Origin of the sequence: Lonepinella sp. BR2357 (assembly GCF_051851525.1) — a bacterium.
In the GTDB taxonomy this organism is placed as follows: domain Bacteria; phylum Pseudomonadota; class Gammaproteobacteria; order Enterobacterales; family Pasteurellaceae; genus Lonepinella.
Map to the genome: position 1 here is coordinate 115,343 of NZ_JBPDVG010000001.1, position 57,671 is coordinate 173,013.

At 40.4% G+C, this 57,671-nt stretch carries 51 protein-coding genes, 5 tRNA genes and 1 pseudogene (2 of these 57 running past the window's edge); 40 read left to right on the top strand and 17 right to left on the bottom strand.

Annotated features, from left to right (window positions below):
- From purL to ACTG7L_RS00580, 12 genes are all read left to right on the top strand, one after another.
- A protein-coding gene (purL, locus tag ACTG7L_RS00525; protein ID WP_439287020.1) for a phosphoribosylformylglycinamidine synthase crosses the window boundary here: on the top strand, positions 1–541 show its end. It extends 3,353 nt beyond the left edge of the window; 541 of the gene's 3,894 nt are visible here — the last part of the coding sequence; its start codon lies beyond the left edge, outside the window; its stop codon occupies positions 539–541.
- A 374-nt stretch (positions 542–915) separates the two neighbouring features.
- Positions 916–3,453 (top strand): autotransporter outer membrane beta-barrel domain-containing protein, encoded by a 2,538-nt coding sequence (locus ACTG7L_RS00530; protein WP_439287022.1) that lies wholly within the window; start codon positions 916–918, stop codon positions 3,451–3,453.
- Positions 3,454–3,684: 231 nt separating this feature from the next.
- Complete coding sequence (rbsD, locus tag ACTG7L_RS00535) at positions 3,685–4,104, top strand: D-ribose pyranase (protein WP_439287024.1); 420 nt, start codon at positions 3,685–3,687, stop codon at positions 4,102–4,104.
- Between the two features lie 9 nt (positions 4,105–4,113).
- Positions 4,114–5,607 (top strand): ribose ABC transporter ATP-binding protein RbsA, encoded by a 1,494-nt coding sequence (rbsA, locus tag ACTG7L_RS00540; RefSeq protein WP_439287026.1) that lies wholly within the window; start codon positions 4,114–4,116, stop codon positions 5,605–5,607.
- A gap of 11 nt (positions 5,608–5,618) precedes the next feature.
- On the top strand, positions 5,619–6,587 hold the full coding sequence (rbsC, locus tag ACTG7L_RS00545; protein ID WP_439287027.1) for a ribose ABC transporter permease: 969 nt from the start codon (positions 5,619–5,621) through the stop codon (positions 6,585–6,587).
- Between the two features lie 18 nt (positions 6,588–6,605).
- On the top strand, positions 6,606–7,478 hold the full coding sequence (gene rbsB, locus ACTG7L_RS00550) for a ribose ABC transporter substrate-binding protein RbsB (RefSeq protein WP_439287028.1): 873 nt from the start codon (positions 6,606–6,608) through the stop codon (positions 7,476–7,478).
- 122 nt (positions 7,479–7,600) lie between these two features.
- Entirely contained in the window at positions 7,601–8,542 is a 942-nt protein-coding gene (gene rbsK / locus ACTG7L_RS00555; RefSeq protein WP_439287030.1) for a ribokinase, read from the top strand.
- Between the two features lie 104 nt (positions 8,543–8,646).
- Positions 8,647–9,648, top strand: a complete 1,002-nt coding sequence (locus tag ACTG7L_RS00560) for a substrate-binding domain-containing protein (protein ID WP_439287031.1) — start codon at positions 8,647–8,649, stop codon at positions 9,646–9,648.
- Between the two features lie 101 nt (positions 9,649–9,749).
- Positions 9,750–10,451, top strand: coding sequence for a 16S rRNA pseudouridine(516) synthase RsuA (rsuA, locus tag ACTG7L_RS00565; protein WP_439287033.1), 702 nt, complete (start codon positions 9,750–9,752; stop codon positions 10,449–10,451).
- Positions 10,444–11,643 carry a Bcr/CflA family multidrug efflux MFS transporter gene (locus ACTG7L_RS00570; RefSeq protein WP_439287034.1) on the top strand — a complete coding sequence of 400 codons (1,200 nt, stop codon included), beginning with the start codon at positions 10,444–10,446 and terminating at the stop codon, positions 11,641–11,643. The genes rsuA and ACTG7L_RS00570 overlap by 8 nt, the downstream gene beginning before the upstream one ends.
- Positions 11,643–11,873, top strand: coding sequence for a zinc ribbon domain-containing protein (locus ACTG7L_RS00575; protein ID WP_439243018.1), 231 nt, complete (start codon positions 11,643–11,645; stop codon positions 11,871–11,873). The genes ACTG7L_RS00570 and ACTG7L_RS00575 overlap by 1 nt, the downstream gene beginning before the upstream one ends.
- Before the next feature lie 331 nt (positions 11,874–12,204).
- The gene (locus tag ACTG7L_RS00580; RefSeq protein WP_439243016.1) at positions 12,205–13,533 is read left to right on the top strand and encodes an MFS transporter; all 1,329 of its coding nucleotides are present in this window, start codon (positions 12,205–12,207) and stop codon (positions 13,531–13,533) included.
- A gap of 75 nt (positions 13,534–13,608) precedes the next feature.
- On the opposite strand, the gene mglC is transcribed toward ACTG7L_RS00580, so the two are convergent.
- The 4 genes from mglC to ACTG7L_RS00600 all read right to left on the bottom strand — a co-directional run bounded on the left by mglC (position 13,609) and on the right by ACTG7L_RS00600 (position 18,395).
- Positions 13,609–14,568 carry a galactose/methyl galactoside ABC transporter permease MglC gene (mglC, locus tag ACTG7L_RS00585; protein WP_439287166.1) on the bottom strand — a complete coding sequence of 320 codons (960 nt, stop codon included), beginning with the start codon at positions 14,566–14,568 and terminating at the stop codon, positions 13,609–13,611.
- Between the two features lie 71 nt (positions 14,569–14,639).
- A complete protein-coding gene (mglA, locus tag ACTG7L_RS00590) occupies positions 14,640–16,142 on the bottom strand; it encodes a galactose/methyl galactoside ABC transporter ATP-binding protein MglA (RefSeq protein ID WP_439243013.1) in 1,503 nt (500 codons plus the stop codon).
- Positions 16,143–16,231: 89 nt separating this feature from the next.
- On the bottom strand, positions 16,232–17,224 hold the full coding sequence (gene mglB / locus ACTG7L_RS00595) for a galactose/glucose ABC transporter substrate-binding protein MglB (RefSeq protein ID WP_439243011.1): 993 nt from the start codon (positions 17,222–17,224) through the stop codon (positions 16,232–16,234).
- Positions 17,225–17,390: 166 nt separating this feature from the next.
- Entirely contained in the window at positions 17,391–18,395 is a 1,005-nt protein-coding gene (locus tag ACTG7L_RS00600; RefSeq protein WP_439287036.1) for a substrate-binding domain-containing protein, read from the bottom strand.
- A gap of 296 nt (positions 18,396–18,691) precedes the next feature.
- On the opposite strand from ACTG7L_RS00600, the gene galT reads away from it, so the two are divergent.
- The 13 genes and pseudogenes from galT to ACTG7L_RS00665 form a co-directional block, all read left to right on the top strand.
- Entirely contained in the window at positions 18,692–19,741 is a 1,050-nt protein-coding gene (gene galT / locus ACTG7L_RS00605; protein ID WP_439287038.1) for a galactose-1-phosphate uridylyltransferase, read from the top strand.
- Position 19,742: 1 nt separating this feature from the next.
- Positions 19,743–20,903: a galactokinase gene (galK, locus tag ACTG7L_RS00610; protein ID WP_439287040.1), complete on the top strand. Its 1,161-nt coding sequence runs from the start codon at positions 19,743–19,745 to the stop codon at positions 20,901–20,903.
- Positions 20,894–21,940, top strand: coding sequence for a galactose-1-epimerase (galM, locus tag ACTG7L_RS00615; RefSeq protein WP_439287041.1), 1,047 nt, complete (start codon positions 20,894–20,896; stop codon positions 21,938–21,940). The genes galK and galM overlap by 10 nt, the downstream gene beginning before the upstream one ends.
- 175 nt (positions 21,941–22,115) lie before the next feature.
- Positions 22,116–22,454 (top strand): hypothetical protein, encoded by a 339-nt coding sequence (locus ACTG7L_RS00620; protein ID WP_439287042.1) that lies wholly within the window; start codon positions 22,116–22,118, stop codon positions 22,452–22,454.
- A 27-nt stretch (positions 22,455–22,481) separates the two neighbouring features.
- Positions 22,482–23,153, top strand: coding sequence for a hypothetical protein (locus tag ACTG7L_RS00625; protein ID WP_439287044.1), 672 nt, complete (start codon positions 22,482–22,484; stop codon positions 23,151–23,153).
- 36 nt (positions 23,154–23,189) lie between these two features.
- Complete coding sequence (locus ACTG7L_RS00630; RefSeq protein ID WP_439287046.1) at positions 23,190–24,521, top strand: hypothetical protein; 1,332 nt, start codon at positions 23,190–23,192, stop codon at positions 24,519–24,521.
- A 10-nt stretch (positions 24,522–24,531) separates the two neighbouring features.
- Complete coding sequence (locus ACTG7L_RS00635) at positions 24,532–25,512, top strand: hypothetical protein (protein ID WP_439287048.1); 981 nt, start codon at positions 24,532–24,534, stop codon at positions 25,510–25,512.
- 333 nt (positions 25,513–25,845) lie between these two features.
- Positions 25,846–27,063, top strand: a complete 1,218-nt coding sequence (locus ACTG7L_RS00640; protein WP_439287050.1) for an NAD(P)/FAD-dependent oxidoreductase — start codon at positions 25,846–25,848, stop codon at positions 27,061–27,063.
- Between the two features lie 42 nt (positions 27,064–27,105).
- Complete coding sequence (locus ACTG7L_RS00645) at positions 27,106–28,194, top strand: 5-methyltetrahydropteroyltriglutamate--homocysteine S-methyltransferase (RefSeq protein WP_439287052.1); 1,089 nt, start codon at positions 27,106–27,108, stop codon at positions 28,192–28,194.
- Positions 28,195–28,344: 150 nt separating this feature from the next.
- Positions 28,345–29,520, top strand: coding sequence for a DNA cytosine methyltransferase (locus tag ACTG7L_RS00650; protein ID WP_439287054.1), 1,176 nt, complete (start codon positions 28,345–28,347; stop codon positions 29,518–29,520).
- Positions 29,513–30,865, top strand: a complete 1,353-nt coding sequence (locus tag ACTG7L_RS00655; protein ID WP_439287056.1) for an Eco57I restriction-modification methylase domain-containing protein — start codon at positions 29,513–29,515, stop codon at positions 30,863–30,865. Before ACTG7L_RS00650 ends, ACTG7L_RS00655 begins: the two co-directional genes overlap by 8 nt.
- A gap of 1 nt (position 30,866) precedes the next feature.
- Positions 30,867–32,135, top strand: a complete 1,269-nt coding sequence (locus ACTG7L_RS00660) for a hypothetical protein (protein ID WP_439287057.1) — start codon at positions 30,867–30,869, stop codon at positions 32,133–32,135.
- A gap of 30 nt (positions 32,136–32,165) precedes the next feature.
- Positions 32,166–32,324 (top strand): annotated as a pseudogene (locus ACTG7L_RS00665) (PHP domain-containing protein); the annotation flags it as partial.
- A 92-nt stretch (positions 32,325–32,416) separates the two neighbouring features.
- On the opposite strand, the gene ACTG7L_RS00670 reads toward ACTG7L_RS00665, so the two are convergent.
- The 3 genes from ACTG7L_RS00670 to ACTG7L_RS00680 are packed head-to-tail and all read right to left on the bottom strand — an operon-like array spanning position 32,417 to position 36,015.
- Positions 32,417–33,667 carry a NupC/NupG family nucleoside CNT transporter gene (locus ACTG7L_RS00670; RefSeq protein ID WP_439287058.1) on the bottom strand — a complete coding sequence of 417 codons (1,251 nt, stop codon included), beginning with the start codon at positions 33,665–33,667 and terminating at the stop codon, positions 32,417–32,419.
- A 19-nt stretch (positions 33,668–33,686) separates the two neighbouring features.
- Positions 33,687–34,472, bottom strand: coding sequence for a radical SAM protein (locus ACTG7L_RS00675; protein ID WP_439287167.1), 786 nt, complete (start codon positions 34,470–34,472; stop codon positions 33,687–33,689).
- A 4-nt stretch (positions 34,473–34,476) separates the two neighbouring features.
- Positions 34,477–36,015 carry a YjjI family glycine radical enzyme gene (locus ACTG7L_RS00680; protein ID WP_439287060.1) on the bottom strand — a complete coding sequence of 513 codons (1,539 nt, stop codon included), beginning with the start codon at positions 36,013–36,015 and terminating at the stop codon, positions 34,477–34,479.
- Between the two features lie 276 nt (positions 36,016–36,291).
- On the opposite strand from ACTG7L_RS00680, the gene dcuC reads away from it, so the two are divergent.
- Positions 36,292–37,584: a C4-dicarboxylate transporter DcuC gene (gene dcuC / locus ACTG7L_RS00685; protein ID WP_439287062.1), complete on the top strand. Its 1,293-nt coding sequence runs from the start codon at positions 36,292–36,294 to the stop codon at positions 37,582–37,584.
- A gap of 57 nt (positions 37,585–37,641) precedes the next feature.
- Here the strand turns inward: dcuC and mnmC are convergent, their stop codons facing one another.
- Positions 37,642–39,651, bottom strand: coding sequence for a bifunctional tRNA (5-methylaminomethyl-2-thiouridine)(34)-methyltransferase MnmD/FAD-dependent 5-carboxymethylaminomethyl-2-thiouridine(34) oxidoreductase MnmC (gene mnmC, locus ACTG7L_RS00690; RefSeq protein WP_439287064.1), 2,010 nt, complete (start codon positions 39,649–39,651; stop codon positions 37,642–37,644).
- A gap of 151 nt (positions 39,652–39,802) precedes the next feature.
- Between mnmC and fabB the strand changes: the two genes are divergently transcribed.
- Positions 39,803–41,020: a beta-ketoacyl-ACP synthase I gene (gene fabB, locus ACTG7L_RS00695; RefSeq protein ID WP_439287065.1), complete on the top strand. Its 1,218-nt coding sequence runs from the start codon at positions 39,803–39,805 to the stop codon at positions 41,018–41,020.
- 139 nt (positions 41,021–41,159) lie between these two features.
- Here the strand turns inward: fabB and ACTG7L_RS00700 are convergent.
- Together ACTG7L_RS00700 and gltX are read right to left on the bottom strand one after the other, a co-directional pair.
- A tRNA-Ala gene (locus ACTG7L_RS00700) sits at positions 41,160–41,235 on the bottom strand.
- A gap of 54 nt (positions 41,236–41,289) precedes the next feature.
- Entirely contained in the window at positions 41,290–42,729 is a 1,440-nt protein-coding gene (gene gltX, locus ACTG7L_RS00705) for a glutamate--tRNA ligase (RefSeq protein WP_439287067.1), read from the bottom strand.
- Between the two features lie 181 nt (positions 42,730–42,910).
- On the opposite strand from gltX, the gene ACTG7L_RS00710 reads away from it, so the two are divergent.
- From ACTG7L_RS00710 to brnQ, 5 genes are all read left to right on the top strand, one after another.
- Positions 42,911–42,986, top strand: a tRNA-Val gene (locus ACTG7L_RS00710).
- A 63-nt stretch (positions 42,987–43,049) separates the two neighbouring features.
- A tRNA-Val gene (locus ACTG7L_RS00715) sits at positions 43,050–43,125 on the top strand.
- Between the two features lie 41 nt (positions 43,126–43,166).
- A tRNA-Val gene (locus ACTG7L_RS00720) sits at positions 43,167–43,242 on the top strand.
- A 127-nt stretch (positions 43,243–43,369) separates the two neighbouring features.
- The gene (locus ACTG7L_RS00725) at positions 43,370–45,265 is read left to right on the top strand and encodes an LTA synthase family protein (protein ID WP_439287069.1); all 1,896 of its coding nucleotides are present in this window, start codon (positions 43,370–43,372) and stop codon (positions 45,263–45,265) included.
- Between the two features lie 24 nt (positions 45,266–45,289).
- Positions 45,290–46,594, top strand: coding sequence for a branched-chain amino acid transport system II carrier protein (gene brnQ / locus ACTG7L_RS00730; protein WP_439287071.1), 1,305 nt, complete (start codon positions 45,290–45,292; stop codon positions 46,592–46,594).
- A 25-nt stretch (positions 46,595–46,619) separates the two neighbouring features.
- On the opposite strand, the gene hisIE is transcribed toward brnQ, so the two are convergent.
- From hisIE to dauA, 7 genes are all read right to left on the bottom strand, one after another.
- Positions 46,620–47,261 carry a bifunctional phosphoribosyl-AMP cyclohydrolase/phosphoribosyl-ATP diphosphatase HisIE gene (hisIE, locus tag ACTG7L_RS00735; protein WP_439287073.1) on the bottom strand — a complete coding sequence of 214 codons (642 nt, stop codon included), beginning with the start codon at positions 47,259–47,261 and terminating at the stop codon, positions 46,620–46,622.
- The gene (hisF, locus tag ACTG7L_RS00740) at positions 47,258–48,031 is read right to left on the bottom strand and encodes an imidazole glycerol phosphate synthase subunit HisF (RefSeq protein ID WP_439287075.1); all 774 of its coding nucleotides are present in this window, start codon (positions 48,029–48,031) and stop codon (positions 47,258–47,260) included. The genes hisIE and hisF overlap by 4 nt, the downstream gene beginning before the upstream one ends.
- On the bottom strand, positions 48,013–48,762 hold the full coding sequence (gene hisA, locus ACTG7L_RS00745; protein ID WP_439287077.1) for a 1-(5-phosphoribosyl)-5-[(5-phosphoribosylamino)methylideneamino]imidazole-4-carboxamide isomerase: 750 nt from the start codon (positions 48,760–48,762) through the stop codon (positions 48,013–48,015). The genes hisF and hisA overlap by 19 nt, the downstream gene beginning before the upstream one ends.
- 18 nt (positions 48,763–48,780) lie before the next feature.
- Complete coding sequence (locus ACTG7L_RS00750; protein ID WP_439287079.1) at positions 48,781–49,242, bottom strand: LysM peptidoglycan-binding domain-containing protein; 462 nt, start codon at positions 49,240–49,242, stop codon at positions 48,781–48,783.
- Positions 49,243–49,342: 100 nt separating this feature from the next.
- Complete coding sequence (gene hisH / locus ACTG7L_RS00755) at positions 49,343–49,936, bottom strand: imidazole glycerol phosphate synthase subunit HisH (protein ID WP_439287081.1); 594 nt, start codon at positions 49,934–49,936, stop codon at positions 49,343–49,345.
- A complete protein-coding gene (gene hisB / locus ACTG7L_RS00760; protein ID WP_439287083.1) occupies positions 49,936–51,030 on the bottom strand; it encodes a bifunctional histidinol-phosphatase/imidazoleglycerol-phosphate dehydratase HisB in 1,095 nt (364 codons plus the stop codon). The genes hisH and hisB overlap by 1 nt, the downstream gene beginning before the upstream one ends.
- 106 nt (positions 51,031–51,136) lie before the next feature.
- Positions 51,137–52,882, bottom strand: coding sequence for a C4-dicarboxylic acid transporter DauA (gene dauA / locus ACTG7L_RS00765; protein ID WP_439287085.1), 1,746 nt, complete (start codon positions 52,880–52,882; stop codon positions 51,137–51,139).
- A gap of 155 nt (positions 52,883–53,037) precedes the next feature.
- Here dauA and ACTG7L_RS00770 point away from each other — a divergent pair.
- The 8 genes from ACTG7L_RS00770 to ACTG7L_RS00805 all read left to right on the top strand — a co-directional run.
- Positions 53,038–53,127, top strand: a tRNA-Ser gene (locus tag ACTG7L_RS00770).
- A 230-nt stretch (positions 53,128–53,357) separates the two neighbouring features.
- Positions 53,358–54,551 (top strand): tyrosine-type recombinase/integrase, encoded by a 1,194-nt coding sequence (locus ACTG7L_RS00775; protein WP_439287087.1) that lies wholly within the window; start codon positions 53,358–53,360, stop codon positions 54,549–54,551.
- A 425-nt stretch (positions 54,552–54,976) separates the two neighbouring features.
- The gene (locus ACTG7L_RS00780) at positions 54,977–55,255 is read left to right on the top strand and encodes a helix-turn-helix transcriptional regulator (protein WP_439287089.1); all 279 of its coding nucleotides are present in this window, start codon (positions 54,977–54,979) and stop codon (positions 55,253–55,255) included.
- Positions 55,252–55,929, top strand: coding sequence for a hypothetical protein (locus ACTG7L_RS00785; protein WP_439287091.1), 678 nt, complete (start codon positions 55,252–55,254; stop codon positions 55,927–55,929). The genes ACTG7L_RS00780 and ACTG7L_RS00785 overlap by 4 nt, the downstream gene beginning before the upstream one ends.
- 12 nt (positions 55,930–55,941) lie before the next feature.
- A complete protein-coding gene (locus tag ACTG7L_RS00790) occupies positions 55,942–56,883 on the top strand; it encodes a P2 family phage major capsid protein (RefSeq protein ID WP_439287093.1) in 942 nt (313 codons plus the stop codon).
- A gap of 131 nt (positions 56,884–57,014) precedes the next feature.
- Positions 57,015–57,275, top strand: a complete 261-nt coding sequence (locus tag ACTG7L_RS00795; protein WP_439287095.1) for a type II toxin-antitoxin system Phd/YefM family antitoxin — start codon at positions 57,015–57,017, stop codon at positions 57,273–57,275.
- Complete coding sequence (locus ACTG7L_RS00800; RefSeq protein WP_439287097.1) at positions 57,265–57,555, top strand: type II toxin-antitoxin system RelE family toxin; 291 nt, start codon at positions 57,265–57,267, stop codon at positions 57,553–57,555. The genes ACTG7L_RS00795 and ACTG7L_RS00800 overlap by 11 nt, the downstream gene beginning before the upstream one ends.
- A 42-nt stretch (positions 57,556–57,597) precedes the next feature.
- Positions 57,598–57,671, top strand: partial view of a hypothetical protein gene (locus ACTG7L_RS00805; protein WP_439287098.1) — the 5' portion only. Its footprint extends 790 nt past the window's final position; the window shows 74 of its 864 coding nt (coding positions 1–74); the start codon lies at positions 57,598–57,600; its stop codon lies off the right edge, out of view.

A 57,671-nucleotide genomic window follows, 5' to 3' on the forward strand; every position in this document is an offset into this window, starting at 1 on the left:
TCGTGACCAATTCCAAACCTTCTTTGAACGTGAAGATACACTAGCATTAGGGATTTGTAACGGTTGCCAAATGATTTCAAATCTTGCTGAAATTATCCCTGGTACCGAAAACTGGCCTCGTTTCGTGCGTAACACCTCTGAACGTTTTGAAGCCCGTGCAGCCTTAGTGCGAATCAATGAAAATCATTCCCCTTGGTTTGCAAGTATGGCGAGATCCCATATGCCAATTGCCGTATCCCACGGGGAAGGTCGGGTCGAATTTAAACATGACAACCAATTACAAGGTTTGCGTGATCAAGGCTTGATTATTGCTCAATATGTGGATAATAACATTCAACCAACCGAGGTCTATCCAGCCAACCCGAACGGCTCAGTAGACGGCATTACCGCTCTTTCCAACGCCAACGGACGTGTAGCCATTATGATGCCACACCCAGAACGAGTATTCCGTGCTGTGAGCAATTCTTGGTATCCACAAGACTGGAACGAAGACGGTGCTTGGATGCGGTTGTTTAGAAATGCGAGAGTGTTTTTTAAATAGAAAAATGTAAAAAATATAAATGGGTAGTGAAGTAAAATCATTACTCATTTTTTATTTAGGGATAAAGTTAGCTAAAACGTTTCAGTAATATAATGTCAAGAAATATTTTTTATGAGCATTCTCAATATATTATTATACTGATTAGATTTGTATAGTCAATAGGCTTTAGTTGCTCTCTTTGATAAAAATCAACAAAATATTAAATTCTTATATTATGGTAATTTTAAATGCAAAATATTGTTATTTTTACTTGAAATAGTGTTTTTAAGTAAATATCATATCTCCGGCAGTTTATAATGATATTTGGTTTTTTTATTAAGGAGAATACAATGAAAATCACTTATTTCAAATATTCGGCATTAACACTAGCTTTAATGGCGAATTGTGCTATTACCCAATCTGTGCTGGCAGAGATCTCCGAGGTTGGTCCACAACCTATTGTGAACATGCCAACTTACACCTTAAAAAATGCACATATCAAGGATGAAAGGGCATTGAGTTCGCTTAGCTTGAAGAATGTCACTAATGCAACAGTAAGTAATATTTCTATTACTCATTCAGAAAAACAAGTTGGTGCGATTAATGTGAGCGATAGTAATATCACTATTGATGGGTTAACGCTCAACGCAACGAATCCAGCAAGTTATTTTAGCTTATTATTTGATAACTCGAATGTGACGATCAATCATGCAAATGTCAATGTGTCAACCAGATCTTCAGATAATAAACCTCAAGGATTACATGGTGCTTTGGAACTTAAAAATCGCTTTAATGGTAATGATCCGGCTTCAGAGGTGCAAAATTCCTCTTTTACCAACCGGGCAGATCAAAGTGCCGTGGTAGTGTTGGCTAAAAATTATGCTATATTTGATCAGGTAACATTGAATGCGACGGGTAATAAATCGACGTTATTTGCAATAAAAGATGATTCTGCCTTGGTAGCGAAAAAAGTGACAGCTCAGAACACCCAAGGGCAGGATGGATTGTTTATTCATGTTGATACGGGTGGTTTGAAAGGAGAAACCGTTCAGGTATCACGTAAGCATAATTTGCAATTTGAACAAAGTAATATTCATGCAAAACAAGGTATTCAGTGGATGGATGCCGAGGGGCAAATGACCTTACATTTGTTGGATAGTACCTTAAATATTGAAGATCAGTTGGTGAGAATTAATGAACCGAATGATGTTAATAAGGATATTTTAACAGACATTAGTTTAGATCGTTCCACCTTAATTGGTGGTTTAAAAGAGCCAAATAGTTGGGTAGATATTGAGTTAAATAATGCCCACTGGAAAGTGACTTCCGATTCAACTGTACATCATTTATCCTCCATCGGTGAGAACTCTCATATTCATTTTGTGGATCAGAAAGATAAATTTGAAACATTAACGATTACAGGTGAATATAAAGGGGCGCATCAATTCCATGTCAATTCAAATATTTCACAAAATCAAAGTGATAAAGTGGTGATATCTGGGAAATTAAGCAATCAAGATAATAGTGCAACGCTGTTAGTCAACGACCAAAGTGGCGATCATAAATTTGATGACCCAACAACACATCTTGTTACATTATTAGAGTTGAATAATGTATCGGATAATTTAACAGTTAAATTAGGCGGGGAAAATCAATATGTCAACGCTGGGGGTTATCGCTATTATTTATATGAGCTTACTAATCCAGAGAAAGGGAAAAAAGAATGGGGGCTGACAAGTAAACTTGACATCAATAATCAACCAGAAGTTGATCCTGATTTTGGTAAACCGAAAGTAGAAGAGCCAAAAGTTGAGCCTGAAATAGAACCAGAAGTTAAGCCGGAGGTTAAACCAGAAGTTAAGCCGGAGGTTAAACCAGAAGTTAAGCCGGAGGTTAAACCAGAAGTTAAGCCGGAAGTTAAACCAGAAGTTAAGCCGGAAGTTAAACCAGAAGTTAAGCCGGAAGTTAAACCAGAAGTCAAACCAGAAGTTAAGCCGGAGGTTAAACCAGAAACCAAGCCAAACAATGGTTCAACAGTAAAACCACCAGAGTTGAATGACACAGCAAATAATTTAGCTTCTTTGCGCACTGCACAAGTTACCATGTTGGATGCAGAATTAGCGGGCATTCATCAACGTTTAGGGGATGTAAGAAAAGGTTCATCAACGAGTGTTTGGACACGTAGCGTTAATCAAAGCCAAAAATTTGATGAACAATCTGTATCCTTACTAAGTAAAACATCAGGTGGTACATTAGATACTTATAATTTACAAGTCGGTAGCGATACAGGGATAACCGATAATGTGCGTGTCGGCGGATTTGTCAGTGCTACGGCGGCTGAAATGGACTTTGATGGTTCATATAGTAAAGCTAAATTATATTCAAAAGCGCTTGCACTTTATGCGAGCTATTTGAATGAAAATGGTTTCTATGTGGATGGTGTTGCTAAATATTCCCGTTTACGTTCTGAATTTAAAACGGGAGGACAGAGCAACAAAGAGGTCACCTATCGTTATAATGCTTATACCGTTTCAACCGAAGTGGGCCGTGAATTTAGTTTTGCTGATCAATGGTCAGTGATACCGCAAGTACAATTAGGTTGGTCAACCATTTCAGGTAACAAATATGAAGATCGCTTAAATGTATTGCATAGCAAAGCAGGTGTACGTTTGGCCAAAGGTATTCAAACCAGTAGCTTGACGTTAAAACCATTTGCGGAAGTGAACGGGGTTTATGATAAATTTAACCATAATAAAGTGACATTGGGTCAACAAGGTTTTGATATTGCCCGCCTTGGTGGTAGAGTGGAAACCGCCGTTGGTTTAAGTTTATCTGGTGGTAACCATAGCTTTAGTATTCAAGCGAATAATGCCTACGGTAAACACATCAAACAACCTTGGTCTGCACAAGCAACTTATCGTTATCAATGGTAACTGAATGAGAGAATCACCATGGCGAGAAAACCATGGTGATTTTTTAGTCTAGCCTATCCTTATTGGTATAAGAAATTTGTCATCAATGTATTCTGTTACGTGATAAGATTTTTTTTGTGATCCAGTTCACAAATTCAACAAGAAATACTTTTTTTCTTTTATTTTTTCTTGTATCGTTTTGTTAAATTTAAATCGAAACGTTTCGATAAGTAAGTTTAGGGGAAAATAATAATGAAAAAAACAGCCTTACTCAATGCTCAACTTTCACATTGCATTGCCACATTAGGGCATACAGATGGAATCACCATTTGCGATGCAGGTTTACCAATTCCTGAAACAGTGGAACGTATTGATTTGGCGTTGACTGTTGGTGTACCAAGTTTTTTGCAGACATTTAATGTCGTAGTTACGGAAATGTTTGTAGAGCGAGCCGTGATCGCTGAAGAAATAAAATCAAAAAATCCTGAAATTTACACCGCACTTTTAAGTCGTTTGCAACAGCTTGAAAGCCAACAAGGCAATCAAATTCACATTCAATACGTGGCTCACGAGATTTTTAAAGAACTGACCCATAGCAATAAAGCCATTGTTCGTACGGGGGAATGTTCCCCTTATGCTAATGTGATTTTGTATTCGGGTGTGCCGTTTTAAGGGGAAAGTATGAGAAACGATCCTTTATTAAAGATTACAGGTATTGATAAATCTTTCCCTGGGGTGAAAGCCTTGTCTAATGCTTGTTTGTCTGTGTATGCAGGGCGTGCAATGGCATTAATGGGTGAAAATGGGGCGGGCAAATCGACTCTGATGAAAGTGCTGACAGGGATTTATAGCAAGGATAAAGGCACGATTGAATATCTTGGTCGTGAAGTCCATTTCAAAAATCCAAAACAGTCGCAGGAAGCAGGGATTAGCATTATTCATCAGGAATTAAATTTAGTCGGCAATTTGACCATTGCGGAAAATATTTTTCTTGGGCGTGAGTTTACCACCAAATGGGGAGCGATTGATTGGGCGAAAATGTATGCGGAAGCGGATAAATTATTAGCTCGATTGAACGTGCCACACAGTAGCCAACAGCGTTGCGGCGAGTTGTCCATTGGCGAGCAGCAAATGGTGGAAATTGCCAAAGCACTGAGCTTTGAATCCAAAGTGATTATTATGGACGAACCCACCGATGCCTTGACGGATACGGAAACCGAAGCGTTGTTTAAGGTGATTCGGGAACTCAAAGCGGAAAATCGGGGGATTGTGTATATTTCACACCGCATTAAAGAAATTTTTGCGATTTGCGATGATGTGACTGTGTTGCGTGATGGGCAATTTATCGGCGAAAAAACGGTCGCTGAACTGGACGAAGATCGCCTGATTGAAATGATGGTGGGGCGGAAATTGGAAGAACAATATCCGCATATTGAACAGCCTGTAGGCGAAGTGCGGTTAGAAGTTGACGGACTTTCGGGCAGTGGCGTAGAAAATGTCAGTTTTCAGTTACACAAAGGCGAGATTTTGGGCGTGTCGGGGTTAATGGGGGCTGGGCGTACCGAATTAATGAAAGTGATTTATGGGGCGTTGCCAAAAACGAGCGGAAAAGTGCGGTTAAATCAGCAAGAAATTTCTATCAATTGCCCACAAGACGGACTTAAGCACGGCATTGTATATATTTCCGAAGATCGCAAAGGGGATGGCTTAATTTTAGGGATGTCAGTGAAAGAAAATATGTCGCTCACCGCTCTCGATCATTTCGCTAAACTGGGACAAATTAACCACAAAGCGGAGCAAATGGTGGTGACGGACTTTATTGATTTGTTCAACGTGAAAACGCCGAGTTCAGATCAGCCTGTGGGTTTGTTGTCAGGCGGTAATCAACAAAAAGTGGCGATTGCTAAAGGCTTAATGACGCGTCCTGATGTACTGATTTTAGACGAACCCACAAGGGGCGTGGACGTGGGGGCGAAAAAGGAAATTTATCAGCTGATCAATAAATTCAAACAAGAAGGCTTGAGCATTATTTTAGTGTCTAGCGAAATGCCCGAAGTGCTGGGGATGTCGGATCGGATTTTGGTGATGCGAGAAGGCAAAATTAGCGGCGAATTTTCACGCGCAGAAGCGACCCAAGAAAAATTATTAGCGGCGGCGATTGGTAAACAAATTTAAGGTAAAGGAAAATGACAACGGAAAAAAATACATTTCAATTCGGCAAATTTTTGCTAGAACAACGTTCTATTGTGGCGTTATTGGTGTTAATCGCCATTGTATCGGCGATTAATCCTGATTTTTTCAGCGTAGATAACATCTTGAATATTTTACGCCAAACGTCTGTGAATGCGGTGATTGCGGTGGGAATGACCTTTGTAATTTTAATTGCAGGGATCGATCTTTCAGTGGGGTCTATTTTGGCTTTAACAGGGGCGATAGCAGCCAGTCTGGTGGGAGCGGAATATCCGATCTTATTGGTGGTGCCAGCCACGCTTTTATTAGGTACATTGCTCGGTTCAATCAGTGGTGTGATTGTGGCAAAAGGCAAAGTACAATCTTTTATTGCGACACTTGTGACGATGACCTTATTGCGTGGCGTAACTATGGTGTACACCGATGGTCGCCCCATTAGCACAGGATTTTCCGATACCGCAGACAGCTTTGCTTATCTCGGCACAGGCTATTTATTCGGGATTCCATTTCCCATTTGGTTAATGGCGATTGTGTTTTTGGTGGCGTGGTATGTGCTAAAACACACCCAAATCGGACGCTATATTTATGCTTTAGGGGGCAATGAAGCGGCTACCCAATTATCAGGTATTAATGTGAATAAAATCAAAGTGTTTGTATTTGCGGTAAGCGGTTTCTTATCTGCCCTAGCAGGCTTAATTGTCACGGCTCGTCTTTCTTCCGCACAACCCACCGCAGGCGTTTCTTATGAATTGGATGCCATTGCGGCGGTCGTGGTTGGTGGCACCAGCCTAATGGGTGGTAAAGGGCGTGTAATGGGAACCTTGATCGGGGCGTTGATTATTGGATTTCTAAATAACGCACTGAATTTATTAGATATTTCATCTTACTATCAAATGATAGCAAAAGCGTTGGTTATTCTCGTGGCTGTTTTAGCGGATAACTATTTAGGTACTAAAAAATCATAATTAATAGGAGATTTCACTATGAAAAAATTAACTGCTTTATCAGCTTTATTATTAAGCGGCGTATGTGGCACAGCCTTGGCACAAGATACCATTGCTTTAACCGTATCCACGCTAGATAATCCGTTCTTTGTGTCGTTAAAACAAGGGGCTGAGAAAAAAGCCGAAGAATTAGGCTACAAATTAGTGGTGTTGGATTCGCAAAACGACCCAGCCAAAGAGCTTTCCAATGTGGAAGATTTAATGGTGCGTGGGGCAAAAGTGCTGCTCATCAACCCAACCGACAGTGAAGCCGTAGGCAATGCGGTGGCGATTGCGAACCGCAACAAAATTCCTGTGATCACCCTTGACCGCAGTGCAGCAAAAGGCGAAGTGGTGAGCCATATTGCGTCCGATAACGTAGCAGGTGGAAAAATGGCAGGGGATTTCATTGCCGAAAAACTCGGCAACGGTGTGAAAATTATTCAACTGGAAGGCACCGCAGGCACATCTGCCGCTCGTGAACGGGGCGAAGGCTTTAAACAAGCCATTGCTGCCCACCAATTTGACGTACTCGCCAGCCAACCTGCGGATTTTGACCGTACTAAAGGTTTGAATGTAATGGAAAACTTATTGCAATCCAAAGGGGCAGTGCAAGCCGTATTCGCTCAAAATGACGAAATGGCATTAGGGGCATTGCGTGCCATCAGTGCGGCGAATAAAAAAGTTCTCGTGGTGGGCTTTGACGGCACCGATGACGGCGTGAAAGCCGTAGAAAGTGGAAAATTAGCTGCCACAGTGGCTCAACAACCTGAATTAATCGGTAGCCTAGGCGTGGAAACCGCTGACAAAGTGTTGAAAGGCGAAAAAGTGGAAACGAAAATTCCAGTGGATTTGAAAGTGGTGACGAAATAATAAAGAAAATCCCCTCTCCCTCTGGGAGAGGGTTAGGGTGAGGGGTTTATCACACTCATCTACCCTCACCCCAGCCCTCTCCCAGAGGGAGAGGGGGTTTTTAGATAGAATAGGAATTTATTATGAGCAAAACACTCACTATCCTAGGCAGCATCAATGCTGATCACGTCATTTCCGTTCCCCATTTTGCCAAACCTGGTGAAACCCTTACAGGACATCACTACCACATCGCCTACGGTGGCAAAGGGGCGAATCAAGCGGTGGCAGCGACAAGGTTAAGTGATGAAAATACCCAAGTGAATTTTATTGGTTGTATTGGTGATGACGACATTGGTCGAACAATGAAAAATGCCTTTGAACAAGATGGCATTAATACCCAATTTATTCATCAAATCGCCCACCAAAGCACAGGGATTGCGATGATTCAAGTAGCAAGCAGTGGGGAAAATAGCATTGTGATTTCGGCTGGTGCGAATGGTTGTTTAGATGAAAATATTGTGGAGCAAAGCCGAAGCCAAATTGAGCAAGCGGATATTTTGTTAATGCAATTAGAAACACCATTGCCAGCAGTCATTAAAGCCGCTCAAATCGCCAAAAATAACGGCGTAAAAGTGGTGTTAAACCCTGCTCCTGCACAAAAATTGCCTGATGAATTATTGGCAAATCTTGCAATGATTACGCCTAACGAAACTGAAGCAGAAATTCTGACTGGGGTGAAAGTCACCGACCTTGAAAGTGCGGTGAAATCTGCCAAAATTTTTCATCAAAAAGGCATTGAAACCGTGTTGATTACGCTGGGGTCAAAAGGTGTGTTTGTAAGTCGCTATGTAAGCCATCAGGGACAACAAGAAATCGTGGCAGGGTTCAAGGTCAACGCCGTGGACACCACCGCCGCTGGGGATACGTTTAATGGGGCATTTTTAGTCGCATTATTAGACGGCAAACCGTTACAAGATGCTATTCGTTTTGCTCACGCTGCAGCGGCGATTAGTGTTACCAGAGAAGGGGCACAGCCGTCTATTCCGACTAGAGCAGAAACGTTGGATTTTTTAACCGCACATTGATATATTGTAGGAGCGTATTGCATACGCCCTTATGCTCGATCTGTTTTTGGGCGTATGCAATACGCCCCTACAATACACCCTACGATTATTAAGGTTTCAACATTATGGCAACAATGAAAGACATTGCACGGCTCGCACAGGTTTCCACCTCCACGGTGTCGCTGGTTATTAACAATGCCCCCAATGTCAGTCCAGCGATGCGATCTAAAATAATGGCGGTGGTAAACGATCTGAATTACAAACCGTCAGCCCTTGCTCGTAGTCTCAAAGTCAAAGAAACTCGTACTATCGGAATGCTCGTCACCACCAGTGATAACCCATTCTTTGCAGAAGTGGTAGCAAACGTAGAACGTTATTGTAACCGATTGAATTACAACCTGATTTTATGCAATACTGATGACGAACCACAACGCTTAGAAAAAAATATCCAAACCTTGATTCAAAAGCAAGTAGATGGTTTATTGTTAATGTGTACTGAAAGCCATTTTCAGACCCAACAAGCTAAACCGTTAAATTTAACCTTGCCTTGTGTGATTATGGACTGGTGGCCAACGGAAGTGTGTGCAGATAAAATCGTGGAAAATTCAGAACTTGGCGGCTATCTTGCGACAAAAACCTTAATTGAATATCATCATCAAAAAATTGGCATTATCACCGGTAGCCTAAAAAAGCCGTTGGCACAAAACCGTTTAAAAGGCTTTAAACAGGCGTTAAAAGAGCATAATTTGGCAATCAATAAGCAATGGATCATTGAAAGCCATTTTAATTTTAATGGTGGGATTTGGGGAATGGAGCAGTTACTTAGCCAAAAAGAACGCCCAACGGCAGTGTTTTGTTGTAGTGATACCATCGCTCTTGGTGCCTATCAAGCCTTATGGCGACAGGGTTTATCCGTGCCACAGGATATGTCGATTATCGGTTATGACAATATTTCTCTTTCTCAATATCTCAGCCCACCACTGACGACTATTCACCAACCGAAAAATCGACTGGCGGAAATGGCGGTGGATACGTTGTTACAGCGAATTAAAAACTCTGCAGAAAATTACCGCACTTTGATGTTGGAGCCGAGTTTAGTGTTACGAGAATCGGTAATAAAACGTTAATTTTTTCTTTTTTCATTTCTCTTACTGGCTTTTTTCTCATTAGTCTTAGCCTTTTTCTACTTAGAATAGTACAATGCTTGACAAGAAAATAGGAAAACAATATGAGATTAGATAAATTTTTAGCCGAACAAACCGGCCTAACCCGCTCGCAAGCCACCAAAGCCCTAAAACAAAGTGCGGTGCAAATTAATGGAGAAATTGAGAAAAGTGGGGCAAGAAAAGTGTCCTCGCAAGATGAAATTTTGTTTAATGGCGAACGTCTTGAATGGGTAGAGGGGAAACAATATTTTATGTTTAACAAGCCACAAGATGTGGTGTGTTCCAATGATGATGGAGAATATCCGACCATTTATCAATTTTTTGATTATCCGTTGGCTGGGAAATTGCACAGTGCAGGGCGGTTGGATGTGGATACCACAGGATTGGTGTTGTTGACCGATGATGGGCAGTGGTCGCACCGTATTACGTCGCCGAAACATCATTGTGAGAAAACTTATTTAGTCACCCTTGCCGATCCTGTGGAGGCCAATTATCAACAAGCCTGTGAAAGTGGCATTTTATTGCGTGGCGAGAAAGAGCCGACTAAACCAGCGAAATTAGAAATTTTAGACGATTACAACGTGAATTTAACCATTTCTGAGGGGCGTTATCATCAGGTCAAACGCATGTTTGCGGCCTTAGGGAATAAAGTGGTGGGGTTGCACCGTTGGCGAGTGGGGAATATTATTTTAGATGACGATTTAGCCGAGGGCGAATTTAGAGCCTTGACCGAACAGGAAATTTTAGGAGTCATACATGAGTAAACCTTATAAAGCCGGCGTGCTTTTTATTTTAACGCTCGGTATTTTATCCATGTTACCGCCGTTGGGAATCGATATGTATTTGCCAGCGTTTTTGAATATCGCCCAAGATCTAAAGGTGGATGCCGAGCAAGTGCCTTATACCTTGACGCTGTTTACCTTTGGCATGGCCATTGGTCAGTTATTTTGGGGACCGATTGGAGATAGTTATGGACGCAAGCCGAGTATTTTGCTTGGTATTATTGTCGGGGCATTTTCCGCTCTTGCTTTAACGGCGGTGGATTCTATTCAACATTTCACCGCACTTCGCTTTGTGCAAGGCTTTTTTGGTGCGGCTCCTGTGGTGTTAGTGGGGGCATTGTTGCGTGATTTGTTTGATAAAAATGAGCTATCAAAAATGATGTCATTAATTATGTTAATCGTGATGGTCGCTCCGCTCATTGCACCGATTTTAGGGGGATATATCGTCACCTATTTTAACTGGCACATGATTTTTTATATTATTGCCGTGGCAGGATTTTTAAGTGTGTTGCTAGTATTTTTCTTGGTACCTGAAACCCATAAAAAAGAAAATCGTGTCCCATTACGGTTAAATATTATCGCACGTAATTTTGCGACTATTTGGAAACAAAAAGAAGTGTTGGGTTATATGATTTCATCTGGCTTTGGTTTTGGTGGGATGTTTGTGTTCTTAACCCTTGGCTCCATTGTGTATATTGATTTATACGGTGTGTCGGTGGAAAACTTTGGTTATTTCTTTATGCTGAACGTTGGCGTGATGACGATTGGATCCTTTTTAAATGGACGTTTGGTGCATAAATTAGGTGCAGAGAAATTATTACAAGGCGGTTTATTGGTACAATTTATTGCCGGCATGTGGTTGATTTTAGTAGCGGTGTTTGATCTCGGATTTTGGCCAATGGCGATTGGTGTGGCGATTTTTGTCGGACAAAATGCCTTGATTTCTTCCAATGCCATGGCGTCTATTTTGGGGAAATTCCCGAATATGGCAGGCACGGCAAACTCCATTGCAGGAACGGTACGTTTTGGCTTGGGTGCGACAATCGGTTCGTTGGTGGCATTATTAAAATTAGATACAGCGAAACCGATGTTATTTTCCATGGCCGCTTGTGTGATTGTGGCCGTGTTAACCTATTATTTTTTAACTTATAAAACCCTACAAGGTCGTCAATAATGGCATTACAACGTTGTCCCGAATGTCGGCGAAAAATCAGTGAAAGTGTGGAAATTTGTCCCCATTGTGGTTTTTCTTTTAAAGAGGAAGATTTGGAAATTTATCGCCAAAAACTCGAGCAACGCCGTTTGCATAATCAACAATTAAACCGCCAGAATGTGAAAGTGCAGTTGTTTTGGTTGGTGGTGTTTGTGCTAGTGATTGCGGGAGCGGCGTGGTGGAATGGTTGATAACAAGCTAATTTAATCGGTTTAAATGACAAAGTGCGGTGGAATTTTAACAAATTTCACCGTTTTTTTATTTTTTATGCTGATATTTTAATCAAAAGTAATCGTAGTGTTAAAAAAGTGATTATTTTTATAAAAGATTGTTTTTTTAGTTCGCTTTTCTGTGTTTTTGTTGTTATTTTAGTTTTATATATTGCATATGTTCTATTTTTAAGTGTTATATTCCTTATTTTATCGGTGTTGTCGGTTATTTTTAGCATATTTAGCTTATCTATGTTTTGCATATTGGCGTTAAAACGATTAAGATTTTTACACATTATTATTTTGAGGAATCATGATTATGACAACATTAAGAAACGATCCACGAAAAGTGGCTATTGCTTCGATGGTTGGTACGGCTATCGAATTTTTTGATTATTATATCTATGCAGCAGCCGCTGTATTGGTTTTTAATACACAATTCTTTCACAGCGGTGACCCATTATCCAATGAATTACTTTCCCTTTCAACCTTAGCATTAGCCTTTTTTGCTCGTCCTATTGGTTCAGCGTTATTTGGTCACTTCGGCGATAAAATTGGTCGCAAGAAAACCCTTGTTGCTTCATTATTGTTAATGGGCTGTTCAACCGTTATGATTGGTCTTTTGCCGAATTATGAGTCTATTGGTATTTGGGCACCTGTATTGCTTTGTTTATGTCGTATTGGCCAAGGTCTTGGCTTAGGCGGTGAGTGGGGCGGTGCTGCTTTAGTGGCCACAGAAAATGCACCGGATGGCAAACGTGCTTGGTACGGCACATTCCCACAATTAGGTGCTCCGGTCGGTTTATTTTTAGCCAATAGTGCGTTCTTTACGGTGAGTTACCTTTGGGGACACCAAGCTTTGGTGGAATGGGCATGGCGTATTCCGTTTATTTCTTCTATTGTCATGGTGGTTATCGGCTTGTATGTGCGGTTAAGTTTGCATGAAAGCCAAGTGTTCCGTGAAACTGAGCAACAAGGAAAAATTCAAAAAGCACCTGTCAGTGCGGTATTTAGACATCACTTAAAACCGTTGATTTTAGGTACTTTGATTATGACGGCCACCTATGTGTTGTTCTACATTATGACCGCTTTTGCACAAGTTTATTCCAGAAGTCCGGCCAAATTATCTGACGCAGGCTATCCAATGGGCTTAGGAATTGAACCGAATGTGTTTACTGGTTTGTTGTTATTAAGTGCTATTGTATTTGGTATTTTCACTAGTATCTCAGGCATTTATGCGGATAAAATCGGTCGTCGTAAGTTTTTGATTTATGTCACTTCTGCTATGATCGTATTTGGTTTATGTATGCCAATGTTCTTATCTAATGGCACACCTTGGACCGTCTTTGCATTTTTAGTGGTAGGAATGGCATTAATGGGCTTTACTTTTGGTCCAATGGCGGCATTATTACCAGAGTTATTTCCAACCGAAGTGCGTTATTCTGGTTCTTCCTTGGCTTATAATTTTGCCTCTATTGTCGGTGCAACGGTAGCTGCCACTTTTGCGGTACAGATTAATGCCAATTATGGAATTTTGGGAGTAGGTCTTTATCTTGCCGTCAACTCCGCATTAACGCTTGTGGCATTATGGCTTTCTAAAGAAACCAAAGATATGGCGTTAGATGAAGTGTTAGCGTATTAATCCAAGGTATAACGTATCAAGAAAAATGGGGACGATAATTCGTCCCCATTTTGCTAAACTGCGGTCTTTTTTTCACTATTTTTTCTTCGCATATTTCAAACTATCAATGGCCACCGCTAAAATAATAATCGAACCTTTGATAATATATTGCCAGTAAGGATTGACTCCGATGTAGGTTAAACCGTAGTTAATGACGGTAAAGATTAATACCCCCGTCACCACACCGATAATGGTACCCACACCACCAGCGAATGATACACCACCGACTACGCACGCCGCAATAGCGTCCATTTCATACATAAAACCAAGGTTGTTAGTGGCAGAACCGATACGACCTGCTTCAAGCATACCGCCGAAAGCGTAGAATGCACCTGCAAGGGTATAGATCACTAATAAATTTGTCACCACATTGACCCCTGATACTTTTGCCGCTTCTGGGTTGCCACCAATTGCAAAGATATTTTTACCAAAACGGGTTTTATTCCAAAGTGTCCACATAATAATCGTGGCAACAATGGCATAAATCGTAATATAAGAGAGTTTAAACGAACCAAGTCGGAAAAAGCCTTGAGCGAAGTCAGAGAAACTGTCCGTAAAGCCTGCAATCGGTGAAGAACCTACCGCATCATAATAGAGCGAGTTGATCCCATAAACGATAATCATGGTACCCATGGTGGCAATAAATGGCGTTACATTTAATACTGCAATCACGAAACCGTTCAACAAACCAATTAATGCACCGATGGCACAAACCAGCAAAACAACCGCAATAATGGGCATTTCAGGTAAATCAGGGAAAACCCGATTAAGATTATCCATACCTTGTAGCATGGTGGCAGAAACCACCGCCGCTAAACCCACTTGACGACCAGCGGATAAGTCAGTCCCTTGTACCACCAACAAGCCGGCAATACCCAGTGCAATAATTAACCGTACAGAGGATTGGGTTAAAATGTTACTGAAATTTCGCAACGTCAAGAAAGTTGGATCCTGTGCAATAATTACTAAAAGCAAAATTAATAATACAAAGTAAATGGCATTTTGTTAAAAAAAATCCCACGTTTTATTGTCTTTGATAACCATAACAACCTTCCTTTTTACATCGGTTATAAATATTTCGCCGCAAGTTGTAAAATTTCTTGTTGCGACGTTTTACTTGTTTCTACAATACCGGCCACTTTGCCATTACTCATGACCAAAATACGGTCGGTTACCCCGAGCAATTCTGGCATTTCAGAGGATATCATAATGATGCCTTTGTCTTTTTGAGCAAGCTGCATAATGAGCTGGTAAATCTCAAATTTCGCTCCTACGTCAATCCCTCTAGTGGGTTCATCGAGCATTAAAATATCTGGTTGAGTAAGCAACCAACGACCAATTACCACTTTCTGTTGGTTACCACCCGAAAGGGAACCAATATTGGTTTTATGGGACGGGGTTTTCACATTCATGGCATCAATCACCCATTGGGTATCACTGCTCATTTTCTTATTGCTTAATAACCCCCATTTGCTGATATAGGATTTCATATTAGAAATCAAAGAGTTGAACTCAATACTCAGGTTAGCATAAATCCCTGTAGAACGGCGTTCTTCGGTAACGAGGGCAAAACCATTATTAATCGCATCAAGTGCGGTGCGATTTTGTACGATTTTTCCATTGAGTTTTACCGTACCGCTTTGTTGTTCACGTACACCGAAAATGGTTTCCACAATATCCGTGCGTTTCGCCCCCACTAAACCTGCCACGCCCAAAATTTCACCTTTGCGTAATTCAAAGCTGACATCTTGAATAGAGGGTTGATTTTTGGCAGTTAAATGTTCTACTTGTAAAATCACTTCTTTTGGCTGATTGGTTTTTGGTGGGAAACGTTGGGTTAATTCACGTCCAACCATCATGGCCACAATGCCGTCCATAGTCGCACCTTTAACTGGCACGGTATTAATCCATTTTCCATCACGTAAAATGGTGATTTCATCACAGATTTTGAAAATTTCATCCATTTTATGGGAAATATAAATAATGCCACAGCCCCGATCTTTTAATTTTTGGATAATTTTAAAAAGGTGTTCCACTTCTTTTTCAGAAAGGGAAGAGGTCGGTTCATCCATGATCACGATCTTGGCATGATAAGAGAACGCTTTTGCAATCTCAATCATTTGCATTTGAGAAACGGATAAATTGGCTACTTTTTCTTTGGGATCAATATCAATATCCAATTCATCAAAAATGGCTTTGGTTTCGTTGTACATTTTGGCATGATCCACGAACATGCCTTTTAATGGATAACGGCCTAACCAAAGGTTATCCATCACGCTGCGTTGACGCACTAAATTTAATTCTTGATGCACCATCGAAATCCCATTTTCAAGGGCTTCTTTTGATGTTTTGAAATTAACCGGTTGGCCTAAGAAGAGAATTTCACCCTCATCTTTGGCATAGATCCCGAATAAACATTTCAATAGGGTAGATTTTCCCGCTCCATTTTCCCCCATTAAGGCATGGACAGAGTGGGATTTGACCGCCAGATTAGCACCGTCTAACGCCTTTACCCCAGGGAAAGATTTACTAACATTGGTCATTGTGAGTAGCACTTCTTGTGTCGCCATATCTCACCTCAAATTAAATCATTAAAAACAACAGGGCTTGTGAAAAAATCACCTTGATAGCTCTCACAAGCCCTCAATATTAGACAGACTTATTTTAAGAATTTATCCAAGTTGTCTTTGTCAACACCGACATAAGGCACGCGCACTACACGGTTTTCAAGTTTAAAATCAGCACCCTCTGTTGGTTCTTTACCTTTGACCAAGTTATCTGCTAATTTCACTAACACTTTAGCTTGGTTAACACCGTCATTTAACACCGTACCAGCGACTTCGCCTTTTTTGATTAATTGCAACACTTCTGGTAAGGCATCCACACCGAATACTGGTAATTTTTTACCATGGGCTTTCACCGCTTCTAATGCCCCCATTGCCATACCGTCATTGTTAGAAATGATCACTTCAATTTCGTTTGCTTTACCACTTGAAAGCCACGCATCAGTTTTATCTTTCGCCAATGCAGCATCCCACATACCGGTATCAATAAATAATTGTTCAGTGCCGATACCTTGTTTGTTTAATTGTTCCACCACATATTTCGTACGTGCTTCTGCATCTGGGTGGCCCGGTTCACCTTTCAATAACACATATTGAATTTTGCCGTCTTTATTTAAGTCAAGGGCAGGATTGGCTTTCCATTGTTTTGCAATCAAATCTGCTTGAATTTCACCAGATTCTTTTGGATCGGTACCCACATAGTAGGCTTTGTCATAACTACCAATGGCTTTTGCACCTGGGTCTTTGTTAAAGAAAATCACTGGAATATCTTCGCCTTGGGCTTTTTTGATAATGGTTGGTGCGGCTGATGGGTCAACAAGGTTAATGGCTAAGGCTTTTACCCCTTTAGAAATTAACACATCCACTTGGTCGTTTTGAATAGATTGGGCATTTTGCGAGTCATTCATTAACAACTCAACATCTTTGAGTGGTTCTGCATTTTTAGCAATTTCTTGACGCATTAACGCCATGAAATTGTCATCATATTTGTAAATGGTTACACCAATACGGTCAGCCGCTTGTGCTGCACTGCTTGCTAAGCCTAAACCGATAGATAATGCGACTGCACTTAATACTGCTTTTTTCATAACAATGTCCTCATTAATTGATTAACTAAAATGATGAAATTACCGCAAAATTGTTTAAATAAAACACAACAACCTTGTGTAATATGACTAAGATACACTATTTTTTTTCTCAATACTGTGATCTCTCTCACACTTTTGAAAAAAAGTGTAAGCGTTTACAAAAAAATTATTGCGGATAACAACTGTCCGTAGAAAAGCGTCTGACCAATGTTGGGTTAAATTGCGTATGAATTGGCGTATCAATTTTTTCATTGACCAAACTTAACGCTAATTTAGACGCATAAGTTGCCATTAAATCAATAGGATAGCGGATAGTTGAAAGTTTTGGCACCAAATGGCTCGCAATCGGCATATCATCAAACCCGATTAAGGAAAATTGACGTGGTACATGGATATTATTTTCCGTTAGCACGGATAATGCTCCCGCTGCCATACTATCATTGTAAGCCACCACGGCGGTTAAATCCGAATGATAGCTCAATAAATCCACCATTGCCGCTTCACCTCCCTCAAAATCAGGGCTATTTTGTACGCTAGTATTTTCAATTAAGGGTAAATGATATTGTTGAAGTGCGGTTAAATAGCCTTGTTTTCTTTCTCGTTCATCATTAATTTGATGGTTTGAACCGATATAACCAATTTTACGATGTCCCAATTTTATTAATAATTCTGTACCTAAAAAGGTGCCACGTTGGTTATCCAAACTGACGCAACGGTGTTCATAACCGGCAATACAGCGGTTAATGATCACCATGCCGGGGACTTGTTCTAAATAGGCAATAAGTTCTTGATCGCTCAACCCTTTCGAATGTACAACTAAGCAGCTACAACGTTTACGCAAAAGGGTTTCAATGGCTCGGCGTTCTCGTTCTGCTTGATGATATCCCATGCCGATTAACATGGTTTTACCGTATTCATAGGCAACCTGATCTACTGCTTTGACTAAAATCGCAAAAAACGGATCAGAGACATCCGTTACCACCACACCGAGCGTATCGGTATTTTGTAAGGCCAAGGCTTGTGCATTCGCATTAGGCGAATAGCCCAAATTTTGCACCGCACTTTCTACCGCAAGGCGAGCGGTTTCACTGCAAGAGGCGTTGTTTAATACCCGAGAAACTGTCGCCACAGACACGCCTGCTTGTTTGGCTACATCACGAATGGTAATCATACTTTTCTCCCAATATAACAATGATGTAGGGGCATATTGCATACGCCCTTATGCTCGATCTGTTTTGGGCGTATGCAATACGCCCCTACATTTCGCTCCTACATTCCGCCCCACATTCAAAGATACATAATGAAAACGTTACCACTTCATTTTTGTCATTTCAACCCAAAAATACAATAAATTTTTCAAGTTTTTTTCAAAAATATGATCTACGTCACAGATTATTTCAAAAAATCTGCTATCTTATACCCAGTTAAATGTAACCGTTTCCGTTTTATCAAACGTAAGGACATATTATGAGTATTATTTTTGATCCAACTGAACATCCACATCGTCGTTATAATCCGTTGACAGACCAATGGGTGTTAGTGTCGCCCCACCGAGCCAAACGCCCATGGCAAGGGCAACAGGAAAAAGTTAACGAAGAACAAAAACCAAGTCACGATCCGAATTGTTATCTTTGCCCGAGAAATAAACGCATTACAGGCGAATTAAACCCTGATTATCAGCAGCCTTATGTGTTTAAAAATGATTTCTCTGCCTTATTAGAAGATACGCCAGCCCCTGAAACGTCTAGCGATCCGCTATTTCAGTCGGTGCAAGCTCAGGGGGAAAGTCGAGTGATTTGTTTTTCACCGGATCATAGCAAAACCTTGCCGTTATTAAGCGTGGCAGAAATTAGCCAAGTGATTAAAGTTTGGCAACAACAACTTATGGAATTAGGGCAAAAATATCAATGGGTGCAAGTGTTTGAAAATAAAGGTGCCGCTATGGGCTGTTCCAATCCCCATCCTCATGGTCAAATTTGGGCCAATAGCTTTTTGCCAAACGAAGTGGCTCGGGAAGATCAAACCCAACGCCGTTATTTGGCAGCACATCATTCGCCTATGTTATTAGACTATGCTCAACGTGAACTACAATTAAAAGAACGCATTGTGGTGGAAACTGAACATTGGTTAGCCGTGGTGCCTTATTGGGCGGTGTGGCCGTTTGAAACCCTATTAATGCCGAAAAAAGCACAAATTAAACGTTTAACCGATTTAACCGCAGAACAAGCGGACGATCTGGCGTTAGCCTTGAAAAAATTGACCACTAAATACGACAATTTATTTGAAACCAGTTTCCCTTATTCCATGGGCTTTCATGCCGCACCGTTTAATGGTGAACCCAATGATCACTGGCAATTACACGCCCATTTTTATCCGCCATTATTACGTTCTGCCACAGTGCGAAAATTTATGGTGGGCTATGAAATGCTAGGCGAAAGTCAACGAGATTTAACCGCCGAACAAGCCGCAACAAGATTACGTGAATTAAGCGAAGTACATTATAAAGAAGGAAAATAACATGATCCCTTTACCAACCGCAAAACAATTATTTGAACAAAAATTTCACCGCACTTCAGAATTAAACATCTATGCCCCAGGGCGAGTGAACATTATTGGCGAACACACCGATTACAACGACGGCTTTGTGATGCCTTGTGCGATTAACTATGGCACCGCCGTTTGTGGTGCGAAACGTGATGATCATCTGTTTAACGTGTATGCGGCGGATTTAGAAGATAGCGATCAATTTTCTTTAACGGAAGAAATCACCCCAGTCGCCGACAAAAAATGGACAGGCTATGTGCGTGGTGTGGTGAAATTTATTCAGCAACATTACCCTGAATTTAAACAAGGGGCAGACTTGGTGATCTCTGGCAATGTGCCACAATCTTCGGGTTTAAGTTCTTCCGCTGCCCTTGAAGTAGCGGTGGGGAAATTTTGCCAACAGTTAGGCAAGTTAGCGTTAACTAATACCCAAATTGCCTTAATCGGTCAAATGGCTGAAAACAAATTTGTCGGGGCAAATTGTGGCAATATGGATCAGCTTATCTCTGCCTTAGGTGAGCAAGACCATTTACTGATGATCGACTGCCGTAGCCTTGAAACCGTTTCCGTGCCAGTGCCTGAAAATATTGCCGTGATGATCGTCAACTCCCATGTGAAACATGATTTAGTCACCGGTGAATACAATACACGCCGTCAACAATGTGAACGTGCCGCCGAATTTTTTGGCGTAAAAGCCTTGCGTGATGTGTCGATTGAACAGTTTAAACAACGTGAAGCCGAACTCATTGCCTTTGATGAAGATACCGCTAAACGAGCCAGACATATTGTGACGGAAAATCAACGTGTATTAGATGCCGTTCAAGCCTTAAATCAAGGCGATATTTCTACGCTAGGCAAATTAATGGGACAATCCCATGATTCCATGCGTGATGATTTTGAGATTACCATTCCCGAAATTGATTATTTGGTGGAATTGGCCCAAGTGGCCGTGGGTGAAACTGGCGGTGCCAGAATGACTGGCGGTGGTTTTGGGGGCTGTATTGTGGTGGTCGCTCCGGTAGAAAAAGTCGAGACAGTACGTCAACTGATTGCCGACAATTATCAAAAACAAACCGGTATTAAAGAAGAATTTTATGTGTGTACTGCGTCACAAGGAGTACAGGTATGTCTGTAAGCGTTGAAACCACCAAGGTGTTGGCACCTGATAAGCACGCCTTACAGCTTGTGACCTTGACCAATCAACAAGGCATGCGAGTACAATTTATTGATTGGGGAGCCACTTGGGTATCTTGTGTCGTACCAGTGGGTGATGAAAAGCGTGAAGTATTGCTTGGTTGCAAGTTGGAAGATTATGCTAAACAAGGCGTCTATTTCGGGGCGACCATTGGGCGTTATGCCAATCGCATTGCCAACAGCCAATTTGACTATCAAGGGCAAACCATTAAACTCACCGCCAATCAAGGCTCACATCAGTTACATGGTGGGCCGATTGGCTTTGATAAACGACGTTGGCAAATCGAACAAACCGAGGAAAAGTGCGGTGAAAATGGGGTGATTTTTTCCTTAACTTCCCCTGACGGTGAGCAAGGCTTTGTAGGCACGGTTAAGGTTCAAGCAATTTATCGTTTAACCGACGATAACGCCCTGATTGCCGAATTTAAGGCCATTTCCGATCAAGATACGCCATTAAATTTAACCAATCATGCCTATTTTAATTTATATCATGCCGAACAGGGCAGTGATATTCGTGAGCATTTGTTGCAACTCAATGCGGCACAATTTGTGCCGGTGGATAGTCAAGGTATTCCCAATGCACCTTTGAAATCGGTGCAACATACTAGCTTTGATTTCCGCCAAGCAAAAGCCATTAAACAGGACTTTTTACAAGATGAGCAACAGTTGACCAAAGGTTACGATCACGCTTTTTTATTAGGCACAGGACATGAAAAAACAGGTGCGATTTTGACCGCACCTGATGGATCTTTACGTTTAACCCTGACGACCAGTCAACCGGCTTTACAGGTTTACACCGGCAATTACTTGCAAGGCACCCCGACCCGAGCCGGAGGTGAATATGCCGATTACACCGGCATTGCCCTTGAAACCCAAGCCTTGCCAGATACGCCAAACCATCCTGAATGGTGGCAATATGGGGGTATGGTGAAAGCTGGGGAAACCTATCAGCAGTGGACACGATTTCAGTTTGGTTAATCATTATTGGGTACATTGATTGTACCCAATCTTTTTTCATTTCTTTTTATTTTCACCCCCTTTTTTCTTTTTTCTCAGGTTCTGAGTATATCCAATTGTGCAAAAAAAAAACAATGTTAGAATGGGTTTTGTTCAGTTGAACATCGTATTTTATTAACCAAACAAGGAGTTTCTTATGGGCGATTTTAGTTTCAAAGGCGGTTATATCTATAATGGTATTCACAAAGTGGGCAATGTAAAAGGTGGTCGCATTTTCAAAGGCGATACCAATTTAGGCTGCGGCAACCAGCTTGGTAACGTGAAAGATAATTACATCAATGACGGCGCCCACGCCCCTGGTACGGGTAAACGTATTGGCAATATTCAAAATGGCAATGTGTTTGCAGGCAATGGAATGACCGCACAAGGCACACGCATTGGCAAGGTCAGCGATTATAAAATCAAAGGCATTGACGGCGAAAGCGATGCGATGATTGTGGCGGTGTATCACTATTTTGTGAAAAATATTCTGTAACGCATTTGTAACAGCAAGGACGAAAATATGCCAAAACAAGCCGATTTTTTAACCGCCGTTAATCAATTCATCGCAGACGGCAAAGCACTCGATCACCGTTATCATTCGTTTGATTTTTGCTATGCCCATTTTCACCCCAGCAATCCCGCGCGTGAAAATGTGGAAATCGGCTGTTTTGTGTTGTGGAGTTATTTAGCCAGCTGGGGAATGTTGCGGGGCAGCAGTTTTTTATTGCAGAAAAATCCAGCCTATTTAACTGAAACCGTGCGATATATTCTCGCTCAAGACCCGACATTATGGGCAATGAACATCGAACCCGAAAATTTTGACACCATTCTCAAGTTATACGACGACATTGAAAAATGTATTATTGAAAAGAATGAACGCAGCCTTGTGTTAGTCACCAAAATTCTGCTCGGCGTATTCGGCATTGTGCCTGCCTATGATGAAAACTTCACGCAAACCTTTAAATCTTTTTCAGCAAACTATCACCCTGATAAAAAAGAATGTGGCTTTACCAGTGTGAACAAACATTCTCTAGCCGTCATTCACCAATTTCACCTTGCCCATCAACACGAGATTGAGCAAATTCAAGCCCAACACAAGATTATTGATTTTCGTGGCAAACCAACCCCATTAATTTATTCGGCAGCGAAAATTATCGATATGTATGGCTTTACCAAAGGCTTGAAAAACTAACCGATTTATTAACAACCCGTATTAGGAGAACAGATTATGGCGAAGAAATCCGCTTTTTTAAATGGCTATCTTATTGAAGAAAATGAAGATGGCAAAATTTTCGTGCTAGAACAATCGAAAAAAGGCACGGTAACTAAATGTTTAGAAGACATTGCGGCAGCAATCGGTTTTGAACATAAAGCCGACTGGAATACCCGCACTTTCGGCGCAAATTTAGTCAAACACGCAGGCGAGAAAAAAGAAGCGGATTTCGATGTGAATGACGAGAAATTCCGTGTGCGTATTTTAGCGTCAGGCACAGTAGAAACCTTTCAATATAAAGCGGAAGGCACAGTGCGGTCTTTCTTGCGTGAATTTGCACTAAGCCAAATTAAACCACTGCTTCCTGCAGACGAATCTATTCCATTTGAAGATGAAGAAGAATACAAAAGCTGGACCACTCGCACACTTGGGGCGTATGTGATTAAAACCATTAACGCCTTGCCTGCGGCAGAAAGTGCGGTCGAAACTACGGCAGAAAACACCGCAGAAAATGAGAGTGAAAGCAGCCCCAGTAGTGCCAAATGGGAAAACTACCGATTTGAATTGGATTCAGCGGGTAATTTCTGCGTTTTTGAAGATGATAAAGAATTAGTGTTTAGCGATAAGGTAAAATTATCTGAATTTTTATTTAATTTTTTAGATGACAATATCGGAGGCTCTTATGAGAATTTTGGAGTTAAATTTAATATAGATGATATTTATGATGGAGAGTCTGATTGTTATATTGCGTTTGATACTGAGAAATGTGGTTCAGTTCTGATTCAGGCGATCAACAAAGGTAATGAAGTTTGGAATTGGTGGAGTCGTCTTGATGACAGTTTGAAATTTATTCTATTACGACACTCGCCTTCATATTCCCGATATGCACTTCGTTGGAATAGTTCTACTTACTGTATTGAAGACGATGAAGAGAGTCAGTTCTATGCTAGAAACGGATCTTTTAAATTTAATGTTCGTAATAGTTTTTCTGTCGGTCAATTATATCCTTTTACTAATGTTAGCATTATTCGTGTGCCTTCATTTAGTGATGGTTTTGATTTTTCATTTGATAATATTGAAAAATTGGCATTTTTACCGAACTTGAAAGAATTATATATGGATGATGTTAATATTCGTGCAGTGCCGATAGATATGCCTGAATTAACTTGCTTAGAAGATCTTTCGTTATCTAAAAATGATCTGAGTGATTATGCGTTCACGTTGAATCGTTTATATAGTTTAAAAAATTTGAAAACACTTAATCTTGCTGAAACAGGTTTAACCGAAGATCAAGAAGAAGTGATTGCATTAAAAGAAGCACTACCAAATTGTCAGATTATATTCTAGGAGTAAAATTATGGCTAAAAAATCAGCTTATGTTAATGGCTATCTTGTTGAACAAGACGATAGCGGAAAAATTAACGTACTTCATCAATATGACGAAGGTGAAGTGATTGGTAGTTTGCGTGAAATCGCTGATGCCATTGGCTTTGCATATAATGCAGACTGGAATACGCAAGAGTTTGGTCGCCAGTTAGTAAAACACGCTAATGGCGAAAATACAGCGGATTTTGAAGGGGCGGACGAAAAATACCGTGTGAATATTCTCGATAATAAGAAAGTCGAGAGTTTCAAATTTGCAAAAGACGGCACAACGAAAGAAACCTTATATGAAATTTATGACGGTTATCTGCGAACCACGAATTTCCCTGAAGGTCATAAAGGGTATCTTGATACAGATGATGAAGAAACCCGTAAGAATTTAAATACTCGCCAAGTCGGTGCGATCGTGATAAATGCGATTAATACACTCAATGATTTTTGGCAATGGTGGGTTGATTTAGATGATTCATTGAAATATTTATTATTATTGCAATGGGAACCGTCTTTTGATTATCCATTACCCGATTATGATGATTGGAATGATAATGAAGAATTTGAGATCACCGATTCTGAATTTGATTTATATGATAAAGAAGGCGATATGGGCTTTTATTTATATGATCTTATTTTTGATACGGAAGAAATTTATTGGAATAATACCGATGTGCCTTTTTATCATTTGGAAAAACTTGCACAATTACCGCATTTGAAAAAATTAGTGATGAGTGGTGTAGAACTCGGTGATATTCCTGATGGTATCGTTGAATTAGCCAAACTGGCGAAATTGGAAACATTGGATCTTTCTGATAATTCCATTGATGCCGAAGAATTGGAAAAATTACACGAATTGCACGATTTACAACAATTAAATATTTCAAGCAATTTCTTTGATGAAGATTGTGATGAAGTGGCTGAGCTACGAGAAGCGTTGCCAAATTGTGAGATTGAAGCGTAGTAAAGCACATCATCATTCAATTCATTGATAAATTAAACCAAAGCTGGCGTGAGTTGGCTTTGGTTTTTATACTCTAAAAGGTATAATTTTGTACTTACCCCTTAAAAGGGGTAGATTATTAAAACTCCAAGGCAGATTTGGCTAATTTAGTGCAAAATGTCGTCTACATTTTCTTTAGCAAAACCCGCCAATTTCGCAGTGTGGAAAATATGGCGAAATTGGATTTTGTTTCATAAATAATATTTCTATTTGAAAAAACGGAATTTTTTTCTTTTTTACGGGAAAAAGTGTAATATTTATTTTCATTAAATTTATCAGAGTAAGTCACATTGAATGAACCATTATAGTGAAACGATTATTATTGGTGCCGGTGCGGCCGGACTGTTTTGTGCGGCAGAAATTGGGCAACACGGCGGTGAAAAAATCACGATTTTAGACAGTGGCAAAAAAATGGGTCGCAAGATTTTGATGTCGGGCGGTGGCTTTTGTAATTTTACCAACCTTGATGTTAGCCCGAGTCATTATCTTTCGCAAAATCCCCATTTTGTCAAATCTGCTTTAGCAAGATTTACCCAATGGGATTTTATTAGCCTAGTTTGTGAATATGGTATTGCCTATCATGAAAAAGCGGACGGTCAGCTTTTTTGCGACAATTCGGCACAAGATATTGTGGATTTACTCGAAGATCGCTGCAAAAAGGCGAAAGTGGATATTCAATTACGCCAGCAAATTGATAGCGTAGAACCCATTGAAAACGATCCCAAGGTGCGTTTTAAGGTGCGTGCTAACGGTGTGGATTGGACCTGTCGAAATTTAGTCATTGCTACCGGTGGACTTTCCATGCCGGCATTAGGGGCGTCACCCTTGGGTTATAAAATCGCAGAACAATTTGCTATTCCGATTATTCCGCCAAGAGCGAGCCTTGTGCCGTTCACTTACTTAGAAAATGACAAAATTTTCACCGCACTTTCGGGCGTATCGCTAAGGGTCAATGCCAGTGTGGGTCATCAGGTATTCCGAGGTGATATGTTATTTACGCACCGAGGGTTATCGGGGCCGGCGATGTTGCAAATTTCTAATTATTGGCAACTGAACGAGCCAGTCCACATTGACTTATTGCCCGATCAATCTATTGCCGATCTAATCACCGCACAAAAAGCCCACTCGCCAAATATGCAATTAAAAACCGCATTAAGTCAAGTGTTGCCCAAACGATTGGTGGAATTGTGGATTGAACATCAGCGTTTAACCTTGGGCGATAAAACCTTGGCACAAATAAGCAAAGCGGATTTACAATCCTTAACCGAGTTAATTCATCAATGGCAATTTCACCCTAACGGTACAGAGGGTTATCGTACCGCAGAAGTGACCTTAGGGGGCGTGGATACGCAATTTATTTCTTCTAAAACCATGCAAGCTAATCAGGTGGCGGGGCTGTATTTTATTGGCGAAGTGCTAGATGTCACTGGTTGGCTTGGCGGTTATAATTTCCAATGGGCGTGGAGTTCGGCGTATGCTTGTGCCAAGGCTATTGCAGAAAGTGCCATTTAGGTTTAAGCTAGGCTTAATTTTATTAATAATGAAGGAAATACCATGACAAACACAACCTTACCTTTTCATGCCGACACGGTGGGATCTTATTTACGTTCTGAGACGTGGAAACAAGCTCATGCTGATTTTAAAGCAGGCAAAATTTCCCTTGAACAGCGTGATGACATCGTTGAACAGGAAGTGAAAAAATTAGTGCAAGCACAACTTGACGCTGGCATTCAAGTGGTCACCGACGGCGAATATCACCGTTCTTGGTGGCATATTGATTTCTTAGAAAATCTCAACGGCATTGAAGGTTATGTGCCAGAAAAAGCCTATGCGTTTAAAGGCGTGGCGGTGCGACCTTATAATACTCGCTGTTGTGGCAAAGTGTCGTGGAATAAAAATCACCCATTCTTAGCCCATTTTAAAAAATTTAATGCCATTGTGGGCGGTCGTGCGGTGGCGAAATTTACCATTCCCAGTCCAAACCAATTAATGTATCCAGTTCAATGGGATCACGGCATTTACGCCACTCGAGAGGAATTTGCCAAAGACGTACAACAAGCCTATAAAGAGGCCATTCAAGCCTTTTATGATGCAGGTTGCCGTTATTTACAAATTGATGATGTGTATTGGGGATCCTTATGTAACAACCACGATCAACCGACCTTTGCAGCGGACAAAGCTCAAGCGGTGGCCAATATTCAAGCGATTCTTGCGGATAAACCTGCAGATATGACGATTACCACCCACGTTTGCCGTGGTAACTATAAATCCTCTTATTTATTAACAGGGGCATACGATCCAATCGCAGATGGTTTATTTGCTCAAACTAATTATGACGGTTATTTCTTAGAATATGATGACGAACGTTCAGGCGGTTTTGAGCCGTTAAGACATTTTGCTAATAATAAAGGGCGTGTGGTGTTAGGTTTGATTAGCTCCAAATTCCCTGAATTAGAAGATAAAGCTCAAATCAAAGCTCGCATTGCGGAGGCCGCAAAATATGTACCGTTGGCACAACTTTGCTTAAGCCCACAATGCGGTTTTGCGTCCACGGAAGAAGGTAACGTGATGACCGAAGCACAGCAATGGGCGAAAGTACGTCATGTGGAAGAAATTGCTAAGGAAGTTTGGGGTGAGGATTAGTTTTTTTCCTTTTACAAAATACCGAGTTTCGCTCGGTATTTTTTTCTAACATTGAAAACTTGATTTTATAATATTTTAAGCCTTTAAAGTATTAGTGAGGTTTGTTATAATTTTTCCTATTTTCCGTACTTCAATGATAGAGATAACCCCATGACAAAGGACAATAAACTAACCTACATCAGCCTGTTTTCATCTGCTGGCGTGGGGTGTTATGGCTTTAAACTCAATCAATTTGAATGTATTGCCACCAATGAAATCATTGCACGCCGTTTAAGTATTCAAAAACTCAATCACAAATGCCAATATGAAACAGGCTATATTTGTGGCGACATTATCCAAGCTGAAACCAAACAACAAATTTACACTGAAATTCAACGTTGGTATGAGTTAGGTAATGATCGTGTAGATGTGCTTGTGGCGACTCCTCCTTGTCAAGGCATGAGTGTGGCTAATCATAAAAAAGCTGATGATGAAATCAAACGTAATAGTCTAGTGGTGGAAAGTATTGATTTAATTAAAATTATCAAACCACGATTTTTTGTGTTAGAAAATGTGCAAGCCTTTTTAAAGACAGGTTGTGTTAATCAACAAGGCGAAGTTGTGGCGATTGGCGATTTAATTGTTAATGAATTAGGCTTAAATTATCGTATTGCACACAAAATTATTAACTTTAAAAATCACGGAGCTAATTCATCTCGCACGAGAACTTTGGTTATAGGTGTAAGTAAAGAATTGGACATTGACCCTGAACATTTATTCCCCAAAGCAGAAAACGAAAAAACATTATTTGAACTCATCGGCAAAATGAAATCCTTAGATTGGGGCGAATATGATGCTGATGATTTTTATCATAGTTTTAGAATTTACCCTGAACATATGCGAGCGTGGATAAAAGACATAAAACAAGGGCAAAGTGCTTTTGATAATGCGGACTTACACAAACAACCGCATAAAATCGTAAACGGCAAAATCGTATTAAACCATTCTAAAAATGGTGATAAATACACACGCCAATATTACGACAAAGTCGCCCCTTGTATTCATACACGCAACGATCAATTAGCCAGCCAAAATACCGTTCACCCTATTGATGACAGGGTGTTTTCTATTCGTGAATTGATGATTTTAATGAATATTCCTGAAAGCTTTCAATGGAGCAATAATTCATTGGCAGAATTGAACGCTTTATCTTTGGATAATAAACGCAAGCATTCCAAAAAAACAGAAATGAATATTCGCCAAAGTATCGGTGAAGCTGTGCCGACCATTATTTTTGAACGCATTGCCAACAATATAAAAACACAAATAGGTATGAGTAATGACTGAAAAGGATATTTACCAACTTATTGCACAGCAACAACTCAATATTCCCAAAAACTTGCATAATTTCATCTTGAACAATTATCAAGATTTAGGCAAGCAAGATATAGCAAGAATTATTGAGCTGGCAAATGTTGAACGTGAAAACCATTCCGCTTACTATACCAACGATTTTATTATTCAACATATCGCCGATAATTTGCCTAGCTTTGATGATAAAGAAGAAATAACCATTATTGAACCGTCTGTGGGTGCTGGAAATTTTCTGCATTGCCTATTTGAAAAATACAAATACAAAAAGAAAGTTAAAATTATCGCTATTGACATCAATCACCATATTTTGGATATTTTGGGCTTTTTGTTTAACAAAGAGCGTATTCCTGCTAACTTTGAAATAGAGTTTGTGTGTGATGATTTTATTTATTTTTATCCTAATCAAAACATAGACTTGATTATTGGCAATCCGCCATTTACTAAGCTAAATCAAAAAATATTGAGCAAGTACAAGCAATGTTATTCATTTAGCAAGGATTTAAAAAATTTAGCTGGCTTATTTTTAGAAAAAGCATTAAGCGAAGCCGAATATGTTTCGCTTATTATGCCTAAAAATATTCTCAATACGCCAGAGTATCAACAAACACGAGAGAAAATAAAACAATGCAATGTACAGCATATTTTGGATTTTGGCGAGTTAGGCTTTAAAGGAGTGTTGATTGAAACCGTCAATATTTTAGTCAAAAGAACTGGCACACAAGATAAAATCAAAATTCATTCTTTACCCAAAAAAGAACTGATTTATCAATCAGCTAACTATATTTTTGATGATAACTTGCCCTATTGGGTCATTTATCGCAATACAGAATTTGACAAGGTTTTTGAGCAATTAACCTTTGATTTATTCACCGTTTTTCGTGATAGACAAATTACAAATAGTGTTACGCATTCACAAAAAAATGATGATTACGTGCGTGTCTTAAAATCACGAAATATTGATAATACAGGCGAAAACATCGTAGATATAACCGATTATGATGCCTTTATTAACATAGATGAATTGGAAAATTTGAGTGTTTACAGTTATTTAGACCGAGATGATGTTTATTTAACCCCAAACATGACCTACAACCCACGAGTAATGCCAAAGCCCAAAGGCGTTGTTGTTAATGGTTCGGTTGCTATTTTAATTCCTAAGCAAAAAATGGTTTTAAATCATAAACAATTGAGCTATTTTGCGAGTGATGAATTTAGACAGTTTTATAAAATTGCGAGAAACTATCAAACTCGCTCATTAAATATTGATAGTCATAGTGTTTTTTGGTTTGGCATAAATCGTGCAGAAATGGGATCGTAAAATGTGTCGTGAAAATATTGAGCAATTTTTTAGTCAATTTGATTTTGATATAAGAAAATCAAATGATGCACGCTGGATTGACCAAAAATGCACGTACGATGTCGTAAACATTATTGCTGATTGCATTTTAGAGTTTACCCAACATGACACAAATAAATCTTTTACCGTCACAGATATATGGCGTAGCGATTATGCGGTTGAAAATGTACAAATAATGTTTTCAAAACCAGACCCAAGCGAAAAATCTCAAAATGAATATGACAAATATTTTTCACAACCGATTAAATTATTGTCATATAGCCGAATTTTGCGCGCAGAAAGAATCGGCTTACGCTATCTATATAAAATCAACAACCTGGCGTTATTGGAGCATATTGCCTTAAAACCTACCAATGCCTTAAATTTTTTGATTAGCTATATTCAAAAAGTACTAGCGGACAGTGGCTTAGATAGGGTATTTAATCAATTTTTTCAAATTCAAAGCAAAGATGCTTACGCCGAAGTTCGTAAAACATTTATTGACTTTACCATTGATCATACCGCAATCAATACGACAGTTGAATGTGGACGGATATTTACCAAAATTATCAATCCATTAGCTTTTAAATTTAAGAAATATGGTACAGAAAAAGGCAGAATATCTAATAAAATAATAACCATGCAAGATATTCAATATAACCGCACTAATTGGCGAGATGATTTATCCGGCAAAGAAAAACATATTCCACGCCAAGAATATGCAGCAAGCACTGCTGAACCAGCAGGATATAGTGCTTATTTGGTACAAAAAGCCAAAAAAGATATTAGAAACTTTAATGATCGCTTTCGTAATGGTTTATCAGAAGTATTTCAACAAACTGAGCAGGGAATTAAAGCCACGCAAATGCATCATATTTTCCCACAATCAGATTTTCCAACTATTGCTGCCTATTTAGAAAATTTGATTGCCTTAACGCCTAATCAACATTATGCAATGGCTCACCCTGACAACAAAACAATGTATATAGATAAGGATTTTCAATATATTTGTCTATTAGCAAAATGTGGGCATATTATGGATAATTTAACCAATCCTCAAGTAAGCCACCAAATTTATGATTTTGATAGCTATACTTTTGTATTGGATACAGGTTTAAATACTGATAAATTTGGTCAAATCAATGATTTAGATTTTTCAAGTATTGTGCTAAATATTGATTATTTTTATAGTGAGTATAGTAATGTTAAGTTTAATGGTTTGATTAAAAACAATAAACCGATATTTAAATAACTTATGATTCATAATTTGCAAAGATAGACCATGTTAACCCGATGTTCTGCCCTACGTTTGGTTCATCTGCGTACCCACAGCGATTTTCCCATTATTGACGGCATTGCCAAAGTGAAACCCTTGGTCAAGGCTTGTGTGGCGGAAAATATGGTGGCCATGGCGTTGACGGATTTCTCTAATAAGTGCGGTGGGATTGGAATTTAGTTAGAATATAAACGTATAAAAAGGCGGACTAAAACCCTAGGGTTTTAGTCCACCTTTTTAGTGATAGTATCAGTTAGTTAACTCAAAGCCACGCCACTTAATCCAATAAATAACCCCGCAATCGTGGCACTCATTAAATTCGCCAAAGTTCCTGCAATCACGGATTTTAAACCAAGACGCGCAATATCCGAACGGCGATTAGGTGCCATACTGCCGATACCGCCAATCAGAATCGCAATGGCCCCAAAGTTAGAGAAACCACATAATGCAAAGGTGATAATGGCTTTAGTTTTATCGCTAAGTTGCACCACAGCATCTGGTTGCAGATATTTAGCAAATTCAAAATAGCCCACAAATTCGTTGACGGCTAATTTCATCCCGATCATTTGCCCAGCAATGTCAGAATCTGCCCAAGGTACGCCGATTAGATATGCCAAAGGTTTAAATAAATAACCAAATAAAATTTGTAAGGTCAGCTCCTCTATGCCAAACCAACCGCCGACCCAACCAATCAAGCCATTTAATAAAGCGATTACGGCAATAAAGGCGATTAACATTGCACCGACATTCAGCGCAAGCATTAAACCTGAGCTTGCACCATTGGCGAGCGCCTCAACTACATTATGGGGTTGTTCTTTATCTTCCACGTTATCCAATGAATCGTTAAATTTTTCGGTTTGTGGATACATTAATTTGGCAAAGACTAAACCTGCGGGGGCTGCCATAAAGGAACCGGCAATTAAATAGGTTAATGGCACGCCCATACCGGCATAACCCGCCAATACGGAGCCTGCAATGGAGGCGGTACCGCCGACCATAATGGCAAATAATTCGGATTCGGTCATTCTGCTGACATAGGGTCTAACCACCAATGGGGCTTCAGTTTGCCCCACAAAAATATTGGCTGCTGCTGACATGGATTCCGTTTTTGAGGTACCGAGGGCTTTTTGTAAGCCACCGCCTAAAATGCGGATTACCCATTGCATAATGCCGATATAATAGAGTACGGAAATGAGGGCGGAAAAGAAAATAATCACGGGCAACACTTTCACCGCAAAGATAAAGCCAATGCTTTTAGGATCGGCAAGGTTACCGAATACAAAGGCGATCCCCTCGTTGCCGTAATCAATCACTTTGGATACAGCATTAGCCGTGCCAATTAAGGCGTCACGCCCTGCTGGCACATAAAGAATTAAGGCAGCAAAGCCAATCTGAATGGCCAATGCGCCTAGCACAGTGCGGTAATTAATGGCTCGTTTGTTGTTGGACAGCAAAATGCCAATGGCTAACAACACCACAATACCGATAATACTCATGAATATTTCCATATTTTAATCCCTTTTTAAATTAATAAATCGTTGTTATTTTTTGAATGCCACATTGTTTAGCAAAAGCCGCTAATTCGTCCGTTTGTTCAATAGTGGGAACAAATGGCGTTAAACCTTGTTCATCTCTCGCCCCTTTGGTATGTACCCGAATAATTTTTAACAGCACGTCGGGATAAGGTTCTAGCAATTTAGCCACTTTTTCAATCAGTTGGTGCGCATCAAAAAATGTTGTTACAAAAACTAACCGCACTTCTTCCACTTTGCCAAGGGGCAATAATTTGGCTAAATTTTGCAAATTTCGGGCGAGATTTTCGGGCTTAATATGGGCAATGGTCGGGATAACTTGCTCTGGCACTTTGCCTTGTTGATTTTTACGATCAAAACACAACGTCTGCAATCCCTCGCCATCACCTTTTAAATCAAACAGAAATTTGTCCGTCACCTCAATGAGCGGTTCAATTACCTCATAGTCAAAAAAACCGCTGCTGTCCAAATAACAAGTTAAACCTTGCTTTCTTAATGCCTGAAATAAGGGCACCAATTTTTTATGATGAATGGTTGGCTCGCCACCCGATACCGTCACCCCCCGAATAAATGGCACCGCCGACATGGCTTGCTCATACAAATATTGTAGGCTGACTTGTTTGGCCTCGTCAGTATAACGGGGAATGGTTTCGGGATTGTGGCAATATAAACAATTCAGCTTGCATCCTTGCAAAAAAATACTGGTGCGATTACCTTGCCCCTCTACATTGGAAAAGGGAATAATGCGGTGTAATGGCACCTGTATTGTTGCAAGATCCATCTCATCAAGCATTTACATCATCTTCATCACGCAACTGACGATCAAAGACGTTAGCACAATCGTCAGTGCCTGAACCGTACCAAGTGGTATCACGCAACACGGCCTCGCCTTTGCGATAACGTTCGACTTCGCTTTTCTTGACTAAATAACCTGTTACCCGAATAAGATCGGTGTTTTTCAAATAGGTCGTGATGTAGCGATAACCGCTAGCAAAGGAGCCATCAATAATATCAACCACCGCATCTAAATGATCCGTATAGGTTTGGTCAAAGGCAAACAGATCGCCCGTACCAGAGGGGAAATATTTATGGAATGGGGCAGATTGTTTTAAATGGGCTAATAACGTTGGTTCTTCGCCCACCCGAATACGGTGTGCTGGCGTGTTGGTTTTATCTTCGGCGTGATTACTCGCACCCACTTGCGCATGCAACAAGTATTGATTATTGGTGCGTTCCACATACAAGCCTTTGTGTGCATCATTGACTTCTTTGAGTTTGTCCATAATTAAGGTAGCAATTTCATCACCACGCTGACTTTGTCCAAAGGTTCCGTTTAAGCCCTCTTTTTTGAGCAAGTGATTAGTGGCATCAGCAAGCCCAACAATGGCAATCATACTGGTGAAATTGGTGCGTTTAATAAAGCCCTCTTTGACCAAGAAATCGGTTTCAAAGAAATTGCTTTGTTCCACCAAGAATTTATGCCGTTTGTCCATGGTGGAAAGGGCAAGTTTAGCCACTTTCGGCAATAATTCATTGACCATTTCATCTACGCTTTGACAAGCACGCCCAATGGTACCTAAACGCAAACGGGTTAATGTATAAGCGCCACCGCATTCTGGCAAGGCGTTATAACAACTAGCGATACCATATTCTTCACCAAGATCGGAGATATAATAAGCATCATTGGCAAAGGACGGTTTAGACACTAACAAACAGGCTTTGGCTGCCAGTTCGGCAAATTCCCGAGACGTTTTGTTTTTATCATAGCGAATACTCATATTCGGTGTTGGATTTTCAAGCTCAATCACCGCTTGTAAAATCAAGCGACCAGCCTTGGTATCGTACGGCCCCACATTGGCATGGCAGAAAGAATCCGGAATGGTTTTATCAATATGATTTAAGAACCGTTTAATTTTAATATAATCTTGTTTTTCATCCGTAATAAACGGATCCAACAATACATCAAGACGACCGATATAAACAGGATAAGTGGTAATAGAGGGAACGTGAGAATAGAGAATTAATAACCCGTCAAGGGCTTCATCTAAGTTGGTCGGCGGTGGTAAATCAAGGAATTTACAGCCTTTTTGAATATAAACGTTATAATCAGGCAAAATATAACGTGGGCGATAAATGGCATATCCCTCATTCAAATCACAAATCATTTGATTTTCAATATATTGCCATTCTTCTTCGGTGTAACCCAATAATTCAGTCGGATTAAATAAACGCTCCGCAATATTGCCTAAGCACATCAATTTTTGATGGTAGGTGAGGGCGTTAGATTTTACCGTATCCAAAATATCTTGTAAGGTCGCTTGCATAATGAAATCCCCTTAATAACAATAAAAATCGTAGGGTATTTTAGCATAGGGAAAAAAGATTATGCAAAATATATTCGATCAGGCGGAGAGGAACTTCGTTAAGTCATCTGTTTAAATTTTAAGGGAATAGTTCATTGCCACGGCTGATAGTTGCAATCTGTAATTATTTTTTGCGAGTGCGATCAAAAAATTAAAATTGATCCTTTCCATTTACGAAATTACATTACATAATAGCGCTGATTTATCCGATGAGTAAATATTTTTTAAGGAATAATTATGGCTCAATTCAATTCTATTATCGCAATTTTAGGTATTATTGCGACTATCTACTTGTTAATCAAAAAATATGAAACCCGCACCGTGTTAATTGGCGTGGGGTTGATTATGGCAATTTTAACGTTCAAACCCATGGAGGCGTTGGATGCCTTTGCTAAATCCATGACTTCGGGTGGTTTGATTATGGCAATCTGTTCTAGTATGGGTTTTGCCTATGTGATGAAATTTACTCAATGCGATAGTCATTTAGTGCATTTACTCACCAAACCTTTAAGCGGTTTAAAATTCTTTTTAATTCCGATTGCAACGATTATTACGTTCTTTATTAATATCGCCATTCCCTCTGCAGCGGGCTGTGCAGCTGCTGTGGGAGCAACCTTAATTCCAGTGTTAAAAAGTGCGGGTGTTCGCCCTGCCACCGCAGGGGCAGCGATTTTGGCGGGGACATTTGGTTCCATGATGAATCCAGGATCTTCGCATTCGGTGATGATTGGTGATATGGCAGGATTAACCGTGACAGAAGTCAATTTGTTGCATGCACCTTACACCTTTATTGCTGGAGCGATAGGGGCGTTGGTATTAACGATTTTAGCGTTGGTGTTGAAAGATTATGGTGAACAACATCGTCAAGCATACCTGCAAGAAAATCAAGAAACCGAATCCCATTTTGCCAAAGTGAATCTACTTTATGCTCTTGCACCGTTGATTCCATTAATTATTTTGGTTATTGGGGGAACATCATTGCAAAAAATTTCGGGATTAGAATGGACGAATATGGGGGTTGCACAAGCCATGTTAATTGGAGCAATTTATGCCATTGTCGTCACTCGGGTTTCTCCTGTAAAAATCACGGACGAATTTTTTAATGGTATGGGCAATTCCTATGCCAATGTATTAGGTATTATCATTGCTGCTAGTGTATTCGTAGCAGGTTTAAAAGCCACCGGAGCAGTGGATTCTGCTATTGAATTTTTGAAAAATTCTAATGAATTTGTACGTTGGGGAGCGACGATTGGTCCATTCTTAATGGGCGTAGTTACTGGTTCAGGAGATGCAGCTGCGATTGCCTTTAATACTGCCGTGACACCGCATGCTATAGAATTAGGTTATACTCATGTGAATTTAGGTATGGCAGCAGCTATTGCTGGAGCCATTGGTCGTACCGCTTCACCGATTGCAGGGGTAACTATTGTTTGTGCAGGATTGGCTATGGTTAGCCCGGTGGAAATGGTTAAACGCACTGCTCCAGGGATGGTTTTAGCTACCCTGTTCTTGGCACTATTCATGTTGTAAAACTTGCCTAAATTCTACCGTACTTTTTTTAGTGTAAATATAAGGGGAGAGAGAAGATTATACTACTCCTCCCTTTAGTAACTTCCTTAACCAACTCCGATTTCCCACCAAATTATGCAAAATATCTTCACTTAACGGCAAAGGTTCGCCGTAAATTAATGAACCTAATAATTCCCCGAGTAAAGGGGCGGAGGTTAAGCCACGGGATCCTAAAGCACCAATGAGGTACAAATTTGGGTGTTGAGCGGCTTGTGGAATGGGGTGTTTGCGGCGGCGTAGGTTGTAGATATTTTTGTAATCAATACGTTGTTGCTCAAAATTGGGTACGTTACCAACTAACGGCATGCGATCTCGTATGGCACAACGAACGCCCACTCTTGCAATATTACTTGAAGTATCCACGTCTTTTGTCCAATTTTCGCCAATGTTTTGTTGGATTTTTTGCTGGTTTTGTTGTTGTTCTTCTGGGCTAAAATAGCGAGTGGCATTATCCCTAATGTGGCTTGCACCGATACAATGGCTCATTTTCGATTGATCCACTGGCGTTAAATAGCCGTCATAACAAAGTATGGTGTTGAGTTTCAGTAAATTCTCGCTAGTCGGAATTTGGCTCACTTGTCCACGTACAGGGTAAGTTGGCAATGGTTGGGTTGGCTCAAATTGACTGAGTTGATGACCGTTGGCAAGGATCACAATTTGATGTGGAAACTGTTCATTCTGTTGATTGGTTAACAGCCAACTATCTTCTTGTCGCTGAAGTGCGGTGATTTTTTGCGATGTTTTTAGGGTTAAGCCTAATGCTTGCAAATAAGCAAAGGTGTTTTGCACAAATTGGCGAGGGTTGAGCCACGCACCTTGTGGAATAAAACCGCCGCCACAGGGCAGTGGTAAGCCGACAATATCCGATAATTGTTGTTGGTTAAGCGGTTGATAAAGACTGTCGTGCCATTGATATTGCGAAATTTTATCTAATTTCACTGCACTTTTTTGATCATAACCACACAATGCCACCCCACAAAATTGGTGTTCAAATTCAATGCCTTGTTTGATTGCCCATCTGAGTTGCTGTTGACCATAAGCAAAGGCATGAATATAGAAACGAATATTGCGAATATCATCATCACTTAATTGCGGATAAAATGCCCCTTGTTTGTTGCCTGAGGCGTTTAAGGCAGGTTGTTCATCTTCACAATAAAGCGTGACTTTTGCTCCACGTTGCAACAGGGCAAGTGCGGTAAAAAGTGAGGCAATGCCACCGCCGATAATTGCAATTTCCGCTTGTTGTTCAAATTGGGCGGTTTGCCAGTGATACCAAGGAAAAGCAAAGTACGGTGTATTTGGGGTGAGTTTTTGACCATGCAAACATTCTCGTTTTTTGCCAAATCCTTTGCGTTTTTCTACGGCAAAACCGGCATTTTCTAAACCTTTTCGCACCGCACTTGCGGCGGTGAATGTGGCAAACGTACCGTTGTGTTTGGTGTAACGATATAGTTGATCGTAAAGTTGATTATTCCACATATCGGGATTTTTGCTCGGTGCAAAGCCATCTAAAAACCAAGCATCAATGCGGTTTTGCATATAATCACCGAGTTGCGGAAGTTGTTCATTGATGTCGCCAAACCAGAGATCTAAGGTGGTCTCATCAAAATGAAAGCGTTGGCAACCTGTAATTGGTTCAAGCCATTTCTCTTGTAAAGATTGCGTGATATCGGCAAATTGAGCGTAGGCTTGATGTGCTTGTTTTAAGGATTGAATGGGAATTGGGTATTTTTCAAAGGAAATAAAAAACAGCCGTTTTAACGGCGATTGCGGATTTTCGGCTCTAAATTGGCGAAAAAGTGCGGTGGTAATAAAGAAATTTAACCCTGTGCCAAAGCCTGTTTCAGCGATCACAAAATGGGCTTGTTCATATTTAAGCCAACGTTGCCAAAGTTGATTGCCTTGCACAAAGACGTAATCACTTTCTGCCATGCCGTCTTGATTACAAAAATACACATCATCAAATTGTTGAGAAACTGGCGTATTCTCTTGATTAAAATGAATTTCTGCGGATTTCACTTGTAGCATGGTTTTATTCCTTTTTTGCAATCTGTTATTTTGTTATAATAGCCAAAATTTTGGCACTGGTCGAACAAATCAATTTTAACTTGAAATTTTTTGATTTCGTAGTAAGTTAGCCAGAAATTTGAAAAATTTCACGTACAAAGGAAAATAAGTAATGAGAAGAGCAGTTATCACTGGATTCGGTATCGTTTCAAGTATTGGTAATAACAAAGAAGAAGTATTAGCGTCATTAAAAGCCGGTAAATCAGGGATTGAATTTGTGCCTGAATTTGCTGAGGTGGGCATGCGTAGCCAAGTGGCGGGGACGATTAAGTTAAATCCAGCGGAATTAATTGACCGTAAAGTTTATCGTTTTATGGGAGATGCGGCGGCTTATGCTTATCTTTCCATGAAAGAGGCGATTGAAGATTCAGGCTTGAGCGAAGATCAAGTGTCGAATGATCGTACGGGGTTAGTGATTGGTGCAGGAACCGGCTCGGCACATAGCCAGTTAGTAGCCTGTGATGCGGTGCGTAACGGCAGCGTGAAAAAAGTGGGGCCTTATGCAGTGACGAAAACCATGGCATCCAGTGTTTCAGCTTGTTTAGCCACGCCTTATAAAATTCGTGGCGTAAACTATTCCATTAGTTCAGCTTGTGCAACCTCTGCTCACTGTATCGGTCATGCCTTAGAATTGATTCAATTAGGGAAACAAGATGTGGTCTTTGCGGGTGGTGCGGAAGAACTTTCTTGGGAATGTGCTACCGAATTTGATGCCATGGGGGCGGTTTCAACTAAATATAATGATACGCCAACCAAAGCCTCTCGTGCTTATGATGCCAACCGTGATGGTTTTGTGATTGCCGGTGGTGGCGCCGTTGTGGTGGTGGAAGAATTAGAACATGCGTTAGCTCGTGGTGCAAAAATTTATGCGGAAATCGTGGGTTATGGGGCGACTTCTGATGGTTATGATATGGTGGCGCCAAGCGGTGAGGGGGCAGAACGTTGTATGAAACAAGCCCTTGCTACGGTGGACAGCCCAGTGGATTATATTAACGTACATGGTACTTCAACACCTGTTGGTGACGTGAAAGAGTTGGGGGCGATTGCGAATGTTTTTGCGGGTCAAAAACCGGCCATTTCATCCACAAAATCCATGACCGGCCACTCATTAGGGGCGGCGGGCGCACATGAGGCGATTTACACCTTATTAATGTTACATAATGATTTTATTGCACCAAGCATTAATATTGAAACCCTTGATGAAAAAGCAGCGGGTTTAAATATTGTGACAGAAACCAAAGAAAATGCGGGATTACAAACCGTGATGTCAAATAGCTTTGGTTTTGGTGGGACGAATGCGACGTTGGTGTTTAAGCGTTATAGCAAATAGTCTACCTCGTTGAGTTAACAAGAAAATAGCTACTGATAGTAAATATCAGTAGCTATTTTTTTGCCTATTAAGGCGACGCATTCACTGATCATAGAAAGTAAAAAACCGTATCAATTATTTGATACGGTTTTTTGATATTTGGTGGAGGTAAACGGGATCGAACCGATGACCTCTTGCATGCCATGCAAGCGCTCTCCCAACTGAGCTATACCCCCGAAAGTGACGATATAATAAATTCCGCCACGCTGAATGTCAATAGGAAATTTCGCTTATTTTTGAATAAATTCAACTGCTTTAGCGATTCTGGCTAAAGTGCGGTCTTTTCCTACAAGTTTTGCTGTAATATCCATCGATGGCGATTGGCCAGAACCAGTGACAGCCAAACGGAATGGCATGCCGACTTTACCCATGCCAATTTCTAATTCCGCAGCGGTATCATTCATGGCTTGATGAATATTTTCTACCGTCCAATCAGTCTCAGAAAGTGCGGTCAATTTTTCTGCTAATTTTTGTAATGGTACAACAGCCTCTGGTTTAAAGTTTTTCGTTGCGGCTTTTTCATCATAGCTATCAAATTCTTCATAGAAATAACGGCTTTGTGCCGCTAATTCTTTCAATGTCTTAGCACGTTCACCTAACACAGGAATAATCTCTTCCAATGGCACACCATTTTCATAAGCAATGCCTTGATCTTGCATATGCCATGCCAAATGTTTTGCCACATAGCTCGGCTCTAAGGTACGAATATAATGCTGATTCAACCATTGCAATTTTTCCGTATTGAACGCACTGGCCGACTTGCTGACAGAATGAATGTCAAACAGCGAAATCATTTCATCTCGTGAAAAAATTTCTTGATCGCCATGTCCCCACCCCAAACGCACTAAATAGTTGATCAAGGCCTCAGGCAAATAACCGTCATCACGGTATTGCATTACACTCACTGCACCGTGGCGTTTTGAGAGTTTCTGACCGTCATCACCATTAATCATGGAAACATGTGCATAGGTCGGCACAGGAGCATTTAACGCTTTTAAAATATTGATTTGACGTGGCGTATTATTAATGTGATCTTCACCACGCACGACATGGGTAATGCCCATGTCCCAGTCATCTACTACTACACAGAAGTTGTAAGTCGGTGAGCCATCTGTACGGCGAATAATCAGATCATCTAATTCACTGTTGCTAATTTCAATACGACCACGCACGGCGTCATCAAATACCACAGAACCCTCTTGTGGATTTTTAAAACGAATCACGTGAGGTTCATCCGGAGAATGGCTATGATCATGCAAACAATGACGATCATATTTGGCTTTTTCTTTATTTTGTTCTTGTTGATGACGTAATTCATCTAAACGTTCTTTGGAACAATAACAACGGTATGCGGTGCCTTCTTCTAACATTTGATCAATCACTTGATTGTAACGCTCAAAACGTTTGGTTTGGAAATAAGGGCCATGATCCCAAGCTAAATTTAACCATGCCATGCCCTCTAAAATCGCTTGTGTTGCCTCTGGCGTTGAACGTTCTAAATCGGTATCTTCAATACGTAATACAAACTCACCTTGATGATGTTTGGCATATAACCAAGAATACAACGCCGTTCTTGCTCCTCCAACATGCAAATAGCCAGTTGGACTCGGTGCAAAACGTGTACGCACTTTCACATTAGGATCTAAAGGAAATAAATTGTCGATTTTCATGAGTTACCTTTCTTATTCTTATTTAATTTGTGGGCTATTGTACCTTCTTTTCGGATTTAGCTTAACTGAATTTTGCATTTTATGGCTATTTTTACGGCAATTAAACCATTTTTTGCAGAAATAGATTGACTGAAATTCAAGAATACTTATAATGCACTCCACAACGCAATTAGCGGTGCAAGGGCGATTAGCTCAGTTGGGAGAGCACCTCCCTTACAAGGAGGGGGTCACTGGTTCGAGACCGGTATCGCCCACCACTTTTCAACGATATAATATTGATAAGTTTCTTGCAACGTTTATGTGTTTTCCCTTGTTTAAGTGGGCGATTAGCTCAGTTGGGAGAGCACCTCCCTTACAAGGAGGGGGTCACTGGTTCGAGACCGGTATCGCCCACCACTTAAACAATCTACAAACAGGCTTTTATAGCTGTTATCGTAGGGCGATTAGCTCAGTTGGGAGAGCACCTCCCTTACAAGGAGGGGGTCACTGGTTCGAGACCGGTATCGCCCACCACTTTGATTATATTTTAGATAAGATTGAGTAAAATAGAGTGTCATTTCTAAACCTTGAAACGCTTATCGTTACGCTTTATTTGGTATTTTTTTATTTACTAGGTTTTGCATTATTTCATCGTGAAATCATGATAAAAACGTTCGTAACAAAAGAAGTACGAGAAAGTCAGCAATATGCACCGCACTTTAAACGATTACGTATACTCGGCATGCGATTTGACGCCAAATATATTGCGATTATTTTATCTCTCCCTTTTCTTATCGGTTCATTATTCAGCTTTATTAATACTCACCTCTCTGTCAATGCTTGGATCTTGTCGGGCTATATTTTTATTATTTCTTTTATTTTTATCAGCATTCTCATTGGGAATTATTTTTACTTTAAAACCTATCAAAATTACTATGATATTTTCATGTTCGGCCTAAAAGAAGATGATACGCAAGCCGTACTGAAAAATATCTATGAAGATTATCCCGTGATAAAAATGTTGTTTTTATGCCTGATTTTAGCCTATCTTCCTGCTAGTTTTAGTTATTATGCGACCCAAAATCAAGTTTTCTCTTTTTCAGACAGCATTTTTATACTCATTTTAGTTTACTTCATGACTTTTCTCGGTATTGCATTCTTAGCTCGTGGCACGATTCGTTCTTTACCCTTAGGGAAATCTCATGTCCAAATTTCCACATTAGCGATTTTAAATAAAATGGTGCCTAATGGGATTGTGGCAATGGAATGGGCATTTAAAGATAGAAAACGAGAAATCACATTTGAACCCGTGGATCTGGAAACAGGGCGTGCTTTAATGCAAGTCGCATTACAGAAAGATTCCTTGCTCGATAGCGTTCCACCATCAGATTATCTCGCTAAGACTCGTCCAAATGTGGTGTTAGCTTTGATGGAAAGTTTTGCCATGAATTGTTTGGTATTAGACGATCCCATTCATAATGATTTACTCGGAAAACTCCGTCCATTTTACGAGAACAGTTTCACGTTCAAACGTTTTTTATCTTCATCCAGTGGCACGGCGCCAAGTTTGGCTTATCTTTATTTTAATAGCCCGATACAAAATATTAGCCAATCCATTGCACAAAAAACACCATTAGCTCATACGCCATTTTTAGCTTATAAAAAACAAGGCTATAAAACCATTTTTATTACCTCTGGTAACATTATGTGGCGTAATTTGGGCAATTATCTCCCTTTACAGGGTGTAGATGAGATCTACGATCAAAGCCATATTATTGATATTTTTCCTGAAGCTCGTAAGACCTTATCTTACTGGGGAATTGCGGATGAATTTGCTTTCGCCTTAGCTGAAAAATGTTTATTGGAAAATGATGAACCCGTATTTATTAACATTTTAACCATTACCAATCATCCGCCCTATCAAGTGCCGAATCATTATCAAACCTTACCGATTCAACCCAATTTGTTGGAAAAGAGATTTGGTAAAAATCATGAAGAACGCAGCAATATGCTCAGTACATTTCAGTATGCCAGCAATGCGTTAGGGCAATTTATGCAAAATATTACCCAAAGTGCGGTGAAAAATAAGACGATTTTAGCCGCAACAGGTGATCACCATGTGAGATCCTTGAGCGCAAACTTGCCTGAACAATATTTCATTGCCCATGCGGTTCCTTTTATCTTGCATATTCCAGATGAAATACAACAAAATCTGAACATTACCTTTGATCCTAAACGAATAGGATCACATAAAGATATTATGCCAACCCTTTATGCGGTGAGCTTATCCGATATAGAATACTGGAATTTGGGCGGGCAAAACCTGTTAGCGCCATCTGTGAATGATCATTATAATTTTGCTTATAATGAACAAATATGGGCGGATCATCATGGCGTGATTTGCCATTCAGATAATCTCACCAAATATACTTGGAAAGATGATATGTTAGTGGCAGATGAAACTCACTTATCTACGACAGAAGAAACCAATAAAATTAATGCCTACAAAAAATTATTATTTTGGCAAATCAATTTTCAAGTAAAAGGTTCAAATTAACCCTATAACAATAACGAGAATTTTATGAACAAAAACACCTTTATTGTCGGCTTTATGCTTTTTGCTATCTTTTTTGGTGCGGGTAATTTAATTTTTCCGCCTAAATTGGGCCTAGAAAGTGGCGAACACATGTGGCTAGGTGCCTTTGGGTTTATCGTCACCGGTGTTGGATTACCGCTATTGGGCATTATGGTCAGTGCGTTTTACCCTGGTGGTTACAGCAAAGCCCTAAAAAAAATTAACCCATGGTTTTCCTTACTTTTTTTGAGTGCAATTTATCTGAGTATTGGGCCGTTTTTAGCCATACCTCGTACTGCGGCGACTTCTTTTGAAATTGCGGTACAGCCCTTTTTACAAGGTGATACCCAAATTCCACAATTTATTTTCACCGCACTTTATTTTATTTTATCCCTGTGGTTAGCGTTAAGCCCTTCTAAAATGGTCGAGCGAGTGGGTTCTATTTTAACACCTGCACTTCTGATCTCTATTGCCGCATTAGTGATTAAAGCGATTTTCGCTCTATCAAGTGTGGATTACGTCCCTAGCACAATTCATGAACCATCCTTTTTTAAAGGCTTTGTTTCGGGTTATCTCACTATGGATGCTTTAGCCTCTATTGCCTTTTCCATGATTGTGATTTCCGCCATTCAGTCAAAAGGCGTCACACAAAAACAACTGACCCAACAAACCATTTTTGCTGGCTTGATTGCGGCCACTGCTTTAGCGTTTATTTATTTCTCACTGGCTTGGATTGGCAGTAAATCACATTTGAGTGAGCAAGCCTTGGCTTATATTCAAGAAAGAAATCTGGATATGGGTACCTATTTGCTGAACAATATTGCTCAACAAACCTTTGGTGAATTAGGGCGTATTATTTTAGGCCTTATCGTGACCTTGGCCTGCTTAACCACGGCGATTGGCTTAATTGTTTCGGTCAGTGAATATTTTTATGAAATTTACCATAAAATTTCCTACAAAATTTATGCCTTATTTTTCACGGTGATTAGCTTTATTATTGCCAACCAAGGCTTGAATACGGTGTTAAGTAAATCAGTGCCGGTGTTATTGGTGTTATATCCCATTGCGATCACGGTGATTTTACTTATGGCAATCCATATTTTCATCAAACTGCCTATGCTTGCTCAACGCTGTTCCATTGGGTTGGTATCAATTATTTCATTCTGTTCTGTGTTAGGTGTGAGCTTTACGGAACAATTACCGCTTAAAGCCTATTCTATGGAGTGGGTGATTTTCTCGGTGATTGGCTTAGTGATTGGTTATCTACTGCATGCGGTATTAAAAAAGTCCGAGAACGAAAAAGTGCGGTAATTTTCACCGCACTTTCATCCTGTTATTATTTATTCGACCCTTCGGGGTGTAGTCCAATGCCTTGGTGGCGTTCTTTTAGTTTATCCATCACATTCGCCCAATTTAAGTTGGCATCTTGTAATAATACGGTTAAATGATAAAGCAGATCCGCCGTTTCAGACACCACTTCATCCGGATCTTTCGCCATGGCAGCTAAGGCCGTTTCCACCCCTTCTTCACCGACTTTTTGCGCAATCTTCTTTGTTCCTTTCGCATACAGTTTAGCGGTATAAGAACTGTCCGGATCGGCATTTTTGCGTGATTTAATCAGGTGTTCTAATTTGCTGAAAAACACCCAATCGGGCAAGTTTTGCAATTCACTAAAACAGCTTTCGGTGCCTTTATGACAAGTGGGGCCAATCGGATTGACTAAAATTAATAAGGTATCCTGATCGCAATCCAACGCCATGTCCACCACATGCAAAAAATGCCCAGATGTTTCGCCCTTTGTCCACAAACGCTGTTTTGTGCGAGAATAAAACGTTACTTTCTTTTCCGCCAGTGTTTTATTTAAGGCTTCCGCATTCATATAGCCGAGCATTAATACTTCGCAAGTTTGCGCATGTTGCACAATGACGGGGAGCAGATTGTCGACTTTTTGCCAGTTGATTTGTTGGATATTGATCATCTTCTCACTTCCACCTGTTGTGTGGCTAAATAGGTTTTTAACTCACCAATATTAATCACTTGCTTATGAAACACACTTGCCGCCAAGGCGCCGTCAACATTGGCGTCCACAAAGGCGTCCAGAAAATGCACCATTTCGCCCGCACCACCTGACGCAATTAACGGCACATGACAAACCTCACGCACTTTTTTTAATTGCACCAAATCATAGCCATTACGCACGCCGTCTTGATTCATCATATTCAACACGATTTCGCCTGCACCCCGTCGTTGCACTTCAGTGACCCAGTCCAATAATTGCCAGTGGGTTTGACGAGTACGTTGTTCATCACCGGTATATTGGTTCACCCAATATTTCCCCGTTTCTTGTTCAAACCAACTATCAATGCCCACTACAATGGCTTGTACGCCAAAGCGTTGAGAAAGTGCGGTGATTAATTCGGGATTTTCTAACGCAGGGGAATTAATGGAAATTTTATCCGCCCCAAAGGCGAAAAGCTGTTCTGCGTCGGCAATAGTTTTAATGCCACCGGCCACACAAAAGGGAATATCAATCACTTTGGCGACACGTTCCACCCAGCTTTTATCCACGGTGCGACCGTCTGATGAGGCGGTAATATCATAAAAGACCAATTCGTCCGCCCCTTCTTCGGCATAACGTTTTGCCAGTGGCACAATGTCGCCAATCAGTTCATGATGGCGAAATTGCACGCCTTTTACCACTTGACCGTCTTTGACGTCTAAACAAGGAATTATCCGTTTTGCCAACATGCAATCGCCTCAGCTACATTAAATTTGCCCTCTAATAAGGCACGTCCCACAATCACGCCCGCCACGCCAGTGCCTTTTAAGGCTTGAATATCCGCCAATGCGCCAATACCGCCCGAAGATTGAAAATGGATTGCGGGGTATTTGGCACAAATTTCATGATATAAATCCACATTAGACCCCGATAAGGTGCCATCTCGGGAAATGTCGGTACATAAAACATGTTGCAAACCCACGGATTGATAATCTTCAATTAAGGTTTCCAACGACACCCCGCTGGCTTCTTGCCAACCACTGATGGCGATAATTTTATTGCCGTTTTCATCAATATTGACATCTAATGCCAAGACAAATTTTTCTGCTCCATATTTTTCAAACCAACCTTTTACAAGGTCTGCATTTTTCACCGCCGTTGAACCGATCACGACCCGATTTGCCCCAACGGCGAATAAATCTGCCACATCTTGTTCGCTGCGAATACCGCCACCCACTTGAATGTTACATTGTGTGGTTTCAATAATGTGACCAATGAGCTGGATTTGACGTTTGGCCGGATCTTTCGCACCGGTTAAATCCACCAAATGCAACTGTTCCGCCCCTTGTGCCAAATAATGCGAAAATTGCGCAATGGGATCATCACAATAGGTGGTTTGTTTGGCATAATCCCCCTGATGTAAGCGCACCACTTGGCCGTCAATCAAATCAAGTGCGGGGATAATTATGGATTTTTTCATGGCATGGTCCTAAACCTATTAACGTAAACGTAAGGTGGAACCCACTTTGAGTTTGGCCGTGGAGGAAATGCCGTTTAAGCTCGCAATGTCATTGATACTTTTCCCGCTTAAATAGCTAATTAAATACAACGTATCATATTTGCCGACAGTATAACTGGCATTGGTATAGCAACCTTTTTGAATTTGGCTATATACTGGGGTATTGTTCGCATCACGCACCACCGTACAATTTCCTACTTGCTCGCTGTTGTTGCTTGCGTCATAACTGGCTTGTGGCGGATTATAGGCGGGCTGTTGAATGGTCGGTTGTTGATAGGTCGGTTGCCCCATATTGGTTGGCATTTCGGTTACTTGTACATTAGTATAAGGTTCGCTGACATCCACCACTTCGGTTGATGATGCGCTATCTGTCGAGCTACTATTGGTACAAGCCACTAAAGCTAAGGCTGCCAAAGGGAAGATAAAACGTGATTTTTTCATTTGATTGTCCTATTTAAATAACATATAAATTATGGTTGAACATGGAGATTATAGCCTATCATAAATCTGTATTGAACGTAACCAATTCAAGCGGATTACCTCAGATATTTTCCACAAAATTTCGTAATAATTGTGCCCCATTTTTGCCGGAACGTTCAGGGTGGAACTGCACACCATAGAAATTGTTATGCGCAATGGCCGCCGAAAAATCCACTCCATATTGACTGCTGGCAATGGTATTTTCATTCGGCAACACCGCATAACTATGCACAAAATAGAAATGGCTAGCTTGTTCAATCTCCGCAAACAATGGGTGATTTTCTGCATAATGTACCTTATTCCAACCCATATGCGGCAATGGTAAACCGGTATCAGGGATTAATTGCGTATTGCCAGTCATCAGATTTAAGGTGGATACATTGCCCTCGGCAGAATAGGCCGTCATTAATTGCATACCCAAACAAATGCCGAGCGTGGGTTGGGTTGAATTTTGAACAACCTCAATTAATTGTCGATCTGCCAAGTTTTTCATGGCAGCGACTGCGGTGCCAACCCCTGGTAAAATCAATTTATCCGCAGCGCGGATCGCATTTATCTCACGCGAAATGTCAGCACGATAACCCAAACGATCAAACGCAAATTTGACCGAAGAAAGGTTGGCACAACCGGTATCAATGATAATAAGTCCACTCACTACAACACCCCTTTACTACTCGGCAACACATCCCCTTCAATCCGAATTGCCTGTCTTAAGGTGCGTCCAAACACTTTAAACAAACTTTCAATTTTATGATGATCATTCTCACCTTGCACACTTAAATGTAAGGTAGCTAACATTGTAAACGCAATAGATTGGAAAAAATGTTCCGTGAGTTCAGTGCTGAAATCGCCCACTTTGTCCCGTTTGAAATCCGCATGAAATTTAATAAACGGACGCCCCGATAAATCCAACGCACATTCTGCCTTACATTCGTCCATGGGCAACACAAAACCAAAACGAGCGATACCACGTTTGTCGCCAATCGCCTGTTTTAAGGCGGTGCCGAGGGCAAGTGCAGTATCTTCCACACTGTGATGTTCGTCAATCCATAAATCGCCTTTACAAGACACATTCATGCGAAAACCGCCGTGGGTGGCAATTTGATCGAGCATGTGATCGAAAAAGCCAATGCCTGTTTTGATCTCATTGACACCGGTTTCATCAAGCCATACTTGCACCTTAATATCGGTTTCTTTGGTTTTACGCACCACTTCGGCATAGCGTGGCGGACGTTCACCGATATTGGTCACAGGTTCACCGAGTAATTTTTCCGCAATTAAATCCCAATTGAGTTTTTCAGGGTGATATTGCAAGGCTCGAATACCTAAATTTTCGGCTAACTGTACATCCGTGGCACGGTCGCCGATCACAAAACTACTGGCTGGATCGAAAAGCTGTCTAACAATATATTTGTCTAATAATTTGGTTTGCGGTTTACGGCAATCGCAATGATCTTCTGGCTTATGCGGACAAATCAGTACGTCATCAAATTCAATTCCTTGCGAACGAAAAATATCCATCATCGCATTGTGCGGTTTATCGAAACTGTCTTTTGGAAAAGAATCTGTCCCCAATCCATCTTGATTACTGACCATCACAAAACGATAACGATCTTTCAGCTTAAGTAAGGCAGGAATCACATTTTTTTCCAGTTTTAATTTCTCCAGACTATCAATCTGAAAATCGGTTTTGGGTTCATCAATTAAGGTACCATCACGGTCAATAAATAAGGTAGGTTGTGCTGTCATCATCTTTTCCTTAGGGCTTAAATTATTTTATTGGCGAGTTCCCCATCAGGAACTCGCTTCTTATTTAGGCTTTATTTGTAACAGCAAAAGCGATTTAATTCAATGATTAATTAACAGATAACTTATCAAAATCACGGATTTTTTGATAAGTATCTTCTAATCCTGAACTAAAATTAATTTTTTTCAATTCACGTACCGCATTCGATTTGACAATCATCCGCAATGGTTGAAATTGCATATTACACATATAAAGCTGTTGATGTGGCAACATGTGTTGCACAAAGCGGGTTAAGGCATGAATGCCCCCCGTATCCAACACCGTCACCGTATCACATTGCAACACAATATGCTTGATTTCGTGATCCGTATGCACGGTTTTTTCGTGTAAATCCGCAAACAGATTATCCGCCGCCGCAAAAAACAACGGCCCACTAATGCGATACACCAACACATCATTTAAATCTTCGGGGTGGGTTTGCTCAATGGACTTGGTCATTTCTGCAATGGTACGAATAAACAGCAAACTGGCCAATAACACGCCCACCGTAATGGCAATTACCATATCGAAAATCACGGTTAAAAAAATACAGGTTAATAACACCGCAATTTCATTGGCCCCCGAACGGCGCACCAAGTGAATAATATTCCGAATATCCGCCATATTCCACGCCACCATTAACAACAAGGCCGCCATGGAGGCTAACGGCAGATAAGACAGGGCAGGGGCGAATAACAGCAACGCAAACAGCACCAACAAGCCATGCACCAAACTGGCAATCGGGGAGAACGCCCCCGATTTCACATTGGCCGCCGAACGCGCAATGGCCGCCGTGGCGGTAATCCCGCCTAAAAATGGTGCCACAATATTGCCCAACCCTTGTGCCAATAATTCGTTATTGGAATGATGTTTGGTATTGGTCATATTATCCAACACCACAGCACACAATAAGGACTCAATCGCCCCCAACACCGCCATGGAAAACGCTGCTGGCAATAAGGCTTGCAGGGTATCAAAATTCCATTCCACCAATTTCCCTTGTGCATTCGGCATATTCCAAGGCAACACAAATTCAGGTAATACATTGGGAATGCCTTGTCCCACCGTACCGTTCGCCAGTTGGTATTGGAACGCCGATCCAATAGTTTGCACCTCATAACCGCACGCAATCAGCCCCAAGGATAACAGCGTGCCGAGCAGAACCGCTGGCAAATGGCCAGGAAAGGGGAGGCGCAAACGGTGCCATTGGGATAGCGTCAATAACGTAACCACACCAATCGCCGTATCGCCCCAGTTTATGCTCGGAAGTGCGGTGAAAATCGCATAAATTTTTTCCACATAATGGGCGGGCATGACCGCGATATCTAACCCCAGAAAATCTTTGATTTGTAACGTGGCAATAGTAATCCCAATCCCACAGGTAAACCCAAGCGTCACAGGCAACGGAATATATTCAATTAACCGTCCCAACCGAAACAGCGCCATCAGCACTAAAATCATCCCCGATAACAGGGTCGCCATCAGCAAGCCACCCAGCCCAAATTGTTGGGTAACCGGATATAAAATCACCACAAAGGCGGCGGTTGGTCCGGAAATATTAAAGCGAGAACCGCCTAATAACGCAATCACCATGCCCGCCACAATCGCCGTATATAACCCATGTTGCGGTGGCACGCCACTGGCAATCGCCAAGGCCATGGACAACGGAATGGCAATCACCCCAACGGTTAATCCGGCAATAATATCTTTCACCAACTGCGTTTTGCCATAACCTAAGCGAAACGAATCTTGTAACGCACTAAAAGGCTTAACCGCCAGCAGGGCATTTTTAGTTAGAAACCATTTATTTAACATTTTTCTCTCTCGAAAATTAAACGTGACGGACTATTCTAACCAAAATTTCAGCAAAAAACCTTGCGTTATCTCAAAAAATGCAAAAAAGACTAGACGAACGCCACGTTAATTCTTATAATCACGCCCGCTTATTCCGATTAAGCAATCAAATTAACGGTGAGATGTCCGAGTGGTTGAAGGAGCACGCCTGGAAAGCGTGTATGTGGGAAACTGCATCGGGGGTTCGAATCCCCCTCTCACCGCCATTTATCTGTTTTTTAACGTGTTTTAATGTTTCATATTGTACCATAATCCCTTTAAATATAAGCGTTTTTTGTGTTTTAACGTTTCATAGTGTTTTTTAAGTTGTCTTTCTGTTTCAGGAAAAAAAGCCACTAAAAAGCCACTAAAAACAAAGAATTTTTATTTTTTGGCTTTTGTTGTGATTTTGGTGGCTTTTTGTATGTATTTTTAAATATATTTCAAAGGCTTAAAAATGACTAAAAAATATTTAACACAAACTCAAATAGCAAAAATCAAAGTAAACGGCAAAAAACAGCAATTTTTGTTAGCAGAACGGCTTTATTTGATTATGCAACCAAGCGGGCGGGCTACTTATGGCTATTTTTATCATCATCCTGTTAAAAAAATCAGAATACGCAAAACGATCGGCGTATATGGTGTGATGTCAATTCAGCAAGCGAAAAGCATCACCGCCGATTTTAATTCTATTTTAGCTAGTGGAGTAGATCCGCTAGAACACGAAGAAAAGCAAGCCAAGCAAGAGCAACGGCAACGCATAACCCTTAACGAGATTGCGTTAGACTGGCAACAGACCAAGGGAAAGGATTTAAAGCCAAGAACCTTAAGGGATCGCATTTCACGCTTTAAAAATCATTTATTTCCGATTTTAGGCGATATTGCCATAACCGAAATCAGCCTAGCGGACGCAAGGGAAAAGATTAAGCCTGTTTATGAGATAACCCCACACATGGGCGAAAAAGTCGCTAGAGATTTATATAGCCTAGGAAATCACGCTGTAGAGATGGGTATTTTAGAGTTTAATCACTTGAGCTTAATCAAGCGATCATTTCAACGCCCGAAAGTTGTAAATAATCCTTGCATTAAGGCGGACGAATTGCCCGAATTTATGCACAGACTTACAAATTCAAATTTACAGCTACAAACACGGCTTTTAATTGAATTTCAGCTTTTAACCATGGTAAGAGCAAAAGAGATCGTTACAGCAGAATGGGCGGATATTGATTTTAATTCCGCTTGTTGGACGATTCCAGCGGATAAAATGAAAGGCGGTAAAAAGGCTCACGATGTACCGTTAAGCCGTCAGGCGTTGGCGATATTGGCAGAAATGCAACAGCACACCGCCAATAAAAAATATATTTTTGCCCATCGAGCAGACGGCAACCGCCACACGTCAAGCGGCACGGCAACCGCCGCTTTTAAGCGTTCGCTAGGTTATAAAGGCATAATGACCCCGCACGGTTTAAGAGCGTTAGCCCGTACCTATTTAGGCACGCAAGGCGTAAATTTTGAAGTAGCCGAAGCCTGTTTAGCCCACAGTTACGGAAACGCCGTTAGCCGTACATATAACCGTACAACGTACTTTTTCCAACGTCAGGCGGTGATGCAACAATGGGGCGATTTTGTAGAGCAGTGCAAAAAAGCCTAGCATAAGCCACACCAACAGCAAGCAAGGGCGGAGCAATTCGCCCTTTTTGCCTTGAACCTATTATATCAAATAGCAATACCCGAAAAATAAATAAATGCGTTTTATGCTTAAAACTTAATCAAACGCACACTGATAAAACGCAAGCATATCCTCGCCACGCCCGCACGTTAAATAGGTGCATTTTTACGCAAAATTCAAAACCCTTTGAACCCTTGCCGATACTGGCACGGTTTAACGTTCTTATAGTCAAAATTATTACGCATTTTTACGCAAAAAAACGCAATTTTACAACGCCTTTTTTTGACTTGATAACCCTTTCCCAAGATACCGCCCCTTTTTACCGCCAAAGCCCTTTATTTTACGCCCTATTTTGTCAATTTTAGCCCTACAAATGGCACAAAAAGACAAAAAAACGCCCTTTCTATATGATGACTTTTGCCAATCAGGCGAAAACACACGACAACAGACAACCGCAAGCGAAAGGGGGGCAAAATGTGGCAGAAACGAAAACGCCAAGGCTAATCAATATTAAAGAAGTGATGAACCGCACTTCATTAAAAACCACCGCTATTTATACCATGATGAAACGGGGCGAATTTCCCCAATCTATCAAGATAACAAGCGACCGCATAGGCTGGCTAGAAAGTGATATAGATGACTGGATAACCGCCAAAGTAAACCAAACGAAAGGACAACACCAATGACCGAACAAACCCAAACAACCGACAATATCGAACAGCTTAAAGCCGAATTTCAGCAGAAAAAGGCAGACTATCTAGCCAAAGAGAGCAAACTCAAAGGCCTAGAAAGCGAAAAAGCCAAAGCGGAAGAAATGAAAGCCGCTTTAGAAAATGAGCTACAAGAGATCGCCAATAAAACGCAAACCGCTATCAATGCGGATAAATTTTTAACGGCGGATCAGTATGCAGAAATGAAATCAGCGGATTTTAATTTAAAAGCGAAAATTGATTATTATCAAGCCTTGATTGAAGAACTTGATGAACGTTTATACGTTTTAAAAGCAGAATTATTTAGGGAACGCTATGATATTTTGCCATATAGAAAAGATATTTTCTTAATTGAAGTTAAACCATTAATAGAACAGTTTAAGAAAAATAACGCAGATTTATTAAGTGATATTTATACACTATTAATCAATGGCGGTTATTCACAAAATAGCACCATTCAAGAGATTAATGATATAGTCGAATCAATTATTAATACTGATAAAGCAATTAATAGTGAATATGAAGTAGATAATTTAATCGGAGATTTTAGACCGCAACCAACATTAAGACACCAACAAAAAACGTTGGAAGAAATGGGGCGAGCAGAGCCAAGAGGCTTTAAACGATTAATTAAAAACTTACTTAAATAAGGATAAAATAAAATGAGCTTATACGAAAAAGTCAAAGAAACATTAAACGGAAACAAAACTAGCCAAAATATGGCTAAATCAATGAAACTAGATGCGGACGGCGAGCCAATAGTAATTAATGTAAATCAAAAAATAGAGCGTGATTTATTTAAAAATATTCGCCAAAATAGCTTTTTTAATTTGATTAATGTAGTGAAAACTGATTACCAACAAGGCGAAAGCATAGGGATTAAACTGCCTTTAATCGCAAGCACTTTAGATTATGACGGAAGAGCAGCAGATAATGCTTATATTAGTCAAGCTAATGAATTTCTTTGTAAAAAATTAAGCCTAGATTACTATATTCCATATAGTAAAGTTGATGCAGTTGCTAAATATTTAGAAGTAAAATTAGACCAAGCCATTAAAATTTTATTAGATCGTCAATGGGTACTATCGTTACTTATTACTGGCTTTAATCATAATGAGTTAAGTTGGCTTAAAAAAATCCGAACCGCAAAACCCGAAAATGTCATTAATGGGACCAAAGTCGGTGAAGAACAAACCTATAAAAGCATTAATGCCCTAGTGAAAGCAGGTTTAGAAAAAATAGGCGAACCGCTTAAAAATTCAGGGGAATTTGTTGTGCTTTGTGGGCGTAATATTATCCCCGATCACCCTGTGTTAATTAAATATGATGATTTAGACCCAGACCAAACAGCTCAAATCATTATTTCACAAAAATTAATAGGCGGATTGCGTGCGGTGAATGTTCCTTATTTTCCAGAAAATAGCATTTTAATTACAAGGTTAGATAATATTTCTATCTATATTCAAAAAGACACTGTAAGATACGCAGAATACGAAAAACCAGAACGGAATAGAACAGAAATCTATACTTCAATGGCGTGCGACTTCATCATCGAAGACTGCAACGCCGCCGCATTGATTGAGAATATCGAAATTATGGAATAATGCACCGCACTTTTTAAGCGTAACCAACAGGGCGATAAATTCGCCCTATTTTTTCATATAAAGAACTTCAAAATAACTTTTATTAGTGCTATTCTAATCCCACAACCCAACCACAAAACGGAATAGAACAGATGACAATACACCAAATTTACACCGACACCGCCGCTAGTATCACAGATTTAAAACGTGACCCAATGGGAACAATTAACGCTGGCACCGCTCACAATGGCACACTCGCCATTTTAAACCGTAATCAGCCCGCCTTTTATTGCATAACGCCCGAATTATTTAAATATTTGCAGAATGTCATAGAAGATTTTGAACTAGGCACAACCGCCCTAAAACGCAAGGCAGACGGCAATTTTATAGCGGTGAATCTTGATGACCTATAAGCTAATATTCCACGAAAAAGCCCTTAAAGAATGGCGAAAACTAGGCGACCCCATAAGAACCCAATTAAAAAAGAAATTAGCGGAACGCTTAGAAAATCCCCACGTTCAAGCCGATAGGTTAAGCGGTTTTAATCAAGCACTTTATAAAATAAAATTGCGTACTGCTGGCTATCGTTTAGTTTATGAAGTGATTGATAAACAAATAACCGTGCTTGTATTATCTATTGGCAAGCGTGAACGATCAGAAGTTTATAATAACGTGCAAAAAAGATTAAATTAAGCCTTGAATAAGGCTTTTTGTATTTACGGAGAACCCCAAAAAATGCCAATCACCTTACCGCCTAGAAAATACTACACCTTACCCCAAGCCGTCGCCGAATTAAACAAAGACAAAAA

What these genes read in the sequence shown, in the direction of transcription:
- ACTG7L_RS00530 (WP_439287022.1), top strand. Translation starts at nt 916, where the DNA reads ATGGCGAATTGTGCTATTACCCAATCTGTGCTGGCAGAGATCTCCGAG.
- rbsD (WP_439287024.1), top strand. Translation starts at nt 3,685, where the DNA reads ATGAAAAAAACAGCCTTACTCAATGCTCAACTTTCACATTGCATTGCC.
- rbsA (WP_439287026.1), top strand. Translation starts at nt 4,114, where the DNA reads ATGAGAAACGATCCTTTATTAAAGATTACAGGTATTGATAAATCTTTC.
- rbsC (WP_439287027.1), top strand. Translation starts at nt 5,619, where the DNA reads ATGACAACGGAAAAAAATACATTTCAATTCGGCAAATTTTTGCTAGAA.
- rbsB (WP_439287028.1), top strand. Translation starts at nt 6,606, where the DNA reads ATGAAAAAATTAACTGCTTTATCAGCTTTATTATTAAGCGGCGTATGT.
- rbsK (WP_439287030.1), top strand. Translation starts at nt 7,601, where the DNA reads ATGAGCAAAACACTCACTATCCTAGGCAGCATCAATGCTGATCACGTC.
- ACTG7L_RS00560 (WP_439287031.1), top strand. Translation starts at nt 8,647, where the DNA reads ATGGCAACAATGAAAGACATTGCACGGCTCGCACAGGTTTCCACCTCC.
- rsuA (WP_439287033.1), top strand. Translation starts at nt 9,750, where the DNA reads ATGAGATTAGATAAATTTTTAGCCGAACAAACCGGCCTAACCCGCTCG.
- ACTG7L_RS00570 (WP_439287034.1), top strand. Translation starts at nt 10,444, where the DNA reads ATGAGTAAACCTTATAAAGCCGGCGTGCTTTTTATTTTAACGCTCGGT.
- ACTG7L_RS00575 (WP_439243018.1), top strand. Translation starts at nt 11,643, where the DNA reads ATGGCATTACAACGTTGTCCCGAATGTCGGCGAAAAATCAGTGAAAGT.
- ACTG7L_RS00580 (WP_439243016.1), top strand. Translation starts at nt 12,205, where the DNA reads ATGATTATGACAACATTAAGAAACGATCCACGAAAAGTGGCTATTGCT.
- mglA (WP_439243013.1), bottom strand. Translation starts at nt 16,142, where the DNA reads ATGGCGACACAAGAAGTGCTACTCACAATGACCAATGTTAGTAAATCT.
- mglB (WP_439243011.1), bottom strand. Translation starts at nt 17,224, where the DNA reads ATGAAAAAAGCAGTATTAAGTGCAGTCGCATTATCTATCGGTTTAGGC.
- ACTG7L_RS00600 (WP_439287036.1), bottom strand. Translation starts at nt 18,395, where the DNA reads ATGATTACCATTCGTGATGTAGCCAAACAAGCAGGCGTGTCTGTGGCG.
- galT (WP_439287038.1), top strand. Translation starts at nt 18,692, where the DNA reads ATGAGTATTATTTTTGATCCAACTGAACATCCACATCGTCGTTATAAT.
- galK (WP_439287040.1), top strand. Translation starts at nt 19,743, where the DNA reads ATGATCCCTTTACCAACCGCAAAACAATTATTTGAACAAAAATTTCAC.
- galM (WP_439287041.1), top strand. Translation starts at nt 20,894, where the DNA reads ATGTCTGTAAGCGTTGAAACCACCAAGGTGTTGGCACCTGATAAGCAC.
- ACTG7L_RS00620 (WP_439287042.1), top strand. Translation starts at nt 22,116, where the DNA reads ATGGGCGATTTTAGTTTCAAAGGCGGTTATATCTATAATGGTATTCAC.
- ACTG7L_RS00625 (WP_439287044.1), top strand. Translation starts at nt 22,482, where the DNA reads ATGCCAAAACAAGCCGATTTTTTAACCGCCGTTAATCAATTCATCGCA.
- ACTG7L_RS00630 (WP_439287046.1), top strand. Translation starts at nt 23,190, where the DNA reads ATGGCGAAGAAATCCGCTTTTTTAAATGGCTATCTTATTGAAGAAAAT.
- ACTG7L_RS00635 (WP_439287048.1), top strand. Translation starts at nt 24,532, where the DNA reads ATGGCTAAAAAATCAGCTTATGTTAATGGCTATCTTGTTGAACAAGAC.
- ACTG7L_RS00640 (WP_439287050.1), top strand. Translation starts at nt 25,846, where the DNA reads ATGAACCATTATAGTGAAACGATTATTATTGGTGCCGGTGCGGCCGGA.
- ACTG7L_RS00645 (WP_439287052.1), top strand. Translation starts at nt 27,106, where the DNA reads ATGACAAACACAACCTTACCTTTTCATGCCGACACGGTGGGATCTTAT.
- ACTG7L_RS00650 (WP_439287054.1), top strand. Translation starts at nt 28,345, where the DNA reads ATGACAAAGGACAATAAACTAACCTACATCAGCCTGTTTTCATCTGCT.
- ACTG7L_RS00655 (WP_439287056.1), top strand. Translation starts at nt 29,513, where the DNA reads ATGACTGAAAAGGATATTTACCAACTTATTGCACAGCAACAACTCAAT.
- ACTG7L_RS00660 (WP_439287057.1), top strand. Translation starts at nt 30,867, where the DNA reads ATGTGTCGTGAAAATATTGAGCAATTTTTTAGTCAATTTGATTTTGAT.
- ACTG7L_RS00670 (WP_439287058.1), bottom strand. Translation starts at nt 33,667, where the DNA reads ATGGAAATATTCATGAGTATTATCGGTATTGTGGTGTTGTTAGCCATT.
- ACTG7L_RS00675 (WP_439287167.1), bottom strand. Translation starts at nt 34,472, where the DNA reads ATGGATCTTGCAACAATACAGGTGCCATTACACCGCATTATTCCCTTT.
- ACTG7L_RS00680 (WP_439287060.1), bottom strand. Translation starts at nt 36,015, where the DNA reads ATGCAAGCGACCTTACAAGATATTTTGGATACGGTAAAATCTAACGCC.
- dcuC (WP_439287062.1), top strand. Translation starts at nt 36,292, where the DNA reads ATGGCTCAATTCAATTCTATTATCGCAATTTTAGGTATTATTGCGACT.
- mnmC (WP_439287064.1), bottom strand. Translation starts at nt 39,651, where the DNA reads ATGCTACAAGTGAAATCCGCAGAAATTCATTTTAATCAAGAGAATACG.
- fabB (WP_439287065.1), top strand. Translation starts at nt 39,803, where the DNA reads ATGAGAAGAGCAGTTATCACTGGATTCGGTATCGTTTCAAGTATTGGT.
- gltX (WP_439287067.1), bottom strand. Translation starts at nt 42,729, where the DNA reads ATGAAAATCGACAATTTATTTCCTTTAGATCCTAATGTGAAAGTGCGT.
- ACTG7L_RS00725 (WP_439287069.1), top strand. Translation starts at nt 43,370, where the DNA reads ATGATAAAAACGTTCGTAACAAAAGAAGTACGAGAAAGTCAGCAATAT.
- brnQ (WP_439287071.1), top strand. Translation starts at nt 45,290, where the DNA reads ATGAACAAAAACACCTTTATTGTCGGCTTTATGCTTTTTGCTATCTTT.
- hisIE (WP_439287073.1), bottom strand. Translation starts at nt 47,261, where the DNA reads ATGATCAATATCCAACAAATCAACTGGCAAAAAGTCGACAATCTGCTC.
- hisF (WP_439287075.1), bottom strand. Translation starts at nt 48,031, where the DNA reads ATGTTGGCAAAACGGATAATTCCTTGTTTAGACGTCAAAGACGGTCAA.
- hisA (WP_439287077.1), bottom strand. Translation starts at nt 48,762, where the DNA reads ATGAAAAAATCCATAATTATCCCCGCACTTGATTTGATTGACGGCCAA.
- ACTG7L_RS00750 (WP_439287079.1), bottom strand. Translation starts at nt 49,242, where the DNA reads ATGAAAAAATCACGTTTTATCTTCCCTTTGGCAGCCTTAGCTTTAGTG.
- hisB (WP_439287083.1), bottom strand. Translation starts at nt 51,030, where the DNA reads ATGACAGCACAACCTACCTTATTTATTGACCGTGATGGTACCTTAATT.
- dauA (WP_439287085.1), bottom strand. Translation starts at nt 52,882, where the DNA reads ATGTTAAATAAATGGTTTCTAACTAAAAATGCCCTGCTGGCGGTTAAG.
- ACTG7L_RS00775 (WP_439287087.1), top strand. Translation starts at nt 53,358, where the DNA reads ATGACTAAAAAATATTTAACACAAACTCAAATAGCAAAAATCAAAGTA.
- ACTG7L_RS00780 (WP_439287089.1), top strand. Translation starts at nt 54,977, where the DNA reads ATGATGACTTTTGCCAATCAGGCGAAAACACACGACAACAGACAACCG.
- ACTG7L_RS00785 (WP_439287091.1), top strand. Translation starts at nt 55,252, where the DNA reads ATGACCGAACAAACCCAAACAACCGACAATATCGAACAGCTTAAAGCC.
- ACTG7L_RS00790 (WP_439287093.1), top strand. Translation starts at nt 55,942, where the DNA reads ATGAGCTTATACGAAAAAGTCAAAGAAACATTAAACGGAAACAAAACT.
- ACTG7L_RS00795 (WP_439287095.1), top strand. Translation starts at nt 57,015, where the DNA reads ATGACAATACACCAAATTTACACCGACACCGCCGCTAGTATCACAGAT.
- ACTG7L_RS00800 (WP_439287097.1), top strand. Translation starts at nt 57,265, where the DNA reads ATGACCTATAAGCTAATATTCCACGAAAAAGCCCTTAAAGAATGGCGA.